54 protein-coding genes and 2 tRNA genes (2 of these 56 only partly in view) are annotated in these 55,856 nt (G+C 69.6%); 29 read left to right on the top strand and 27 right to left on the bottom strand.

What is annotated here, in order from left to right:
• The 6 genes in view from ACR3ZA_RS10090 to ACR3ZA_RS10065 are tightly spaced (at most 60 nt apart) and all read left to right on the top strand, a layout consistent with a single transcriptional unit that may run on beyond the window.
• Positions 1-1,282, top strand: partial view of a winged helix-turn-helix domain-containing protein gene (locus ACR3ZA_RS10090; protein ID WP_473661830.1) — the final stretch only. It extends 1,349 nt beyond the left edge of the window; the window shows 1,282 of its 2,631 coding nt (coding positions 1,350-2,631); the start codon falls outside the window, past its left edge; it ends in the stop codon at positions 1,280-1,282.
• Positions 1,283-1,342: 60 nt separating this feature from the next.
• Positions 1,343-1,585: a hypothetical protein gene (locus ACR3ZA_RS10085; RefSeq protein WP_473661829.1), complete on the top strand. Its 243-nt coding sequence runs from the start codon at positions 1,343-1,345 to the stop codon at positions 1,583-1,585.
• Positions 1,582-2,571 (top strand): zinc-binding dehydrogenase, encoded by a 990-nt coding sequence (locus tag ACR3ZA_RS10080; protein WP_473661828.1) that lies wholly within the window; start codon positions 1,582-1,584, stop codon positions 2,569-2,571. The genes ACR3ZA_RS10085 and ACR3ZA_RS10080 overlap by 4 nt, the downstream gene beginning before the upstream one ends.
• A 25-nt stretch (positions 2,572-2,596) precedes the next feature.
• Entirely contained in the window at positions 2,597-2,725 is a 129-nt protein-coding gene (locus ACR3ZA_RS10075) for a hypothetical protein (protein ID WP_473661827.1), read from the top strand.
• Complete coding sequence (locus ACR3ZA_RS10070; protein ID WP_473661826.1) at positions 2,722-3,393, top strand: DUF4389 domain-containing protein; 672 nt, start codon at positions 2,722-2,724, stop codon at positions 3,391-3,393. The genes ACR3ZA_RS10075 and ACR3ZA_RS10070 overlap by 4 nt, the downstream gene beginning before the upstream one ends.
• A gap of 2 nt (positions 3,394-3,395) precedes the next feature.
• Entirely contained in the window at positions 3,396-4,085 is a 690-nt protein-coding gene (locus tag ACR3ZA_RS10065; protein ID WP_473661825.1) for a DUF2306 domain-containing protein, read from the top strand.
• Here the strand turns inward: ACR3ZA_RS10065 and ACR3ZA_RS10060 are convergent.
• The 3 genes from ACR3ZA_RS10060 to ACR3ZA_RS10050 all read right to left on the bottom strand — a co-directional run bounded on the left by ACR3ZA_RS10060 (position 4,082) and on the right by ACR3ZA_RS10050 (position 7,677).
• Complete coding sequence (locus tag ACR3ZA_RS10060; RefSeq protein WP_473661824.1) at positions 4,082-5,674, bottom strand: ABC transporter permease; 1,593 nt, start codon at positions 5,672-5,674, stop codon at positions 4,082-4,084. The genes ACR3ZA_RS10065 and ACR3ZA_RS10060 overlap by 4 nt on opposite strands.
• Positions 5,671-6,570 (bottom strand): ATP-binding cassette domain-containing protein, encoded by a 900-nt coding sequence (locus ACR3ZA_RS10055; RefSeq protein ID WP_473661823.1) that lies wholly within the window; start codon positions 6,568-6,570, stop codon positions 5,671-5,673. Before ACR3ZA_RS10055 ends, ACR3ZA_RS10060 begins: the two co-directional genes overlap by 4 nt.
• Positions 6,571-6,666: 96 nt before the next feature.
• Positions 6,667-7,677, bottom strand: coding sequence for a LacI family DNA-binding transcriptional regulator (locus ACR3ZA_RS10050; protein ID WP_486179533.1), 1,011 nt, complete (start codon positions 7,675-7,677; stop codon positions 6,667-6,669).
• A gap of 237 nt (positions 7,678-7,914) precedes the next feature.
• Between ACR3ZA_RS10050 and ACR3ZA_RS10045 the strand changes: the two genes are divergently transcribed.
• The 4 genes from ACR3ZA_RS10045 (at position 7,915) to ACR3ZA_RS10030 (ending at position 14,015) form a co-directional block, all read left to right on the top strand.
• On the top strand, positions 7,915-10,710 hold the full coding sequence (locus ACR3ZA_RS10045) for a family 78 glycoside hydrolase catalytic domain (protein WP_473661822.1): 2,796 nt from the start codon (positions 7,915-7,917) through the stop codon (positions 10,708-10,710).
• A gap of 303 nt (positions 10,711-11,013) precedes the next feature.
• On the top strand, positions 11,014-11,856 hold the full coding sequence (locus tag ACR3ZA_RS10040) for an ABC transporter permease subunit (protein WP_473661821.1): 843 nt from the start codon (positions 11,014-11,016) through the stop codon (positions 11,854-11,856).
• Positions 11,853-12,674: an ABC transporter permease subunit gene (locus tag ACR3ZA_RS10035; protein WP_473661820.1), complete on the top strand. Its 822-nt coding sequence runs from the start codon at positions 11,853-11,855 to the stop codon at positions 12,672-12,674. The genes ACR3ZA_RS10040 and ACR3ZA_RS10035 overlap by 4 nt, the downstream gene beginning before the upstream one ends.
• A 63-nt stretch (positions 12,675-12,737) precedes the next feature.
• Positions 12,738-14,015 carry an extracellular solute-binding protein gene (locus ACR3ZA_RS10030; RefSeq protein ID WP_473661819.1) on the top strand — a complete coding sequence of 426 codons (1,278 nt, stop codon included), beginning with the start codon at positions 12,738-12,740 and terminating at the stop codon, positions 14,013-14,015.
• A 79-nt stretch (positions 14,016-14,094) separates the two neighbouring features.
• Here the strand turns inward: ACR3ZA_RS10030 and ACR3ZA_RS10025 are convergent, their stop codons facing one another.
• Positions 14,095-15,606, bottom strand: coding sequence for a sulfatase-like hydrolase/transferase (locus ACR3ZA_RS10025; RefSeq protein ID WP_473661818.1), 1,512 nt, complete (start codon positions 15,604-15,606; stop codon positions 14,095-14,097).
• Positions 15,607-15,822: 216 nt separating this feature from the next.
• On the opposite strand from ACR3ZA_RS10025, the gene ACR3ZA_RS10020 reads away from it, so the two are divergent.
• Together ACR3ZA_RS10020 and ACR3ZA_RS10015 are read left to right on the top strand one after the other, a co-directional pair.
• A complete protein-coding gene (locus tag ACR3ZA_RS10020; RefSeq protein ID WP_473661817.1) occupies positions 15,823-16,830 on the top strand; it encodes an SUMF1/EgtB/PvdO family nonheme iron enzyme in 1,008 nt (335 codons plus the stop codon).
• 35 nt (positions 16,831-16,865) lie between these two features.
• On the top strand, positions 16,866-17,813 hold the full coding sequence (locus ACR3ZA_RS10015) for an alpha/beta hydrolase fold domain-containing protein (protein WP_473661816.1): 948 nt from the start codon (positions 16,866-16,868) through the stop codon (positions 17,811-17,813).
• A 26-nt stretch (positions 17,814-17,839) separates the two neighbouring features.
• On the opposite strand, the gene ACR3ZA_RS10010 is transcribed toward ACR3ZA_RS10015, so the two are convergent.
• The 4 genes from ACR3ZA_RS10010 to ACR3ZA_RS09995 form a co-directional block, all read right to left on the bottom strand.
• Positions 17,840-18,304: a redoxin domain-containing protein gene (locus ACR3ZA_RS10010; protein ID WP_473661815.1), complete on the bottom strand. Its 465-nt coding sequence runs from the start codon at positions 18,302-18,304 to the stop codon at positions 17,840-17,842.
• 203 nt (positions 18,305-18,507) lie between these two features.
• A tRNA-Arg gene (locus ACR3ZA_RS10005) sits at positions 18,508-18,579 on the bottom strand.
• Between the two features lie 152 nt (positions 18,580-18,731).
• Positions 18,732-20,480 carry an ATP-binding cassette domain-containing protein gene (locus ACR3ZA_RS10000; protein ID WP_473661814.1) on the bottom strand — a complete coding sequence of 583 codons (1,749 nt, stop codon included), beginning with the start codon at positions 20,478-20,480 and terminating at the stop codon, positions 18,732-18,734.
• The gene (locus ACR3ZA_RS09995) at positions 20,477-22,174 is read right to left on the bottom strand and encodes an ATP-binding cassette domain-containing protein (RefSeq protein WP_473661813.1); all 1,698 of its coding nucleotides are present in this window, start codon (positions 22,172-22,174) and stop codon (positions 20,477-20,479) included. The genes ACR3ZA_RS10000 and ACR3ZA_RS09995 overlap by 4 nt, the downstream gene beginning before the upstream one ends.
• A 38-nt stretch (positions 22,175-22,212) precedes the next feature.
• Between ACR3ZA_RS09995 and ACR3ZA_RS09990 the strand changes: the two genes are divergently transcribed.
• Genes ACR3ZA_RS09990 through ACR3ZA_RS09980 form a run of 3 tightly spaced genes read left to right on the top strand, consistent with a single transcriptional unit; the run spans position 22,213 to position 25,113 of the window.
• On the top strand, positions 22,213-23,286 hold the full coding sequence (locus tag ACR3ZA_RS09990; protein WP_473661812.1) for an iron chelate uptake ABC transporter family permease subunit: 1,074 nt from the start codon (positions 22,213-22,215) through the stop codon (positions 23,284-23,286).
• Positions 23,287-23,327: 41 nt separating this feature from the next.
• Positions 23,328-24,320 (top strand): ABC transporter substrate-binding protein, encoded by a 993-nt coding sequence (locus tag ACR3ZA_RS09985; protein WP_473661811.1) that lies wholly within the window; start codon positions 23,328-23,330, stop codon positions 24,318-24,320.
• Positions 24,313-25,113: an ATP-binding cassette domain-containing protein gene (locus ACR3ZA_RS09980; protein ID WP_473661810.1), complete on the top strand. Its 801-nt coding sequence runs from the start codon at positions 24,313-24,315 to the stop codon at positions 25,111-25,113. The genes ACR3ZA_RS09985 and ACR3ZA_RS09980 overlap by 8 nt, the downstream gene beginning before the upstream one ends.
• Before the next feature lie 122 nt (positions 25,114-25,235).
• On the opposite strand, the gene ACR3ZA_RS09975 is transcribed toward ACR3ZA_RS09980, so the two are convergent.
• From ACR3ZA_RS09975 to ACR3ZA_RS09955, 5 genes are all read right to left on the bottom strand, one after another.
• On the bottom strand, positions 25,236-25,670 hold the full coding sequence (locus tag ACR3ZA_RS09975) for an iron chaperone (RefSeq protein WP_473661809.1): 435 nt from the start codon (positions 25,668-25,670) through the stop codon (positions 25,236-25,238).
• A 28-nt stretch (positions 25,671-25,698) separates the two neighbouring features.
• Positions 25,699-26,634, bottom strand: coding sequence for a CHAP domain-containing protein (locus ACR3ZA_RS09970; RefSeq protein ID WP_473661808.1), 936 nt, complete (start codon positions 26,632-26,634; stop codon positions 25,699-25,701).
• Positions 26,635-26,729: 95 nt separating this feature from the next.
• Positions 26,730-27,227: an HNH endonuclease gene (locus ACR3ZA_RS09965; RefSeq protein ID WP_473661807.1), complete on the bottom strand. Its 498-nt coding sequence runs from the start codon at positions 27,225-27,227 to the stop codon at positions 26,730-26,732.
• A 310-nt stretch (positions 27,228-27,537) separates the two neighbouring features.
• Positions 27,538-28,152 carry an NlpC/P60 family protein gene (locus tag ACR3ZA_RS09960; protein ID WP_473661806.1) on the bottom strand — a complete coding sequence of 205 codons (615 nt, stop codon included), beginning with the start codon at positions 28,150-28,152 and terminating at the stop codon, positions 27,538-27,540.
• Between the two features lie 247 nt (positions 28,153-28,399).
• On the bottom strand, positions 28,400-29,092 hold the full coding sequence (locus tag ACR3ZA_RS09955) for an iron-dependent transcriptional repressor DtxR (protein WP_473661805.1): 693 nt from the start codon (positions 29,090-29,092) through the stop codon (positions 28,400-28,402).
• A 120-nt stretch (positions 29,093-29,212) separates the two neighbouring features.
• Here ACR3ZA_RS09955 and serC point away from each other — a divergent pair, with 120 nt between their 5' ends.
• Entirely contained in the window at positions 29,213-30,340 is a 1,128-nt protein-coding gene (gene serC, locus ACR3ZA_RS09950; RefSeq protein WP_473661804.1) for a phosphoserine transaminase, read from the top strand.
• A 93-nt stretch (positions 30,341-30,433) separates the two neighbouring features.
• On the opposite strand, the gene ACR3ZA_RS09945 is transcribed toward serC, so the two are convergent.
• Both ACR3ZA_RS09945 and ACR3ZA_RS09940 read right to left on the bottom strand, forming a co-directional pair.
• Positions 30,434-31,045: a DUF3027 domain-containing protein gene (locus tag ACR3ZA_RS09945; protein WP_473661803.1), complete on the bottom strand. Its 612-nt coding sequence runs from the start codon at positions 31,043-31,045 to the stop codon at positions 30,434-30,436.
• Positions 31,038-31,418, bottom strand: a complete 381-nt coding sequence (locus ACR3ZA_RS09940) for a cold shock domain-containing protein (RefSeq protein WP_473661802.1) — start codon at positions 31,416-31,418, stop codon at positions 31,038-31,040. Before ACR3ZA_RS09940 ends, ACR3ZA_RS09945 begins: the two co-directional genes overlap by 8 nt.
• A 116-nt stretch (positions 31,419-31,534) precedes the next feature.
• On the opposite strand from ACR3ZA_RS09940, the gene ACR3ZA_RS09935 reads away from it, so the two are divergent.
• From ACR3ZA_RS09935 to ACR3ZA_RS09920, 4 genes are read left to right on the top strand one after another with little or no spacing between them, the layout of a single operon-like run.
• The gene (locus ACR3ZA_RS09935) at positions 31,535-31,744 is read left to right on the top strand and encodes a hypothetical protein (protein ID WP_473661801.1); all 210 of its coding nucleotides are present in this window, start codon (positions 31,535-31,537) and stop codon (positions 31,742-31,744) included.
• Positions 31,731-33,593, top strand: coding sequence for a helicase-associated domain-containing protein (locus ACR3ZA_RS09930; RefSeq protein ID WP_473661800.1), 1,863 nt, complete (start codon positions 31,731-31,733; stop codon positions 33,591-33,593). The genes ACR3ZA_RS09935 and ACR3ZA_RS09930 overlap by 14 nt, the downstream gene beginning before the upstream one ends.
• Positions 33,594-33,603: 10 nt before the next feature.
• Positions 33,604-35,259, top strand: a complete 1,656-nt coding sequence (locus tag ACR3ZA_RS09925; protein ID WP_473661799.1) for a DNA repair helicase XPB — start codon at positions 33,604-33,606, stop codon at positions 35,257-35,259.
• Positions 35,260-35,302: 43 nt separating this feature from the next.
• Positions 35,303-36,403, top strand: a complete 1,101-nt coding sequence (locus ACR3ZA_RS09920) for a LuxR C-terminal-related transcriptional regulator (RefSeq protein WP_473661798.1) — start codon at positions 35,303-35,305, stop codon at positions 36,401-36,403.
• 17 nt (positions 36,404-36,420) lie between these two features.
• On the opposite strand, the gene ACR3ZA_RS09915 is transcribed toward ACR3ZA_RS09920, so the two are convergent.
• From ACR3ZA_RS09915 to ACR3ZA_RS09905, 3 genes are all read right to left on the bottom strand, one after another.
• Positions 36,421-38,067, bottom strand: coding sequence for a SulP family inorganic anion transporter (locus ACR3ZA_RS09915; protein ID WP_473661797.1), 1,647 nt, complete (start codon positions 38,065-38,067; stop codon positions 36,421-36,423).
• Positions 38,064-38,477: a metalloregulator ArsR/SmtB family transcription factor gene (locus ACR3ZA_RS09910; protein WP_473661796.1), complete on the bottom strand. Its 414-nt coding sequence runs from the start codon at positions 38,475-38,477 to the stop codon at positions 38,064-38,066. The genes ACR3ZA_RS09915 and ACR3ZA_RS09910 overlap by 4 nt, the downstream gene beginning before the upstream one ends.
• 132 nt (positions 38,478-38,609) lie before the next feature.
• Positions 38,610-41,291 (bottom strand): putative Ig domain-containing protein, encoded by a 2,682-nt coding sequence (locus ACR3ZA_RS09905; protein WP_473661795.1) that lies wholly within the window; start codon positions 41,289-41,291, stop codon positions 38,610-38,612.
• 152 nt (positions 41,292-41,443) lie between these two features.
• Here ACR3ZA_RS09905 and ACR3ZA_RS09900 point away from each other — a divergent pair, with 152 nt between their 5' ends.
• The 4 genes from ACR3ZA_RS09900 to ACR3ZA_RS09885 are packed head-to-tail and all read left to right on the top strand — an operon-like array spanning position 41,444 to position 45,149.
• A complete protein-coding gene (locus ACR3ZA_RS09900; RefSeq protein WP_473661794.1) occupies positions 41,444-42,139 on the top strand; it encodes a response regulator in 696 nt (231 codons plus the stop codon).
• Positions 42,140-42,167: 28 nt separating this feature from the next.
• A complete protein-coding gene (locus ACR3ZA_RS09895; protein ID WP_473661793.1) occupies positions 42,168-43,934 on the top strand; it encodes an ATP-binding protein in 1,767 nt (588 codons plus the stop codon).
• Positions 43,935-43,943: 9 nt separating this feature from the next.
• A complete protein-coding gene (locus tag ACR3ZA_RS09890) occupies positions 43,944-44,234 on the top strand; it encodes a WXG100 family type VII secretion target (RefSeq protein ID WP_473661792.1) in 291 nt (96 codons plus the stop codon).
• A gap of 39 nt (positions 44,235-44,273) precedes the next feature.
• Positions 44,274-45,149, top strand: a complete 876-nt coding sequence (locus tag ACR3ZA_RS09885; protein ID WP_473661791.1) for a phosphotransferase — start codon at positions 44,274-44,276, stop codon at positions 45,147-45,149.
• Positions 45,150-45,296: 147 nt separating this feature from the next.
• Here ACR3ZA_RS09885 and groL read toward each other — a convergent pair whose 3' ends face one another.
• The 5 genes from groL to ACR3ZA_RS09860 all read right to left on the bottom strand — a co-directional run bounded on the left by groL (position 45,297) and on the right by ACR3ZA_RS09860 (position 49,488).
• A complete protein-coding gene (groL, locus tag ACR3ZA_RS09880; protein ID WP_473661790.1) occupies positions 45,297-46,925 on the bottom strand; it encodes a chaperonin GroEL in 1,629 nt (542 codons plus the stop codon).
• A 148-nt stretch (positions 46,926-47,073) separates the two neighbouring features.
• Positions 47,074-48,126: a DUF3048 domain-containing protein gene (locus ACR3ZA_RS09875; protein ID WP_473661789.1), complete on the bottom strand. Its 1,053-nt coding sequence runs from the start codon at positions 48,124-48,126 to the stop codon at positions 47,074-47,076.
• Positions 48,127-48,200: 74 nt separating this feature from the next.
• Complete coding sequence (locus ACR3ZA_RS09870) at positions 48,201-48,404, bottom strand: cold-shock protein (RefSeq protein WP_294180029.1); 204 nt, start codon at positions 48,402-48,404, stop codon at positions 48,201-48,203.
• A gap of 193 nt (positions 48,405-48,597) precedes the next feature.
• Positions 48,598-49,167 (bottom strand): LytR C-terminal domain-containing protein, encoded by a 570-nt coding sequence (locus ACR3ZA_RS09865; RefSeq protein ID WP_473661788.1) that lies wholly within the window; start codon positions 49,165-49,167, stop codon positions 48,598-48,600.
• Positions 49,168-49,488 carry a DUF3263 domain-containing protein gene (locus ACR3ZA_RS09860; protein WP_473661787.1) on the bottom strand — a complete coding sequence of 107 codons (321 nt, stop codon included), beginning with the start codon at positions 49,486-49,488 and terminating at the stop codon, positions 49,168-49,170.
• Positions 49,489-49,646: 158 nt separating this feature from the next.
• Here ACR3ZA_RS09860 and msrB point away from each other — a divergent pair, with 158 nt between their 5' ends.
• Together msrB and ACR3ZA_RS09850 are read left to right on the top strand one after the other, a co-directional pair.
• Positions 49,647-50,051: a peptide-methionine (R)-S-oxide reductase MsrB gene (msrB, locus tag ACR3ZA_RS09855; protein ID WP_473661786.1), complete on the top strand. Its 405-nt coding sequence runs from the start codon at positions 49,647-49,649 to the stop codon at positions 50,049-50,051.
• Positions 50,051-50,617, top strand: a complete 567-nt coding sequence (locus ACR3ZA_RS09850) for a nitroreductase family protein (protein WP_473661785.1) — start codon at positions 50,051-50,053, stop codon at positions 50,615-50,617. Before msrB ends, ACR3ZA_RS09850 begins: the two co-directional genes overlap by 1 nt.
• On the opposite strand, the gene ACR3ZA_RS09845 is transcribed toward ACR3ZA_RS09850, so the two are convergent.
• Together ACR3ZA_RS09845 and ACR3ZA_RS09840 are read right to left on the bottom strand one after the other, a co-directional pair.
• Entirely contained in the window at positions 50,607-50,837 is a 231-nt protein-coding gene (locus tag ACR3ZA_RS09845; RefSeq protein WP_473661784.1) for a hypothetical protein, read from the bottom strand. The genes ACR3ZA_RS09850 and ACR3ZA_RS09845 overlap by 11 nt on opposite strands.
• A 3-nt stretch (positions 50,838-50,840) precedes the next feature.
• On the bottom strand, positions 50,841-51,797 hold the full coding sequence (locus ACR3ZA_RS09840; protein ID WP_473661783.1) for an FAD-dependent oxidoreductase: 957 nt from the start codon (positions 51,795-51,797) through the stop codon (positions 50,841-50,843).
• Between the two features lie 70 nt (positions 51,798-51,867).
• Here ACR3ZA_RS09840 and ACR3ZA_RS09835 point away from each other — a divergent pair, with 70 nt between their 5' ends.
• Positions 51,868-52,452, top strand: a complete 585-nt coding sequence (locus tag ACR3ZA_RS09835) for a helix-turn-helix domain-containing protein (RefSeq protein ID WP_473661782.1) — start codon at positions 51,868-51,870, stop codon at positions 52,450-52,452.
• A 19-nt stretch (positions 52,453-52,471) separates the two neighbouring features.
• Here ACR3ZA_RS09835 and ACR3ZA_RS09830 read toward each other — a convergent pair.
• Positions 52,472-52,548 (bottom strand) — tRNA-Thr (locus ACR3ZA_RS09830).
• 30 nt (positions 52,549-52,578) lie between these two features.
• Positions 52,579-53,490, bottom strand: coding sequence for a thioredoxin domain-containing protein (locus tag ACR3ZA_RS09825; RefSeq protein ID WP_473661781.1), 912 nt, complete (start codon positions 53,488-53,490; stop codon positions 52,579-52,581).
• Between the two features lie 261 nt (positions 53,491-53,751).
• On the opposite strand from ACR3ZA_RS09825, the gene ACR3ZA_RS09820 reads away from it, so the two are divergent.
• Positions 53,752-54,858 carry a sn-glycerol-3-phosphate ABC transporter ATP-binding protein UgpC gene (locus tag ACR3ZA_RS09820; RefSeq protein WP_473661780.1) on the top strand — a complete coding sequence of 369 codons (1,107 nt, stop codon included), beginning with the start codon at positions 53,752-53,754 and terminating at the stop codon, positions 54,856-54,858.
• Between the two features lie 108 nt (positions 54,859-54,966).
• On the top strand, positions 54,967-55,856 hold the 5' portion of the coding sequence (locus tag ACR3ZA_RS09815) for a DUF4032 domain-containing protein (RefSeq protein WP_473661779.1). The gene runs 418 nt beyond the window's last position; only the first 890 of its 1,308 coding nucleotides appear in the window; it begins with the start codon at positions 54,967-54,969; its stop codon lies off the right edge, out of view.

Genomic DNA, 55,856 nt, shown 5'->3' with positions numbered 1-55,856 from the left:
GATCCGGGGCGGCGTTGCCCTGTATCGCGCCGCTGCCGCGTTGACCGCGGGCGAGCTCGACATCGCGAGTGAGCACGCCCACGAGGCCGCGCAGTTGGCCGCCGTGGGCGATCATCACCTGCTCGGCGCCTCCGCCGGGGTGCTCGGGCTCATCCGCTGGACGCGCGGCGAACTCGATGCGGCGCGGGAGAGCTGGGAGTCCTCGCTGGAGCACCTGCTCGCCGCGGGCCACCACTCCGATGTGCTCGGCGGCTCCCTCGCGCTCGCCGAGATCCAGCGCGCGCAGGGGCAGCTCAGCGAGGCCGAGCAGACCTACCGGCGCGGACTGCAGCTCGCTGGCACCGCCGCCCCGCCGCTGCGCGGCGCGGCCGACATGCACGTCGGGCTGAGCGAGGTGCTCCGTGAGCGCAACGACCTCGCCGGGGCGCAGCACCACCTGGATGCCGCGGCGGCGCTCGGTGAGCACGCCGGGATGCCGCAGAACCGGCATCGTCGCCGCGTGGCCGCCGCCCTGCTCGCGATGGCCCACGGCGACGCGGTCGGCGCGATCGGTCTGCTCGACGAGGCCGAGGCGGTGTACCGCGCCGACTTCTTCCCCGCCGTGCGGCCGATCGCCGCACTCCGAGCCCGCGCCCTTCTGCTCGCCGGCGACCCGCAGCGGGCGAGCGACTGGCTGCGGCGCTGCGACGCGGCCGCGGACGCTGACCTCTCGTACCTCGCCGAGTTCGAGCACGCCACGCGAGCGCGCCTGCTGCTCGCCGAGGGCCGCGCTGCCGACGCGGTCGTGCTGGTCGAGCGGCTCCGCGCGGCTGCGGAGTCCGCCGATCGGCTCGGAAGCGTGATCGACCTGCTGGCGCTCGAGGCCGTCGCGCTCGAGTCGGCCGGCGAGTCGCGCCGGGCTCTCGCGGCGCTCGGCCGCGCGGTGGCGCTCGCCGAGCCCGAGCGCATCGTTCGCGTGTTCCTCGACCACGGTGCGCCGATGTCGCGGCTGCTGACACAGCTCGCGACCCGCGAGGCGCGGCCGTTCGTGCGACGCCTCGCGCTGGAGAGCCGCGATGCGCCACCGAGTGCCGCGAGTTCGCCCGGCCTCATCGAACCGCTCAGCGCGCGCGAGCACGAGGTGCTGCGGCTGCTCACCGGCGATCTCTCCGGTCCGGAGATCGCGCGCCACCTCTCGGTGTCGCTCAACACGGTGCGCACGCACACCAAGAGCATCTACGCGAAGCTCGGGGCGACATCGCGTCGTGAGGCCGTGCGCCGGGCGGGCGAACTGGGCCTCTAGCGCCAAAGATCACCAGATGTGGTGATCCGGGGTCACCACATCCGCTTCTAGCTTTCGAGCGTGACAGCTTCACCGAACGCCGACCCGCAGGTCTACGAGCTCCGCATCGCCGGACACCTCGATGACCGCTGGGCGGCGCGCTTCGACGGCGCGACCATCGCGCGTCACGACGACGGCACCACGACCATCTGCGGCGTCATCGCCGACCAGTCGTCGCTGCACGGAGTCCTGCAGATCGTGCGGGACGCGGCGCTGCCACTCATCTCTCTCACCCGAGTCGACACCGACAGGAGCACCTCATGAACGACCCCCTGATGAAAGCCGCCGTCTACCGCGAGTTCGGCGGCCCCGACGTCGTCGAGATCGAAGACGTCTCCCGACCCGAGCCGCGGCCCGACGAGATCCTGATCCGCGTCGCCGCCAGCACCGTCAGCGCGGCGGATCACCGGACCCGCGCCCGCGACATCCCCCGAGGGCTCCTTGTGCCCAGCTCGCTCGTGCTGGGCTTCACGCGGCCGAAGCGCCGCGTGCTCGGCATGGACGTCGCCGGCGGCGTCGTGGCCGTCGGCGAGCGCGTCGAGCAGATCGCCGTCGGCGATGAGGTCGTCGCGATGCTGGGCAGCCGCTTCGGCGGCCACGCCGAGTTCGCGATCGCCAACGCCTCGGATGCGATCGCCCGCAAACCGCGCGCGATGACCTGGACCGACGCGGCGAGCGTCGTGTTCGGCGGGATCACCGCCCGCGCGTTCCTGCGCCAGAGCACGCTCGGCGCCGGCAGCACGATCCTGGTCAACGGCGCATCCGGTGCCGTCGGCGCCGCGATGGTGCAGCTCGCGAAGGCCCAGGGCGCCCACGTCACCGCGGTGGCGAGCCGCGCGAACCACGAGTTCGTGACCTCGCTCGGAGCCGACCGCGTGATCGACTACGCCACGACCGACTTCGCGGCAGGCCCCGACCGCTTCGACGTGATCGCCGACTGCGTGGGCAACGCCCCGGTGAGCCGGCTGCACCCGGTGCTCAACGCGGGCGGAACGGCACTGCTCGTCGCCGCCGACCTCCGGTCGCTCGTGTCGGCTCGACGCGACTCCCGACGTCACGGCATCACCGTGGTCACCAGCCCGGGCGCCTGGCGCTCCGACGATCTCGCCTTCGTCATGTCCGCCGCGGAGCAGGGCCTGCTGCGCCCGGCGATCGACGAGGTCTTCCCCTTCGACCGGATCCGCGTCGCGCATGCGCGCACCGACACCGGACGCAAGCGCGGAAGCGTCGTCGTCCAGATCCTGAACTGACCCTTCATCCGAAAGGAACACCACCATGGAATTCACCTGGACCGTCCCGGTCGCGATCATCATCGCGGGCACCGTCTACGCGATCTTCGCCCGGTATTTCGTGCACCGCGAGCGCCTCGCGCGCATCGCCCAGGGAACGGCAGAGGAGCAGTGAACGGCCACCCCGTGCGGGTCGACGCGGCGCTCGACCCGCAGCTCTCGCGCTGGTGGTGGCTGGTCAAGATGTTCGCCGCCATCCCGCACTTCGTCATCGTGGTCGTACTCTGGGCGGCCTTCGCTCTCACCACGCTGGTTGCCGGTGTCGCGGTGCTGATCACGGGCCGCTACCCGCGTCGGCTGTTCGACTTCAACGTCGGCGTGCTGCGCTGGAACTGGCGGGTGGGCGCCTACGTGTACGCCGCGCTCGCCACCGACCAGTACCCGCCGTTCTCGCTGGGGGTGCGCGACTACCCGGCGACGCTCGACGTCGACTACCCGGAACGGCTCAACCGCGGACTGGTGCTCGCGAAGTGGCTGCTCGCACTGCCGCACCTGGTGGTCGTCGCACTGCTGCTCGCGCCGATCATGCTCTATCCGATCGCCGCCCTCAACGAGCTCGGCTCGCCGCAGTGGATGGGCGGCTACTCGGTGCTGAACCTCCTGGTCGTCATCGCCGGGTTCTTCCTGCTCATCACGAGCAGCTACCCGCGGCCGCTCTTCGAGCTGCTGCTGGGCATCAATCGGTGGATGTTCCGCGTGCTCGCCTACGTGGCGCTGCTGACCGACGTCTACCCGCCGTTCCGTCTCGACACCGACCCCATCCGCTCCCCCTCGAAAGGCTGATCATGTCTCTCACCACCACCACCCGCGCGGTGCGCCGCCCCACGAGCGCGGCCGCCTGGCTCGTCCCGGCCGGCCTCATCCTGCTCACCCTGATCTCGATCCTCTCGGGAATGCTGCGGCTCGTGCAGCTCGGCGGCGGACCGGAGGTGCTGCCGGCCGCTGAGCGCTTCAACTCCTTCCCGGTGCCGGTCGTCGTGCACATCGTCTCCGCCACGCTGTTCAGCCTGGTCGGCGCGTTCCAGTTCGTGCCCGCGCTTCAGCGCGGCCGCACGAGTTGGCACCGACGCGCCGGACGCGTCCTCATCCCCGCCGGCATCCTCGTCGCCCTGTCGGGCATGTGGATGGCCGCGTTCTCGGAGCTGCCCGCGGGCGACGGCCCGCTGCTGCAGGTGGTCCGGCTAGTCGCCGGCAGCGCCATGCTGGTCAGCATCGTGCTGGCGGTGCGCGCGATCGGTCGGCGCCGGTTCGCCGACCACGGCGCCTGGATGACGCGCGCCTACGCGCTCGGCGTCGCCGCGGGCACCCAGACCTTCACCCTCACGCCGTTCGCGATCGCGCTCGGCTCCGACCACGAGCTCGGCCGCGCCGCCGGGATGACGGCCGCGTGGGTGATCAACCTCACGGTCGCCGAGCTCGTCATTCGCCGTCGCCGCCGGCGGGCGAGTGCGGTGCGGCGCGGGCGCGCCGGCTAGGCCAGGTCGCGGCGGCGGAAGCCGACGAAGCCGACGGTCGTGAAGAGCAGCCCCACGCCGATCACGATCCACCAGCCGGTGAAGTCGGCCTCCGCCGAGGTCACGATCGGCACGTGGTAGAACGGGCTGATCCCGAGGATCCAGTCCCACAGGTTGAAGATCGGGCCGAGGATCGTCAGGCCGAAGGTGGCGACGGTGCCCATCCATCCGGCGATGCGCCGCGACGGCTCGGCCCCCACCACGGCGATCGACAGTGCGACCAGCACCCACATCGCCGGGATGGTGGCCAGGCCTTGGCGGATCACATCGCCCGCGTCGAGCTGGTCGGTCAGCCCCGCCGACACCACCCCGATCACGATCGTGCCGAGCAGCAGCGCGAGGCCCGAGGTGAGGAAAGCGAGCACCGCGTTGCTGGCGAGATAGCGCGCCCGGGAGACCCCGGTGGCGAGGATCGGGTCGACCCGACCGGCGACCTCCTCGGCGTAGCCGCGCATCACGACGCCGACCCCGCTGACGGCGGCGATGATGCCGGCGAGCGCGAGCAGCGTCGTCATGAACCGGAACACCAGCTCGTCTTCGCTCGCCGCGCCCACGGCGAGCAGCTGCGCGACCGTCGCATCCGTCTCGATCAGGTCGGCGATCGAGATGCTGAGGTAGCCGAAGACGAACCCGAGCGCGAGGAACGCGATGAGCCACGAGATGATCGCGCCGAGGTTCAGGCGCAGCGCCAGCCCCCACACGGTGGAGAAGGCGCCGCCGCGGGCGGGCCCGGGGCGCGGCGGGATCAGGCCCGCCCCGAAGTCGCGGTGCGCGTGCAGCGCGAACGCGATCGCCAGCGTCACGACGGTGAAGGCCAGCGCGATGAGGAAGGGCCCGTAGTTCCGCTCGGTGGCGGGATCGGTCTGCTGCATCCAGCCGATCGGCGTCGCCCAGTCGGCCCAGTCGGGGGCGCCGCTGGCGTCGATGTAGCCGCGCGCCACGAACAGCACGCCCAGCACGGTCACGGCGATGGCGTTGGCGGTGCGCGCCTCCGAGGCGAGCTGCGCGGCGATCGCGGCGACGCCGGTGAACATGAGCCCGCTGGCCGTATAGGTGAGGCTCAGCACGGCGATCGCGGCCGGGTCGGCGCCGAAGGCGATGGTGGCCAAGAACGAGACGACACCGAGACCGAGCGAGGCGATGACGGCGAGCACGACAGCGGTGGCGAGCCGCGCTTCGCGCCCCATCACCCCGGAGGCGAACAGTTCGGCCTGACCGGAATCCTCGCTGGCGCGACTGTTGCGCACCACGATGAAGATCGCCATCAGCGAAGCGAAGAAGCAGCCGAGCGCGAGCGAGCGCCACGCGGTGAATCCTTCGTCGGTGAGCAGGTCGCCGGCGGTGCCGAAGATGAGCGCGAGCGCGGGGTTCAGCCCCACCGCCACCGATAACTCTTCGCGGGCACTCTGCTCGGGGAAGATCCAGATGTAGAGGGCGATGGATGAGGCCGGCAGCACCGAGATGAGGGCGATCCACGGCGCGAAGTTGCGCGCATCCTGCCGCAGCGAGGCGGCCAGCAGCGGGCGGAGCCCCGCGACCGGGCTGCTCACGGCCGGGCCTCGTACTTCTCGAGGAACAGACTCTCGAGCGAGGGCGGCGCGACCGTCAGGTTGCTGAAGCCGAACGGGGTGAGCAGCTCGAGCGCGCGCGCCAGCTGGTGCCGGTCGACGCGGGCGGTGAACACGTGACCATTCAGGGTCGGTTCGTGCACGAAGTCGAGCGCGCTGAGACTGTCGGGCAGGGTCGTGAGCGTCGCGGTGATGGTCGACGCGGTCTGCGCCTGCAGCTCGTCGATGGTGCCGACCTCGACGACCTCACCGGCGCGGATGATGCTGATCCGGTCGGCGAGCGCCTCGGCCTCGCTGAGAATGTGGCTGGAGAGCAGGATGCTGCGCCCGTTTTGGCGCTCGCGGTTGATCTCGGCCTGGAACACCGCCTCCATCAGCGGGTCGAGCCCGCTGGTCGGCTCGTCGAGGATGAGCAGTTCGACGCGGGAGGCGAGCGCGGCGATGAGGGCGACCTTCTGCCGGTTGCCCTTCGAGTACTGGCGGCCACGTTTGCTCGGGTCGAGGTCGAAGCGCTCGATCAGTTCGGCCCGGCGGGTCTCGTCGAGCCCGCCGCGCAGCTTGCCGAGCAGGTCGATCGCCTGACCGCCGGTCATCGCGGGCCAGAGCGAGACGTCACCCGGCACGTAGGCAAGGCGACGGTGCAGTTCGACGACGTCGCGCCACGGATCGCCGCCCAGCAGTTCGACCCGCCCCGAGTCGGCCTTCAGCAGCCCGAGCAGGATGCGGATCGTGGTCGACTTGCCCGCGCCGTTCGGGCCGAGGAACCCCATCACCTCGCCGCGCCGCACGGTGAGATCGAGCCCGGTGAGCGCCGGAGACTTGCCGTAGGACTTGTGCAGGTCTTCGATGACGATGACCGGATCGGCTGAGTCGTTCACGGGCTGCTCCTCCGCCTCAGAGACAGTGCGCAATCACTGCGTGTTCACCATGCCTACCACGGCGCCGGAACCGCAACAAGGCGCGCGCAGGCGGCGTCACGATGCGGAAGACGCAGCTCGCCCGACGGTCGATTCACGAACACTGAGAATCGGGTCCAAGAGAAGCGTGCTGTGCACGTGCGTCTCCGCGTTCAGGATTTCGTCGTGCAGGCGCAGCATCGCCTGCCGACCCATCTCGACCCCCGCATGGTCGACGGTCGACAGCGCTATTCGGCTCCGTTCCGAATTCCGATCGCCCTCACACCCGATCACAGCAATGTCGCCCGGGATGCGCAGGCCGGAGTGCGACGTCAGCCCCTCGAGGATTCCGTTCCCGAGGGCGTCCGTCACGGCGATGATGCCGTCAGGCCGCCGCGTGTCGTCGGCGAGACGGTGGCCGAGCTCGTATCCGTCGGCAAACAGATGTCCACCGGGGTCGGTCTGCACGATCGAGACCCCCGCATGCTCCGCTACAGTCTGCTGCGCGCCTCGCCAGCGCTCGGCGACCGGCTGAAACTCGTAGCTGTGCGCGACATACGCGAGTCGAGTGCATCCCTGCTTGATCAGATGAGCAGCCGCAACGGCTCCATGCTTCTCGTTGTTCGTCAACACGGTGCAACACGAAATGTCGCGTGCGAGGAAGTTCAGGTGCACGATCGGACGACCGAGTGCGTGAGCACTTCGCAGATCGTCAAGCGTGCCCGCCATCGGTGAGAGCAGAAGCCCCGCCGTGTGCATCTCTTGGAAGACGGTGATGTACTCGTTCTGTCGCGCGGTGTCGGCGAGGGAGTTCGCGAGCAGTAATTTCATCCCGACGCTCGTCGTGATCTCCTGGGCGCCTTCGATCATGTCGTTGAAGAGGGAGTTGCGGAGGTCAGCGAGCACGAATCCGATGAGCTCGGATCGCCCGGACACGAGTGACACCGCCTGCGAGTTGCGCACGAATCCGACGGTCTTCATCGCGTCGAGCACCGCCTGTTTAGTGCGCTCGGAGACGCGCTCCGGGTAATTCAGAACGTTCGAAACGGTGCCGGTAGACACGCCGGCGACCTCCGCGACGGCGGCCATCCCCGCCGCTCGGCGGCTTCTGCGCCCGGTCGACGGTACGTCTGGCTCAGTGTCGTTCAGCGTCGTCGTCCTTGATCGGTTCTCAGCTCGTCGACTCCAGGGTATCCGCATTCCAGGCGACGCCTCCGAATTTGAACGTACAAATACTTGGCTACACTGATGTCGGGCTGGCCGCGGTACGTGCCGTTTTGCCTCCGCCCCTTGTTGACATCGCCGGCGCCGCCGAAGGAGACACCCATGAGCACCCATTCCGCGCCGCCTGCGGCGGCGCCTCCGGCGTCTTCTGTCACACCGGCGAACAAGACCAAGCCGCACACCACGACCAATGAGTGGCGTCTCGCCCGATTGCGAACGCAGGCGCTGCACGAACCCCTCGGGTTGCAGAGCGCGGCCCCGTCGTTCAGCTTCCTGATTCGATCGAACTCCTCGAACCAGGCACAGAGCGCGTATCAGCTCCTGGTCGCGTCAACGCGCGAGCTGCTCGCAACGGGGATCGGCGACCTCTGGGACTCGGGTGTCGTTGCCGAAAGCCGCACATCGGGCATTGTGTACCAGGGTTCGGCGCTGAAGTCAGGGCAGCGCGCCGTGTGGAAGGTGCGCGCCTGGGATGCCGACGGCGTCGTCTCGGCGTGGAGCGACGTCGCGGGTTTCGAGATGGGGCTGCTCAACCCTGAGGATTGGACAGGCTCCTGGATCGGCCAGGGCGACCGTTTCGATGGCAACCGCTCGAGCGTTCCGTTCTTCGCCAAGGACTTCGCAGTGCGCACATCCACACCGGTGGCTCGCGCACGCCTGTATCTCAGCGGTCTCGGAGTCTTCGAAGCGCGTCTCAACGGCGCCAAGGTCTCCGATCATTTCTTCGAGCCGGGTGAGAGCGACAATCGGAAGACGACCAACTACGTGACGTACGACGTCACCGAGCAACTGGCCGCCGGGGACAACACCCTCGGGGTGATGCTGGGAAACGCGTTCTATGGAATGTACGACGAGGTTGACAACGTAGTGAACGGCGTCACCCGATACGTGAAGTGGGATGGCATCCAGACAGCGCCGGGCTGGGAGCGCGGGCTGTACGGGCGCATCAAGCTGCTTGCGCAACTCGATATCCGCTACGCCGACGGCACCCGCGACGTCGTCCAGTCCGACGGCACGTGGCGCTACACCGATGGACCGATCACATTCTCGAACTGGCTTTCTGGCGAGGATTTCGATGCACGTCGTCGACTCGACGGGTGGGACACCCCCGGCTATTCGCGTGCGGGCTGGCAGGAAGCCCAGGTCATGCAGGCCCCACCGGGAGTCCTCACCGCTCGGGAGTGCGAACCGATCCGCGCCTTCGAGAGCTACCCGGCCGCGCGGGTCACCCGGCTAGACGAGAACCGCCTTGTCGTCGACATGGGACGCAACGGTGCGGGCCTTCCACGCATGACGCTGAAGACGACACCGGAGCTCGCTGGTGCTCAGATCCGGATCTATCCTGCCGAAGTCCTTCACGCCGACGGCTCAGTCGACCAGACCTCCGTGACGGGGGAGTTCGACTTCGGCGAGATGTTCAGCACCTACACCATCGCCGGTGTGGGACAGGAGAGCTGGCAGCCGACCTTCACCTACTACGGCTATCGCTACCTGGAGCTGCGCACGAGCGCCGAGCTCGCGGACTGGAATCCGTCGGCCGCGGACTTCGTCGCGCTGTTGCTGCGCACCGACAACGAGGTGGTCGGTACGCTCGCCACCTCCAGCGCCGACGTCAACGCCATCGACACGATCATCACCCGATCGATCGAATCGAACATGTTCAGCACACTCACCGATTGCCCACATATTGAAAAGGCCGGCTGGCTGGAGTGCACTCACCTCCTTCACGACTCGATCTCCTCGACGTTTGACATCGAGTCGTGGTCGCGCAAGCTCATCCGCGACATCGCCGATGCGCAGTACGACAGCGGCGAGGCGGCACCGATCTCGCCACCGTTTCAGCACGTCAACTTCTTGAGCCGCGACCCCAACTGGGGCGGTGCGCTGATTTTTGCACCCTACGCCCAGTATCTGGAGTACGGCGATCTCGAGACGGTGGACCGCCTATTCCCGCAGATGGTGCGCTACGTCGATTTCCTCTCCCGCCAGTGCGACGGCAATGGATTGCTGCTCAACTACGCGCAGATGGGCGAATGGGGCGGCTACGATGCCAGCACCACCAAGGACTTCACCGCATCGGCGACGTATCACCGAATGCTGATCATCATGAACGAGATCTGCCAGCTCACGGGTCGACCGAGCGAAGCCGAGCGGTTCCGCCGCATGGCGAACAGCCTCCGCGAGCAGATTCACGTCCGCTTCTACGATACGAAGACCGGCATCTACGACTCCGGCAGCCAGTCGAGCTTCGCGCTTGCTCTGTTCAACGGGCTCGTCGACGAAGGTCGCGTAGCCGATACCGTGCGGGGGCTCGTTGACAAGGTCGCCTCTGACGGTTTCCACCTCACCTCCGGCGAGGTCGGTCTCAAGCAGGTGTTCTCGGTGCTTGCGGACCATGGTCAGAACGACACCGTATACAGAATGATCACCAACGAGACCATGCCGAGCTACCTCTACTTCGTGCGCAACGGGATGACAACGCTCCCCGAGTATTGGGACATGGAACGCTCCCTCAACCACGCGATGATGGGTCACGCGAAGGCATGGCTGCATCGCTCGCTGCTCGGGCTGAAGCCGACCTCGCCCGGCTACCGCACGGCGGAGATCGCACCATTCGTCCCCCACGACCTGCGCTGGGCGCGAGGTGGCCTCACCACCGTCGCCGGCGAGTTCACCATCGACTGGTCCGTCGCCGAAGCTAGCGACACGATGACACTCGACTTCTCGATCCCCGTCGGCGTGAGCGCTCGCGTGCGGGTCCCGCGTCTCGGAGCCAAAAGCATTCGTCTCGACGGTGCGGTCGTCACGACCGCGGGCGACGGCGAGTCGTTCGTACTTGACGCGGTGGGATCCGGGAGTCATCACGTGACGACGAGCACCTCGCCGGCCTCGGCGTGATCCAGTCGTGACTCGCCAGCGGTAGCGCGATAGCCCGATCTGTGCAAAAATTTGAACGTATAAATTTGGTGGCGGCAACGCCATCGAACAAGAACCCCCACCGAGAGCAGCGTCGCTCCTGCACACGAGCGACGCTGCATCTGCCGAACGACAGGTCGAAACGTGTCTGCAATAACTGAAGCGTCGCGGACGGAGAATCCGCCGATCCCTCCTCGCGCGGGCAAGGCCTCATCGGCCCGCGAACGCAGCCCGCGACGCCGCGGAGGATCCAGTCTCAGCCGTCGGCGCGGCATCTGGCTGTTCATGATGCCCGCGGTCGCCGTCTACTCGTTTGTCGTCGTCTGGCCCAGCCTCCAAGGCGCAACGCTCTCATTCACTGACTGGAACGGTATTCGTCCGGACAGCGAATTCGTCGGGCTCGACAACTTCGAGCGCGCCTTCAACGACGACCGGATGTGGGGAGCGCTTGGCAACACGATCCTGCTCGCGCTCGTCATCACCGTGGTGCAGACGATCCTCGGGCTGCTCTTCGCCCTTGGCGCCAACTCGCTCATCAAGTCGAAGAACGTCATCCGCGTGATCATGTTCGCCCCGGTGGTCGTCACCCCGGTCGCGACCGGCTTCCTCTTCAAAAACATCTTCGGTTCGACCGGCGCCCTCAACACCGTCCTCGAAAACCTCGGGCTGGAGTCGTGGACGCAGGAGTGGCTGGGCAACTCCGATCTGGCCTTGTGGATGGTCTGCGTGGTGATCATCTGGCAGTACACGGGATACGCGATGGTCATCTTCCTCGCCAACCTCCAGGGAGTGCCTGCCGAACTGACCGAGGCGGCTGCGATCGACGGAGCCGGGCCGATTCGCCGATTCTGGAGCATTATCCGGCCTCAGCTGGCGCCTGCGTTCGCGATCAACATCATGCTCGCGATCATCGGCAGCCTGAAGCAGTTCGACCAAGTGTGGGTGATGACGGCCGGAGGCCCGAATGGCGCCACCGAGACGATGTCGACTCTTCTCTACCGTGTCGCGTTCCAGTACGGCCAGATGTCGTACGGGCTGACGATCGCGGTGGTGCTGACCGTGGTCGTCGTCGCGTTCGCGATCATGCAGAACCGCGCGGTCGCCTGGCAGACGAAGGAATCCCGATGAATAAGTACACGTGGCGCACAGGGATCCTCGAGGTCACCATGGTGCTCGCGACCCTGGTCTATTGCATGCCGTTCTACATCCTCATTACGACGGCTCTGAAACAGCCGAATGACCCGGGCGACGCACTCGCACTCCCCTCGACACCGACGCTCGCCAACTTCCCCGACGCTTGGATTCGCGGCGAACTGGGAGGCGCGATCCTCAACAGCTTCATCGTCACGCTGGTGAGCGTGACGCTCATCGTCGCATTCTCGGCGCTCGCGTCTTACCCCTTGGCTCGCGTCACGCGCGCCTGGTCGCGCATCACTTACATCCTCATCGCGGGCGGACTCATCCTGCCGTTCCAGCTCGCGATGCTGCCGCTTTATCAGACGATGCGCGACCTTTCTCTGCTCGGCACCCCCTGGGCGCTGGTGCTCTTCTATCTCGGCACGCAGATGCCATTCTCGATCGTGTTGTACACGGGATTCCTGCGCGAACTCCCGATCGAATACGAGGAGGCGTCGGCGATCGACGGGGCCAACCAGTTCTCGACGTTCGTGCGCGTGCTGTTCCCGATGCTGCGGCCGATCACCGGAACCGTGATCATCCTCAATGTCGTCGCGGTGTGGAACGACTTCCTCACCCCGCTGCTGTACCTCTACGGCTCGAAGACCGAGACGATCCCCGTCGCGCTCTTCCAATTCGTCGGGCAGTACGTCTCCGAGTGGAACGTCGTCTTCGCCGGGCTGATCATCACGATCCTGCCGGTCCTGATTCTCTACTTCGCGATGCAAAAGCTTGTCATTCGCGGATTCTCTGGCGGACTCAAGGGCTGACGCCCGGCCGCCGCCCCGATTGTGCACCTCTCCCCTTCCCACCAAAAGAAAGAGATAACCGAAATGAAAACACCCAACAAGGTCGGCATCGTCGCCGCCGCGGCATTCGTGTTGATCGGCGTCAGCGCATGCTCGACGGACTCTGGCTCGTCGTCTGACGGCGTCGTGACACTGCAGCTCGGCCACGTGAACAGCGATGACGCCGGAATCGCGGCCGTCATCGAAGCCTTCGAGTCTGAGAACCCCGACATCAAGGTGGAGTCGACCTCGCTCGGTGTCGACGCCTACAGCACGACATTGACGACGCAGCTCTCCAGCGGCACCGGCCCGGACATTCTGGCCGCTTTCCCCGGCTCGGGCAGCGCCATGTCGGCAGTGCGCCTCGGCGAGGCGGGCTACCTCCTTGACCTTTCCGATCAGGAGTTCGCCGCCAAGATCCCCGACGGCTTGAAGGCGGTCACCCAGGCTGACGGCAAGACGGTCGTCGCCCCGGTCACCCTCACCGCCATCGGACCTATCTTCAACATGGACGCGATGGAGGCCGCCGGTCTGACCGCGCCGGATACCTGGAGCGGCGTGTTGCAGCTCTGCACCGACGCCATCGCCGCCGGCAAGTCGGCCTTCGCGATTGGTGCCGCCGATGCGTGGACGACGCAACTCATCCCGCACACGCTGAACGCGACCCTCACCTACGGACCCAACCCCGACTTCGCTGCCGAGCAGGTGGCGGGTGATGTGACCTTCGCCACGTCGGGCTGGGTGCAGACGTTCGAGCAGTACCAGGAGATGCTCGACGCGGGCTGCTTCCAGGACAAGCCCGTCGGAACGACCTTCGATGAGGCGGCAAAGCTCGTTGCCAACGGAGACGCACTCTCGATCGTTTCGGTGAACGCGCACGTCGCGGCGCTGCAGCAGGCGGCCCCCGAGGGAACTGTCTTCAAGATGGAAGCCCTGCCGGCGACCGACGACCCGGCCGACACCTACATGCCGGGCGCCTCGGGCAGCACCTACGCGGTCAACGCCAGCACCGACTACCCGGAGCAGGCCGTGAAGTTCATTAACTTCCTGGTCAGCCCGGCCGGTACCGCCGCGTACGCGGATGCGCTGAGCGCGATTCCGGTGTTCGAGTCGACCTCGGCGACGCCGGACGCGCTGGTCACCTTCGTCGACTTCCTCGAGCGCAACCGCACCACCTCGTTCCCGGAGCAGCTGTGGCCGGACGCCTCGGTGCAGCAAGCGCACTTCGACGCGGCGACAGGTCTGCTGAACGGCTCGCTCAGCCCGGCTGAAGGCGCCGCCAAGCTCGACAGCGCCTTCGAGACGGCGCTCGCGAACAACTAACGCGCCGCACGCGCACGCACGCAAGAGCGCCCCGGGTCAGTTCTCATCTGGCCCGGGGCGCTTCTGTCTCGGCGAGCGTTCAGGAGCCGCGCGACGCCGCTCGCGCAGCGTCGAAACTGACCGGCTCGAAGTGCACATTGCGGGGCTGGTCCGGGTAACCGGTGACGCCGCGCGAGAGGTCGAACTGCATGAAGCGCTGGAGCGGCCGCACGCGGTACTCGAACGTCTTCAGCTCGTCTCCGTCGAGCGCCGCGGTCACACGTTCCGCACGAAGGTGCTCGAGCAGCGCCTGGCGCAGTCGCGCAACCAGCTCCGGGTGCTCGTCCTGCAACGGATTCAGCTCCTGCGGGTCGTCCGCGACGTTGAACAGCAGCGCGCTGTCGCCATTCGCCATCCAGATCAGCTTGACGTCGCCCTGGCGCACCATCGCCTTGAAACGGTCGGTGCCGGGAAGCCCGTGGTAGCCGAACAACGTTTCGCGCTGCGCAGCCTCGCCGCGAATGAGCCCCAGCACATCAGAGCCTTGGCGAAGCTCAGCGGCACCCGCCGCGGTCGTCGCCATCCCGAAAAGATCCGTGAGGCACACGAGTTCGTGCGAAGTGCGCGGACGGTCGATCACGCGCGGCCAGCTCACCAGGAACGGGACGCGTGCCGAAGCCTCAAAGAAGCTCTCCTTCTGCCAGCCGGCATGATCACCGAGCAGATCCCCATGGTCGGCGTAGAAGACGATCAGCGTGTTGTCGGCCTGGCCGGAGTCCTCCAAGGAGTCGAGCAATCGCCCGATGCAACCGTCGATGTAGCTGATCTCGCCGTAGTAGCGCGCCTTCAAGGCCCGGGCGCGGAAATCGTCGACGTCCTCGGCGAAGATCGCGTAGTTCATCCACGGGATCTGCTGGTCAAGGTGGTCAACGGCGCGATCGCCACTGATCGGCGACGCCATGCGGTCGGGGTCGTACATCCGGTTGAAGGGCAGCGGCGGGGCGAACGGCGGATGCGGACCGATGTAGGAGACGAGGCCGAACCAGGGCCGCTCGTCGTCCGCCGCCAGCTGCTCGATTGCGCGATCGGTCGTCCATGCTTCAACCGTCAGCTCGGCGGGAAGGGGGCTCATCTGCGGCATGTAGTACATGTCGGTGCGCTCCCCCATGAGCGCCTCGATCCAGTTGAAACTCGGGTGCTCTCGAGCGATCCAGCCCGCATAGCTGTCTCCGAGGCGCGCATCGCCGTCTTCGTAGAGCTCCTCACTGCGCAGTTGGGTTTCGAGGCCGATGTCGGCGTTCCACGGGATGGTATGGAACTTCCCGACTCCCCACGTGCGGTACCCGAGCTCGGTCATCCTTGTTGCGAGATAGGGCCCGCAGTTCTCGACGATCGCCTCGTGCGCGCCGTCCTCGACCTCGTTGTCGTAGATGCCGGTGCGCGTCGGCTCCGATCCCGAACGCAGCGTGTAGCGAGCGGGTACGCAGACCGGGCACGTGGAGTAGGCGTTGTCGAAGACGACGCTCTGCGCGGCGAGCCGGTCAAGGTTCGGGGTGTCGATGTCGGCGTTGCCGAGAGCCGCAATGGTGTCGAACCGCTGCTGGTCGGTCATGACGAACAGCACATTCGGCCGCTCGCCCGCCTCCCTATCGTTGCGAGGCGGAACAGTCACGTCTTCGGGAGTCACGGCGAAAGCGCCTTTCTTGAGGAGTGGAGCATCGAGCCCGAGGGTGCGGGGATCTCCCTTGCACGGACACACTCCGACAGTAATTTATACGTATAAACGATGCAATTGCGTAGGATTGTGGACGGAAGAACGGAGGTCTCGGTGAGCGGCGACCCTTGCGAGCACGACGGCGAATCCGTTGACACGACTCCCGCCGCATCCTGTTGTGCGCCAGCGCCTGCTGGATTCGGACTTCCGCGAGACGCCGACGCGGCGACGATTCGCATCGACGCCGCGAGCGACATCGAATCGCGACACGGCATCGAGCAGATCGTTGTCCCCGCGCAGACCTTCACGATGGGCGACGCGCACGGAGACGACCGTTGGCGCGACGGGGAGGGCCCGCGTCACGATGTCGCTCTCAGCACGTTCACGATCGACGCCACCAGTGTGACCAACGCCGACTTCGCGCGTTTCGTCCTCGCAACCAAGTACCGTACCGAGGCCGAGCGGTTCGGATACTCCGCCGTCTTCCATGCGGCGTTTCGGGGCGATCCAGGTGACGTGCTCGGGCACTCCGATGGGGCGCCGTGGTGGCTGGGTGTCCGCGGAGCGGATTGGCGGCATCCGAGCGGACCTGCGTCGAGCATCGACTCGATTCGCGATCACCCGGTCGTGCACGTCAGCTGGAACGACGCCCAAGCGTACTGCGACTGGGCCGGGCGTCGGCTTCCGACCGAAGCCGAGTGGGAGTGCGCCTCGCGGGGTGGCCTCGCGGGGGCCCGTTACCCGTGGGGCGACGACCTCGACGACGCGTGGCAGCTCAACATCTGGCAGGGCACCTTCCCCACCAACAACACGCTCCAGGACGGCTTCTTGACAACCGCGCCCGTACGCAGCTTCGCACCCAACGCCTACGGACTCTGGCAGACGGTCGGCAACGTGTGGGAGTGGTGCGCCGACTGGTACGGGCGGGACTACTACGCCTCGGCCCCGTCCACCGATCCGGACGGCCCCGACCACGGCGAAACCCGTGTGCTGCGCGGAGGCTCCTACCTCTGCCACGACTCCTACTGCAATCGGTATCGCAACTCAGCGCGCTCCTCGAGTACACCCGACTCATCGACCGGCAACGCGGGGTTCCGAACCGTCACGCTGCGGCGCCCGTGACGTTCGCCGAGGTGTGTCACCCCTAGGGTCGAGGCATGACTTCTGGCAGCGACGCCTCACCGTTCCACCCCGACCTGACGCGGGCGCGCTTCATGCCGCGCACCGTCGTCACCCGGTTCACCCGTCCGCTCTCACGGGCGCTGGCGGCGCCGGGCGCCCGCCGCGCGCCGAAGGGCGGGGAGCTGATCGAAGTCGCGGAAGGTGTCGCGGTGCGCGTGCAGCGGCCCGCGGATGCCGCCACCGGCATACGTCGCCCGGCGGTGCTCCACCTGCACGGCGGCGGTCTCATCATCGGTTCGGCAACGGACGGCGACGAACTCTGCCGTCGCCTGGTCGAGGAGCTCGGCGTCGTCGCGGCGAGCGTCGAGTACCGGATGCCCCCGCAGCATCCGTACCCGACCCCGCTCGACGACTGCTCCGCAGCGCTGGAGTGGCTGGCCGCACAGCCCGACGTCGACCCGACGCAGATCGCCGTGATCGGCCAAAGCGCGGGCGGCCACCTGGCGGCCGCGGTCGCCCTCCGCGCGCGCGATCTCGGTGAGGTCGCCCTCGTCGGTCAGGTGCTGGTCTACCCGATGCTCGATGATCGCACCCCGGTGGGCGACGACCCGGCCGCGCGCGACCGCCGCATCTGGAGCGCCTCGAGCAACCGCCTCGGCTGGGGCATGTACCTGCGCGCCGGCACCAGCGGCCCCGCTGCCACCCCGCTCGACGCGGCGACGTTGGAGCTCGCGGTGCCCGCCCGCCGCACCGACCTGAGCGGACTGCCGCCCACCTGGCTCGGCGTCGGCACCCTCGACCTGTTCCACGACGAAGACGTGGCCTACGCCCGCCGCCTCACCGAAGCGGGCGTGCCGTGCGAGCTGCACGTGGTTCCGGGCGCGTACCACGGCTTCGATGCGGTCGAGCCGAAGGCCGGGGTCTCGCGGGACTTCGTGGATCGGCAGGTGGCGGCGCTGCGGGGGATGCTCGGGGTCGGGTGACCTCCGGCCCTGCCGACGTGCCGATGCTACGCGGCAGCCATGCCGTCGATCGCCGCGATGGTGGCCACACGGTCGAAGCTCTTGTGGGGCATGGCGGCAAGCGTCGCCTGACGCACCACCATGTCGGAATCCACGACGATCGTCGCGCTCTGCTGGAACTGACCTGAGCGCTTGAGCCCGAAAGCGGAGTGGTCTGCGCCGACCGCGGCGACGGCAACCGGTGGAGTCAGCACTTTTTCGACCTGCGCGGCGTCGGCCGCGCCGCCGGCGGTGAGGAAGACCACTCGGGCGGTGCCGAGCCTTCCCTGCTCAGCAAGTTTGCCCAGCACCTTGCCGTGCGCCATGCACGCCGAGCACGTCGCCGTGCGCATGAAGTGGATGACGGCGGGGTTCCCAGCGAGCAGATCGCTGAGCGCGACGACGCGACCATCAGCTGTGGTCACTGTCGCGTCGGCAAGAGCAGAACCGGGGACGAGCGCGGGATCAGACATGGGGCCTCCTTGGATCTGGCCGAGTTTTCGAAAAGCGGCCTGCCGTCGTGGAATGCAACGGGAAGAGAGCCCAGGGGTATTCCCTGCGGGCGACGCGTCGACGAATTCACATGGATCGGGGCCTTCGGAACCACCTGCGTCGAGAGATTCGGCCGACCCGACCTCGAGGCGTTTCGTGCACCGAGCTCGACGCACAACCGACGTGCCCCTGGAGGGACTCGAACCCCCAACCCTTTCCTTAGGACGGAACTGCTCTTCCATTGAGCTACAGAGGCGGGGCCCGGGCCGCAGCCCGAGCGTGGTTCTAGCCTAGCCGCGACACGTCGAAGCGCGACTTGAGCGCTGCCGCCAGGGGGCAAACCGCCAGCAACGAGCCGCCGAGCGTGATGTCGAGCACGCGGAGCCGCTTCTTTCCCCCGCCGCCGCGTCACTCCGCGCGTTCGCGGTGGTGCAGCAGCGTGCGGTAGCGCTCGCTCCGCGCCGCCAGCTCTTCGTGCGGTGCCGCATCCTGGATGCGCCCGCCGTGCAGCAGTGCCACCTGATCGCTCGCCCGCATGACCGGCTCGCGGTGCGTCACCACGACGATCGCGCGCTCGGCCTTCACCGCCGCGAGGGTCTCCAGGAACTCGGCCTCGGTCGCCGGGTCGAGTCCGGCGGTCGGCTCGTCGAGCAGCAGCACGCGAGCATCGCGAAGGAGCCCGCGCGCCAGCCCGAGCCGCTGGCGCTCCCCTCCCGACCAGCCGGCGCCGCGCTCATCGAGCACGGTGTCGAGGCCGTCCGGCGCCTGGCGAACCCGCTCCGCGATGCGCGCGCTCTCGAGCGCCGCCCACACCTCGTCGTCGCCAGCCTCCGGCGCCAGCAGGTTGTCCCGGATGCTGGACCGGAAGATGTGGGCGTGCTGGCTCACGAACGACACCCGCTCCCGCGTGGCCGTCGACGACTCCCGGTCGGCGCGCACGCCGTCGATCCAGATCTCACCGTCGACCACCGGGATCAGTCGCCCGAGCGCGTAGAGCAGCGTCGACTTGCCCGCGCCGCTCTCCCCCGCGATCGCCACCATGCGACCGCGCTCGACGCCGACATCGACCCCGTCGAGCACCAGCGTCTCGCTGCCCGGATACGACACCCGAAGTCCGTGGGCGCGGAGCCCCGGAACCGCCTCGACCCCCTCCGGGGCGACCGCGCGGTCGTCCGCCACGCCGTCACCCTCCGCGCCGCCGCCCTCCGGGCGCACCCCCGGGGCGTCGAGCAGCTGGTCGACCCGCCGCGCCGCCGCCCGCACCTCGCCGAAACGCCCCAGCGCGGTCGCGATCACCAGCGCGGCCGAGGTCGACGTGACCGCGAACACCATCACCAGGGGCGCGGCAGTCGGGTCTGTCGTTCCGGCCGCGACGCCCACGCTCACCAGCGCGAGCGCTGCCAGGGCAAGACCCGCGCCGACCGCTTCCGTGACCGCCTGCTCGGCCCCCATCCGCAGCGCGATCGTGCGCCGGGCGCGCTGGATGCGGTCGGTGCGAGCGGCGACATCGCGCGCGAGCTCGTCGAGGCCCCCCAGCAGCACCGTCTCGCGCGCCGACTGGCGCGCCGCGAGCGTGACCGTGCCGAGCTCCGACACCTCGCCGCGCAGCGTCGCCGCCTGGCGCTCGGCGCGGCGCATCGCCAGCAGCGGGATCGCGAGGAGCAGCAGGTGCGCCGCCGGGACGAGCAGGCCGAGCGGCCCGGCGACGGCGATCGCCACGCCGGAGAAGACGAGTGAGGCGAGCGTGCCAGCGATCACCTGCGCTGCGGTGTGGGCGTAGAACCACTCCAGCGCCTCGATGTCGCCGATGGATCGCGCCACCGTCTCCCCCGCGCTGCGGCGCGCGAGGCCGAGCGGTGCGAGGCGGGCGATCGCACGGTGCGACGAGATGCGCAGCACGTCGATCACCTCGTAGGCGAGCACGTGCGCGAACCACTGCTCGATCCAGGTCAGCACCGCGACGGCGAGCACACTCAGCCCGAGCGCGACGCCGAGCCCGAGCAGCGGCCGCCCGGTCGCGAGAGCCGTGGCGGCGGCGACCGAGATCGTGGACACGGCGACGCCCGCGAGCAGCACGCCGGTCGACGAGGCGACGACGACCGCGAAATGCCGTCGATGCCCGCCCACGTGGGATGCCAGACGCAGGATGCTTTTCATGCCCGCACCGCGCTTCCCGGCACCGAATCCTCCGACACCGCGCGCCCGAGCACCTCGTCCGGTGTGCCGACCGCTGCGACCCGCCCGTCCTCGACGAGGATGACGCGGTCGGCCAGACGCGCCACATCGTGCCGGTGCGTCACTGCCACGAGGATGCGGTTGGGGTCGCGCCGCAACCGCTCGATCAGCGCCGCCTCGCTCGCCGGATCGAGGGCCGAGGTCGCCTCGTCGAGCACGAGAACCCCGCGGCCCTGCGCGAGAGCTCGCGCGAGGGCGACACGTTGCCGCTGGCCGCCCGAGATCATCGCGCCGCCCTCGCCGACCTCGGTCGTGAGCCGAAGGGCGCCGCCGCCGATGCCCGCGTCGGCGGCCACCCGCATCACGAGGTCGGTGCCCTCATCGGGCGACGCACCGCGTGCGATCTCGTCGGCGACGGTGCCGCCGAACAGCGCCGGATCCTGCGGCACCAGGCTCACACGACGCAGCAGCTGCTCGGCGCTGCACTCCTCGCCGTCGAGGAGGACCGCGCCGCGTTCCGGCACGGCCAGCCCCACCAGCGCGGCGGCGAGGGTCGACTTGCCTGCACCAGTCGGGCCGATGATCGCGGTCATGCCCGGCTCGAAGGCGAGGTCTGTGACCGTCAGCGCCGGAGCCTCGGCTCCCGCGTGCCGCACCACGAGGTCGCGCACCGCGACGGTGCCGACGCGCGCATCCGGGGTCGCCGCCGGTCGGCCGCCGTCCGGCGGCGCGCCCTCCAGAAGCGCCCGGATCGCCTCGCCCGAGAAGGTGCCGACATAGCCGGCGTGCCAGAGCGCCGCCAGTTCACGCAGGGGGCGCACGAGTTCGATCGACAGCAGCACCAGGGTGAATACCGTGAGCGGGGTCGACTGCGCACCGGTGAGGGCAAGCGCGATCAGCACGACTGCCGGCGCCCCGACCAGGGCGAGCGCCGCCAGCCCCGAGTCGACCAGCGACAGCCGCAGCTGGCCGAGCGTGCGCCGAAGCAGCTCCGCCGAGGCCCGCGCGAGGTGGCGCTCGCGCCGCTCTTCGGCGCCGAACGCCACGAGCGTCGTCATGCCCTGCATCGAGTCGACGAATTCGGCTTGCAGCTCCTGATACGCCGACCATTGCTGGCCGCCGCGCGCCGCGAGCAGGCGATCCCAGAGTCGCGGGATCACCGGGACGGTCGCCGCAACGAGGATCCCCGCGACCCCGGCGACCGGATGCAGGACGACCATCACCGCGCCGACGCTCGCCGTCGTGATGACCGTCGCGACCAGCTGCGGCAGGAACCCGGACAGGTACGCATCGAGATTCTCGATGCCGTCGACGACGATCGTGTGGTCTCGGCCGCTGCGTCCGCGCGGATCGCGTGCCGCCCGCAGCACGAACGCGCGCAGCACGCGCAGTCGAAGCTCGCGCTTCACCGAGGTCATGGCGCGGTGCGCGACGAGATGCCCGGCCCCGACCAGGAACGGCCGGACGATGAGCGCCGCCACGAGGACGATCGCGGGCCCGACGACCTCGGCGGCGAGCGCGGCGCGCAGCTCGGGGTCGAGGAAGATCGCGAAGATGCGTGCGCTCGCGAGCGCCTGACCGACCCACGTCACGGCGACGGCGAGGCGGATGCCGACCAGGACCGCCAGCAGCGCTCGGTGCCCGTTCCACAGGCCCATGAGCCGGAGATGCTGCACGGTTATCGACTCTTAATAATAATGGTTATCATTTGCATGTGACTGTACGACCGGCGACTCTGATCGTCAAACCGACGATCCCCGCCGCCCCTCGGCAGTGGCGAGCGACCGCGGCGACGCTCGCGCTCGCCGTCGCGCTGCCCACCCTCGGCGTCATCGCCGTCGGGCTCGGGCAGTACCCGACGCCCGCCCTCGAGGTGCTGCGCGTGGTGGTCGACCAGCTGCTCGGCACCCCGGGCGGCGACACCGTCGACACCGTGGTGTGGCAACTGCGGGTGCCCCGAGTCCTGCTCGGCGCCGTCGTCGGCGCCGCCCTGGCCATCACCGGCAGCGCGCTTCAGGCCATCGTGCGCAACGATCTCGCCGATCCGTACCTGCTCGGCGTCTCGTCCGGAGCCACCTTCGGCGCCGCCGTCATGATCGCCACCGGCCTCGGCGCCTCGGCGGCGGTGCTCGGCGCCAGCGGTGGGGCGTTCATCGGCGCCCTCATCGCGCTCGGCCTGGTGCTCGCGCTGCTCGGCGGCCGGCGGCACCTGAGCGGCTCTCGCCTGGTGCTCGCCGGGCTCACCGTCGGCTACTTCCTCGCCGCGGCCACCAACCTCGTCGTCGTGCTCAGCGACAACCGCGACGCCGTGCGCTCGGTCGTGTTCTGGTCGCTCGGCTCCCTCGCCGTCGCCTCCTGGAGCGACCTCGTCGCGGTCGCGATCGTCACCGTCGGCAGCGTGCTGCTGCTCACCGTCTGGGGTCGCCGCCTCGACGCCATCGGGCTCGGCGACGATGTCGCGCGCAGCCTCGGCGTCGACCCGTCGAAGCTGCGCATCCAGGTGGCGATCGTCGCCGCCCTCACCATCGCCGCCGCCGTCGCCGTGAGCGGGGCGATCGGCTTCGTCGGCCTCGTCGTGCCCCACCTCGCGCGCCGGCTCGTCGGCGCCAGCCACCGGCGCCTCATCCCCGCCAGCGCACTGCTCGGCGGAATCGTGCTCGTCGCCGCCGACGCGCTCGCGCGCACGGTGCTGGCTCCGCGCGAGATCCCGCTAGGCGTGCTGACCGCCCTCGTCGGCACACCGCTGCTCATGTTCCTGCTGCACCAGCGGCAGCGCGAACGATCCTGACCACGCACCACCCGAACCGAACACCCACAGCAAGGAGAACAATGAGAATCCCCACACAGCGCACCCGAATCGGCGCGATGATCGGCGCAAGCCTGGTCACGCTGGCACTCGCCGGATGCGCGACCGACACCGCAAGCGGCAGCGTCGACACCGGCGACACCGCGACCGGCTACCCGGTCGAGGTTCTGGATTGCGGCGCCCCGATCGTGATCGACGACGCACCCGAGGCGATCTTCACGGTCGGCACCTCCGCGGTCGAGCTGATCGACGCGGCGGGCGGCTCCGACCTCATCGTCGCCCGCTCCGGCGAGTTCGACGCGCCGCTCAGCGACGACCTGAGCAACCCGCCCTCGGACGACCTGATCGTCGACAGCTGGGACCCGACGACCGAACAGATTCTCGGCTCCGGCGCGGACACGGTCGTCGGCTACGGCCTGTTCAACGCCGACCCCGACCAGCTCGTGGCCGCAGGAATCCAGCTGATCACCGTCACCGGCGAGTGCGGCCACGACGCCGCCACCGGCGAAGCAATGGAGGTCGACTTCGACACCATCAGCGACGACATCCGTCGCTTCGGAGAGATCTTCCAGACGAGCGAGACCGCCGACGTCGCGGCCGACGCGCTCAGCGCTCGCGCTGACGCCGCCGAGCGCGCCGCCACCGGCGAGACGGCCGCCTGGATCTACTACTTCTCGGGTGAGTCCGGCATCTCCGCCTACGGCGGCGAAGGCATCCCGCAGACCGCGATCACAGCGGCGGGCCTGGAGAACGTGTTCGCCGACCAGGAGGCCACGTACATCGACACGTCGATGGAAGCGCTGCTCGAGCACCAGCCGTACTGGATCGTGATGGCCTACGGATTCACCGGCGAGAGCGCCGAGGAGGCGAAGGCTCGATTCCTCGCGGAGCCCGGCGCCGACGCTCTCGACGCGGTGGCGGCCGACCGCATCACGCTCATCCCCTCCGCGGTGACGGGCGCCGGACCGACCGCGGTCACCGGCCTCGAACTGCTCGTCGCGGGAACGAATGGCTGACGCACGACTCAACCGACAGGGCGGGGCGTCTCACGCTCCCGCCCTGTCGGCGCGCGGCGTCACGGTGCGGCACGGTGCCCGCACCGTGCTGGGCCCGATCGATCTCGACATCCGCTCCGGTGAGACCGTGGCGCTGCTCGGACCGAACGGCTCCGGCAAGACCAGCCTGCTCCGCGTGCTCGCCGGAATCTCGGCGCCCCACGAGGGCAGCGTCGCGCTGCATGGTCGTCCGCTTGGAAGCTATCGACCCCGCGAGCGCGCACGCCTGATCGCGTCGGTCGCGCAGGACGAGCACACCGAGCTGCCGTTCACCGCGCGCGATGTGCTGCTGCTGGGTCGCGCCGCAGGCACTCCCGACTGGCGGCCGTACCGCCTCGCCGACCATCAGGCGATCGACGACATTGCGACCCGGTGGGAGCTGAGCCCGCTTCTCGACCGCAGCCTGCAGCAGATGTCCGGCGGCGAGCGCCGACGCGTGCTCATCGCGCGCGCCTTCGCCCAGCAGGCCGAGCTGCTGCTGCTTGACGAGCCGACCAACCACCTCGACCTGCGTCACCAGCACGAGCTGCTGGCGCATCTGGCCGATGCTCCGTCGACGAGCATCGTCGCACTGCACGACATCGATCTTGCACTGGCGTACTGCACGCGCATCGTGCTCGTGGATCAGGGCGCCATCATCGCCGACGGGGCACCTGCCACCGCGATCGACGCCGACCTCGTGGAGCGCGTCTACCGCGTGGCGGCGCGCAACGCGGAGCTCGACGGCCGCACCCGCATCATCGTCGGCCGCTGACACGACCTCGAGCGGTGCCAAAAGCGCGATCTGAGCGCGCAACATCGCACGTTTCGCACCGCTCGAGGGGATGTCGGACGCACACACGGTGCCCGCGTTCACAAGCTTGCGGGGGACGACAACTACGCGACGGCGGCCGTGACCAGCTCCACGACCCGCTTCTCGACCGCGGGCGTCCACTCGACGATCGCGAACGCGGTCGGCCACATGGCCCCGTCGTCCAGGGTGGCGGCGTCGTTGAAGCCGAGCGTCGCGTAGCGCGCCTCGAACTTCGACGCCCCCTGGAAGAAGCAGACCACCTTGCCCGCGTCGGTCGCGTAGGCCGGCATGCCGTACCAGGTCTTCGGCAGCAGGCTCGGGGCGTGCTCCAGCACGAGCACGTGGATGCGCTCGGCGAGCGCCCGGTCTGCGTCGGGCATCGCGGCGATCGCGTCGATCACGGCCTGCAGGTTGTCGGCCTTCTTCTGCCCGCCGCGACCCTGCGCCTTCAGCTCGGCCGCGCGCTCCTTCATGGCGGCGCGCTCGAAGTCGGAGAAACCATCCGATGTGTCGGCCATGACAACCTCCCGTGGTGAGAGACCCAGGCTAGCTGGGCGGGGCGAGGAACGCGGTGACGCTCGACGCGGGAATGGTGCGCTGGCCGTACATGTGGGTGCCGCCCCAGTTGTACTCCTCGATGAGGATGGTGCCGTCGCCGTTCACCGTCTTCACGTAGGCGACGTGGTTGCCGCCGCCGAACCAGGCGACCCAGCCCGACTTCGGAGTGCTGCTGACCTCCCAGCCGTGCGCCTCCCACTGGTACTTCCAGCTGATGGCGCTGCCGCCACCCGGCGTCATCGAGCTCCAGTCCCACTTGAAGGGGGCGCTGTACGAGCCCTGGTCGCGGTTCAGGCGCCAGGCGACGAAGTCGACGCATTCGCGGTAGTAGTAGTTCAGCGGCGACAAGCCGCCGCCCTGGCCGAGGTGCAGCGCGGCCGGCCACGGGTAGTCATCGCCCGCCTCGACCGCACCGGAGCGCAGGTAGATCGCGAGGTTCGTGTCGGCCAGCGAGCTGCGGTACTGCGCCACCAGCTCCGCCGCGCTGGTCGCGTCGTAGCTGTCGCGCTCGATCGCCGTCTCGCTGGCGACCTCGCTGACCTCGAAGCTCTGCACCGCTTCCGCATCGGCGATCGCGACCTCGGCGCTGTCATCGCCCTCCGCGTAGGCGGGAAGACCGAGCGCGGCGAACAGCCCCCCGATGATGACCATGGTGCCGGCGGCGGTCACGCGAGCGCGGATCGGATGCCGGGCCGTCTGACGCCGGAACGACATCACCGGCACGACCGGGGCAGCCTTCTCGGGCGCGGGCGGCACGGTCGGCGCGGCGCTCTCAGAAGGCTCGGATGCCGCCGTCGAGGTCGACGCGGCCGCACGCAGCGAGCGCCGCGTCGGGTACGCCGCAGGAGCGGCCGCCGTCTCCTGTGAGGAGGCGAGGCCGCCAAAGAGGTTGCCCAGATTCTCTGAGCCCTCAGGTTCCGTCAAAAGTTCCTCCGGTGTGGCGCCGGAACAGACTACGTGACGAACCTGGAAAAATCACGTTGATGTAACGGTCCGTGCACCGGGAGAGCGCCTGACCGTCAGGCGGCGGGGGCGAGGAACTCTTCCCACTGCGGCAGCGTCCGCTCGGTGCCGCGCACCATCCACGAGGTGCCGTGCGGCGCCCGCGGCTGCACGCGCAGGCTCCAGCCCATCTCCTGCGGCGTGCGGTCGCTCTTGATGTTGTTGCACTTGAGACAGCAGGCCACCAGGTTCTCCCACGAGTCGGCGCCGCCGCGCGAGCGGGGAACGATGTGATCGATCGTGGTCGCGTTCGACCCGCAGTAGCCGCAGCGCTGATTGTCGCGACGCAGCACACCGCGACGCGACACCGGAACCAGACGGCTGTGCGGGATGCGCACGTAGCGGGTGAGCAGGATGACGGAGGGGCGATCCCACGCTCCGGATGCGCTCAACACCGGGTGATCATCGTCACGCGCGACGATCGTCGCCTTCCCGCCCAGCACGAGCACCAGGGCTCGTTTGAAGGACACGACGGCCAGCGGCTCGTAGCCGGCATTCAACACCAGAGTGCGCACGGTTCTCCTCTCGAAGGCGCCCGCACGGCTTGCGGGCATTCGATGCATCCCGAGCCTCGGGAGTCAGGAGGAGCGCAAAAAAGGCGCCGTCGCGAACGACAGCGCCTTTTTCAGTCCCGGTCCGAACAGTGCACGACCGGGCGGATGCTCCGCCGTATTCCGAGCATCGCGCGCGCATCCATGGTGAGGATGTTGCGTGAGTTCGGCATCGGCTCTCCTGAGATCCGTTGGTTCAAGGCCTTCAGAATAGCCGACGGCCGCTGAACTCCCGGCAAACGACGCGTTGCGCGTCCGCACGAGGTCGGCTGGCTCAGTAGCGGACGAAGTAGTGGTTGCTCGAGTAGATCGCCCGCACCTGGACGGTCTTTCCCGCATACGGCGCGTCGATCATCTGCCCGTTGCCGAGGTAGATGCCGATGTGGCTGCCGCCGTCGAGCACGACAAGGTCGCCCGGCTGCGCGGCCGATGCCGCGATCCGGGTGCCGCCGTAGGCCTGCGAGAGCGAACCGTGCGGCAGCGAGATTCCCGCCTGCGCATAGACGTACATCGTGAAGCCGGAGCAGTCGAAGCCGGCGGGCGTCGCGCCCCCGTAGACATAGGGCACGCCCTGGTACTGCAGCGCGATCGAGACGATGGTGCCGAGGTCGGCGCTGGCCGCACCCGGGTTGGTGACGCCGACCGAGGCGGCGGCCACCGCGGCGGCGGCGGCCTCGGCGGCACGGATCTCGGCGAGCTCGGCTTCGGTGGTCGCCGAGATCTCGGAGCGCTCGATCGGGAGCTCGGCAACCGCGCTGTCGACCCGGAACGACTGAACGGCCGCGGTGCTGTCGGCGGTGGCCGCGTCGGCCTCCGTCTCCGACTCGGGAAGAGCGGCGTAGGCGGGCAGTGCGATCGTGCCGAACAGTCCGGGCATGATGAGGGACACGGCAGCGAGACGAAGAGGTAGAGCCACGGGAGATCTCCGGCGCCTCGACCGCTGCTGAGGGCGGTCCCATCCTGTCTTGGATCAGGTGCGTGAGCTCAGAGATGGGGTTGAGGCGTCTGGCTCACGGTGCATCGCCGTGGGGGAGGTGGCGATTCGACGTGGCGACACTACGTGGGGTGCCCCTGAGATCACGAGTCGATAACGGGTGATCCGGGCGATTCCCAGCAACACCCAGGCGACTCACATGTCAGCTGGCGATGTAGATGTGCAACGCGACTTCGCGCGGCAGCTCGAGTCCTTCGCCCACCGCGGGCGCTTCGATCGCCACATAGGAGTCGGCCCGCGTCAGGGTGACCGTCGCCCCCGGGACGATCCCCGCGCTCTTCAGCTGTGCCAGCAGCTCCGGCTCGAACTGCACCGGTTCGCCAAGCCGTCGGATGACGCCCGAGACCGCGCCGTCGGCGTCAGCCACCGCATCGACGATGCTCGTGACCCCTTCAAGGAAGCGGCCGGCCGGGGTGTCGCCCAGTTCGTCGAGAGCCGGAATCGGGTTGCCGTACGGAGACTCCGTCGGGTGGTCGAGGATCTCGAGCAGGCGGCGCTCGACCTGTTCGCTCATCACGTGCTCCCAGCGGCACGCCTCGTCGTGCACGTACGCCCAGTCGAGGCCGATCACGTCGGCGAGCAGGCGTTCAGCAAGGCGATGCTTGCGCATCACGTGCAGCGCACGGGTGCGGCCGGTGGGCGTCAGCTCGAGGTGCCGGTCGCCTTCGACGCGCACCAGGCCGTCGCGCTCCATGCGCGCGATCGTCTGCGACACGGTCGGCCCGGAGTGTCCGAGACGCTCCGAGATGCGGGCCCGAAGCGGCACGATCGCCTCTTCTTCGAGGTCGAGGATGGTCCGCAGATACATCTCCGTCGTGTCGACAAGATCTGTCACGGCGTCCTCCTGAAATTCGCGCGGGCGTCACAGGCCAGCCTAGCCTCACCTCACCCCGCTCTCCGGCTCTGGTGCACCCCGGCACGTCGCGCGTCGGGCCGCGGGCCATAGACTCGGGGCATGCCTGGCACGACGATTCCCGCCGAACTTCTGCCCGCCGACGGGCGGTTCGGCTGCGGCCCCTCGAAGGTGCGCCCCGAACAGCTCGCCCACCTCACCGCACACGCCGAGATCCTCGGCACCTCGCACCGGCAGGCTCCGGTGAAAGACCTCGTCGGGCGCGTCCGCACCGGCGTCGCCGACTTGTTCCGCCTGCCCGAGGGCTACGAGGTGCTCCTCGGCAACGGCGGCTCGACGGCGTTCTGGGATGCCGCCGTCTTCTCGCTGATCAGCCAGCGCAGCGAGCACCTCAGCTTCGGCGAGTTCGGGGCCAAGTTCGCCGCCGCCTCGACGGCCGCCCCCTTCCTCGACGCGCCGCACGTGCTGACCGCCCCCGGCGGGGCGCGCAGCGAGCTCGAGATCGTCGAGGGCGTCGACGTGTACGCCTGGCCGCACAACGAGACCTCCACCGGCGTGATGGCTCCGGTGCGCCGCGCCGCGGGCGACGCGGGGGCGCTCACCGTCATCGACGCCACGAGCGCCGCAGGCGGCGTCGACGTCGACCTGAGCGAGACGGATGTCTACTACTTCGCCCCGCAGAAGAACTTCGCCAGCGACGGCGGCCTGTGGTTCGCCGTGGTCTCCCCCGCCGCGATCGAGCGGATCGAGACGATCGCCGCCTCCGAGCGCTGGATCCCCGAGTTCCTGAGCCTCAAGAACGCGGTCGACAACTCGCGCCTCAACCAGACCCTCAACACGCCCGCGCTGTCGACGCTGCTGCTGATGGAGTCGCAGCTCGACTGGATGAACGCCAGCGGCGGCATCGCCTGGGCGGACGCCCGCACGCGCGAGTCGTCCGGCGTGCTCTACGACTGGGCGGCCGCCTCCAGCGTCGCCACGCCGTTCGTCGAGAACCCCGACCACCGTTCGCAGGTCGTCGTCACGATCGACTTCGACGACGCGATCGACGCCGCGGCCATCGCGAAGACGCTCCGCGCGAACGGCATCGTCGACACCGAGCCGTACCGCAAGCTGGGACGCAACCAGCTGCGCATCGCGACCTTCACCGCGATCGACCCCGACGACGTCCGCACGCTGACGCGCGCGATCGACTGGGTGATCGACAACGCCGACGTCACGGCCAAGTAGGAGCACCCGATGCGGCTGTGGATCCCCAAGGAGGAGCGTCGTCCGACGCCGCCGCCCGTGGAGACCGACGACCGCACGCCGATCCTCGTCGGCCTAGGCCTCTGGCTTCTGGCCACCCTGGGGCTGCTGAGCGCGCTTCCGGCGCTGACGGCGAGCGGGAACGGCGACTGGCTCTGGATCGGCGTCAGCGGCCTCGGCATCGGCCTCGTCCTGCTGGTCTACACCCTGATCCGGCGCCGCTGACTCCTCGGCGCCCGGCTCATCGTCGGGCTCGAAGTCGATGAGCTCACGCAGGTCGACCCCGGGCTTGTCGAGCTCGTCGACATCGTCGAGGTCGTCGTCGTCCGCGTCATCGGCGTCGTCATCGGACGCGCTCTCGGCGTTCGCCTCCGCTGCGGCGGCCTGCGCCGCGCGGTACTCCTCCAGGCGCTCCGACCACGGAACCCAGTCGGGAGCCAGCAGGGCGCCCTCGTGCGGCAGCAGTTCGGCCTCGAGCACGCTCGGCGCTTCGCCGGGCAGTTCGGCGATCGCGACCGTCCAGCGCCAGCCCGGGTAGCCGAGCTGGGTGGTCGCGAAGCTCAGGGTCGACAGGCCGTCGTCGGTCGTCTGCTCCTCGAGCAGCTCTCCGACGTCGCCGGCCGCGGTGAACTCGGCGAGCGCCGCGCGCGCGGCCGCCTCGCGGGCAGAACTCCGCTCGTCAGGCATCCAGGTCGTCCGCGACCTTGCGCAGCACGGCGGCGATCTTCGCGCCGTGACTGCGGTCGGGGTAGCGACCCCGGCGCAGGCCCGCGCCGATTCCGTCGAGGAGCTTCACCAGATCCTCCACCACGATCGCCATGTCGTCGGCGGAGCGGCGCGACATCTTGGAGAGACTCGGCGCGGCTTCGAGCACGCGCACCGACAGGGCCTGCGCACCGCGCTTGCCGTCGGCGATGCCGAATTCGAGGCGCGTGCCGGCCTTGACCGTCACTCCCGCGGGGAGTGCGGAGGCGTGCAGGAAGACTTCCTGCCCGTCGTCGGAGGAGATGAAGCCGAAGCCCTTCTCCTCGTCGTAGAACTTGACCTTGCCGGTAGGCATCGCAGGCCTCTCTTGATGTCGCGCGTGGGTGGTGGTGCGGACGCGGCCCCTATCCTGGTCAGGTGACCGACGAAACCCGCGTACCCCTCAATCGTATCGAACGTATTCTCGCAACGATGATCGCGACGGTCGGCGGACTCTCGGTGATCGCCATCGTGAGCGTGTTCCTCGGCCGCTCCGCCGGCGCCGATCTGAGCTCCGGCGTGTGGCCCGCGGTCGCCCTGCTCCCCTCGATCGGGCTCCCGATCGCGTTCCTGCTGATCGTCGCCTTCCTCATCGCAAGCGTGGTGCGTCGACGTCGTCTCGCGCAGGATGGCGCCGAGTAGCGGATCGGCGCTCGCGCTCGCGGCCACGCTGCGGGCGCTCGACGATGACGCCCTCGAGCGGCTGATCCGTGAGCGCCAGATCCGGCGCCAGGGCATCCGCGACTACTTCGACCTCGCCGAGGCGCTGCTCGACCGCACCTCCATCCAGTCGGCGCTTTCGCGGCTGGATCGGCCCACCCTGGCGATGCTCGCGGCGGCCGGCGAGCTCGCAAGCGACACCGGCGCTCCGACGCTGGAGCAGCTGCGCGCCGCGCTCGGCACCGCCGCGCCCGAAACGGAGCAGCGCGTGGCGCGCGCCTTCGCGGCGGGCCTGCTCGGCCGCGAGTCCGGGCGCATCGTCCCGTGGGATGCGGTCGTCGAGCAGCTGCGCGCCTGGCCGTCGTTCGGGCTGCCGAGCGGAGCCGAGCTGCGGAGCGCACCCGCCCCCGCCGCCCTCGAACCGGTGAGCGACGCGGATGCACGCTTCGTCGACCGCGGGGCGGCCGAGCGGGCCTTCAGCACCGTCGCTGCCGTCTTCGAACTCGTTCAGGCTCTACGCGACGAGCCGGCGCGGCGCGTGAGCCGCGGCGGACTCGCTCTTCCGGATGCGCGCCGCCTGGCCGCAGCGGCCGAGGTCGAGGTCGATGAGCTCGACGTGCTGCTCGACCTGGCCGAGCGCGCCGGACTCGTCACCGCGGCCCCCCGCGCCTGGACGGCCGCGGGTGAACCCGAGACCTGGCTCGAGTCGCCGCGCCTGGAGCGCTGGCGCACTCTCGCCGCGGCGTGGCGCGCCCGCCTGCCCGAGGAGCTGCGGGAGCTGCTGCATCAGCGCGCCCACGCGATCTGGGGCGACGGCCTGCTCGACTACCTGGACTGGCGCTACCCCGCCGGTCACGACTGGGTGCGCGAGCGGGTCGCGATCGTGCTGGCCGGCGCGGAGCGGCTCGGCATCATCGGTTCGCAGCGTCCCAGCACGGTCGGCTCGGCGCTGCTCGGCGACGGCCCCGAAGCCGCGACCGCGGTGCTGGCGACCCACTTCCCCGCCGAGGTCGACAAGGTCTACCTGCAGCACGACCTCTCGATCGTCGCGCCGGGCCCGTTGGTGCCGGAGCTCGACCGGCGGCTGCGCCTCGTCGCCGACATCGATGCGCGCGGTCTCGCCTCCAGCTACCGCGTGACCGCGGCCAGCGTCACCCGCGCGCTCATCGCGGGGGAGACCGACGATTCGCTGCTGGAGTTCCTCGCCGGCATCTCGCTCACCGGGGTGCCGCAGCCGCTCGACTACCTGGTGCGCGACACGGCCAGCCACTTCGGCACGCTCCGGGTCGGACCGGCGGACGTCGCCGAGGCGCGGTCGGTGATCCGCTCCACCGATCGCGCGCGCACCCATCAGCTGCTGGTCGACCCGAACCTGTCGCCCCTGGCGCTCCGGGAGCTCGACGACGGGCGCCTCGCCTCCCGTTTCACCGCCGACATCGTCTACTGGAGCCTGCACGACGCGCGCTACCCGGTGGTCGCCGAAGACGCCGCCGGGCGCATCGTCACGCTGCGCCGGGCGCGCGCCGTCGGCGAGAGCGAGCCGGTCGGCGACGACACCGCGGCGATCGTGGTCGCCCGCCTGCGCGACTCGACCGGCTCGGTCGCCGAGAGCGGCGACGAGGGGTGGATCTCTCGGCAGCTCGAGCTCGCCGCCAAGAACAAGGTCGCCGTCGCCGTGCGCGTGCAGATGCCCGACGGCACCGAGCAGGAGTTCCTGCTCGAACCGGCCGCGGTGGCCGGCGGTCGCGTGCGCGCTCGCGACCGCAAGTCCGACCTGGAGCGCACGCTGCCGCTCGCGTCCATCACGGCGGTCGAACCGGCGGGCGACTAAACTCGATCGGATGACCGGACCCCTGATCGTGCAGAGCGATCGCACGGTGCTTCTCGAAGTCGCGCACCCGCAGGCCGAAGAGGCACGGCACGAGCTCGCCGTGTTCGCCGAGCTGGAGCGGGCACCCGAGCACATGCACAGCTACCGCATCACCCGGTTGGGGCTGTGGAACGCGCGCGCCGCCGGTCACGAGGCCGCGCAGATGCTCGACACGCTGGAGCGCTACGCCAAGTTCCCGGTTCCGCAGTCGGTCGCGATCGACATCGAGGAGACGGTGGGCCGCTACGGGCGGCTCATCATCGATCGCGAGAAGAACGACGACGGCACGCTCGGCGAGCTGATCATCACCACCACCGATCCGGCGGTGCTTCACGAGATCACCCGCAGCGGCAAGGTGGCGCCGCTGCTCGGCATCCGCCGCACCTCCACCGAGTGGACGCTGCAGCCGTGGGCGCGCGGCCAGATCAAGCAGGAGCTGCTGAAGCTCGGCTGGCCCGCCGAGGACCACGCCGGCTACACCCCCGGCACCCCGCACGACATCGACCTGGTCGAGGACGGCTGGGCGCTGCGCCCCTACCAGCAGCAGGCGGTGACGAACTTCTTCGACGGCGGCTCGGGGGTCGTCGTGCTGCCCTGCGGCGCGGGCAAGACCCTCGTCGGCGCGGGCGCGATGGCCCAGGCCGACACGACAACGCTGATCCTGGTGACCAACACGGTGAGCGCCCGGCAGTGGAAGGCCGAGCTGATCAAGCGCACCAGCCTCACCGAGGACGAGATCGGCGAGTACTCGGGCCAGGTGAAGGAGATCAAGCCGGTCACGATCGCGACCTACCAGATCCTCACCGCGCGCCGGAAGGGCGAGTACGCGCACCTGGCGCTGCTCGACGCCCTCGACTGGGGCCTCATCGTCTACGACGAGGTGCACCTGCTGCCCGCTCCCGTCTTCAAGCTCACCGCCGAGCTGCAGGCACGTCGGCGCCTGGGGCTCACCGCGACGCTGGTGCGCGAGGACGGCCGCGAGTCGGACGTGTTCTCGCTCATCGGCCCCAAGCGCTTCGACGCCCCGTGGAAGGAGATCGAGGCGCAGGGCTTCATCTCCCCCGCCTCCTGCTTCGAGGTGCGCATCGACCTCCCGCCGACCGAGCGGCTCGAATACGCGGCGAGCGCCGACGACGAGCGCTACCGGATGGCAGCCACCGCGCCCGCGAAGCTGCGCGTCGTGCGCGACCTGGTCGCCAAGCACGCGGGCGAGCGGATCCTCGTGATCGGCCAGTACCTCGACCAGATCGACGAGCTCGCCGAGGGCCTGAACGCGCCGCAGCTGACCGGCAGCACGCCCGTCGCCGAACGCGAACGGCTGTACCAGGAGTTCCGCGACGGCACGACGAAGGTGCTCGTCGTCTCGAAGGTGGCCAACTTCTCGGTCGACCTGCCGGAGGCGACCGTGGCGATCCAGGTCTCCGGATCGTTCGGCTCGCGCCAGGAGGAGGCCCAGCGCCTCGGCCGGCTGCTGCGCCCGAAGGAGAGCGGCCTGCCGGCCAACTTCTACACGCTCGTCGCGCGCGACACCGTCGACCAGGATTTCGCCCAGAACCGTCAGCGGTTCCTCGCCGAGCAGGGCTACAGCTACACAATCCTCGACGCCGACGGTCTCGCCGCCGCCTGAGGATTCTTCTCGATCCGCGCGTCCGGCGGTTATCGTGGACGGCATGAGCCTCACGACGGCCGCACCGGGCACGCGGCGCGCCGATGCCGCCGAGCGCGTCCGTCGCGCCTGCGCCGCCGCAACGTCGACGCGGGAACTGCTCGAGGTCGTCGGAGAGATCGCGCGCACCGAACTCGGCGCCGAAGGCTCCTTTCTGTGCACCACCGATCCGGTCACGGCACTGCCGAATGCCGAGGCGGTGGTGGTCGGGCTGCCCGATGAGATGCGCTACCCGTGGATGCGCAACGAGTTCATCGACGACGATCTGAACAAGTTCGGCGATCTGCACGCACGCCGCGTGCCCGCGGCGACTTTGCACCAGACCATCGCCGACAGCGGCCGCGAGAGCCTGCGCGACCGCGAGGTGAACCGTCGTTTCGGGTTCGGACCCGAGATCCGCGCCGTCTTCTCGCAGAACGACGCCTGCTGGGGCGTCCTGAACCTCGTGCGCGCCGCCGGCGAACCCGACTTCGACGCCGCCGACCGCGACTTCCTGGCCGAGATCACCGCGCCGGTGGTCGAATCGCTTCGGGAACTCGTGCTGCACCGCCCGACGCTCGGTCCCGAGAACGTGACGCCCGGCGTTGTGATGCTCGACCCGGCAGGTCGCGTGATCTCGCTCTCCGAGAGCGCGCGCCTGCTGCTCGACGACCTCTGGGTCGTGCCGCTCGAGGGCGGACTCGATGAAGTGCTGCCGTGCCAGGCCTACACGGTCGGCTGGGTCGCGACCGCGCAGGCTCTCGGGGTGCGCACACCGCACGACCCGGTCACCCGGGTGCAGGGCGTGTCGGGGCACTGGCTGACGCTTCGCGGCACGCACGCGGCAACGGAGCAGGGCGACCTGATGCACATCATCGTCACGATTGAGCCAGCGCGCCCCGAGGACATCCTGACGATGCTGTCGATCGCGTACGACCTGACCCAGCGCGAGCAGGAGGTGTTCGCCGAGCTCCGCGCCGGCGACTCCATCGAGGAGACCGCCGCGCGGATGTTCATCTCTCCGCACACGCTGCGCACCCACATGCGCTCGCTGTTCGCCAAAGCCGAGTGCTCCTCCCGCGGCGAGCTCTTGAGCCGGCTGTTCGTCCACCGCACCGGCGCCTGAGCCAGACGCCACGCCTGTCACCCGGTCGGGCTCTGCTCCCGCGCGACATGGCTGCGCGCGTGCGCGATGGCCGCGTCGAGATCGTCGAAGAGGTGGTTCTCGTGCCGGAGGGCGCGCAGCACGCCCACGCGGGTGGCGAGCTTCAGATGCTCCGGCTGGATGCCTTTGACAAGCACCGTGATTCCGCGTCGCTCGAGCGTCGACATCAGCTCCGACACCACGCGGGCGCCGGTCGCATCCAGCATCTCCAGCTGCGACATCCGCAGGATCACGACCGTGACACCGTCGATCGACCCCGTCTTCTCGAGCAGCTGCTCGGCCCCGGCGAAGAACAGCGCCCCGTCGAGACGCAGCAGCGCGATGCGGTCATCGCCGGACTGCGGATCCCCCGGCAGCGGCTCACGGGTGACGGCACCCGAGCGCGAGAGCGTCCACAGCGCGAAGATCGCGGCGGCGGCGATCCCGATTCCGACGGCGACGATCAGATCGAAGGCGACCGTCACGATTGCGGTGAGCACGAAGACGACCGCGCTCGACCTCGACGAGCCGAGAACAGCGCTCACGGTGGAGAGCGAGACCATGCGCACCGCCGTGACCATGAGCACTCCGGCGAGCGCGGCGAGCGGAATCTCAGAGACCCAGCCGGCGGCGAGGTAGACGACCGCGAGCAGCACGAGCGCATGCGTGACCGCCGCGAGTCGGCTGCGCCCGCCCGCGCGCACGTTGACAGCGGTCCGAGCGATGGCGCCGGTAGCGGGCATTCCACCGAAGAAGCCCGAGGCGATCGAGGCGAGGCCCTGCCCGACGAGCTCGCGATCCGCGTCGTAGGCGCCGGTGTCGGCCAGGGACGCCGCCACCCGCGCCGAGAGCAGCGACTCGATGGCGGCGAGGGCGGCGATCGCGAACGCGGGCCCCGCGAGGGCGACGAGCAGCTCGGGCGTCATGGTCGGGATCGCCGGCGCCGGAAGACCCTCGGGCAAGCTGCCGATGCTCTCCAGCGGCAACGAGGCGAGACTCGCCACGATCGTCACGAGCAGGATCGCGATGATCGAGCCCGGAATCGCGGGGTGGATCTTCGGCGCGAGCACCATCACCAGGGCGACCACCGCGACCGCGGCGAGCGCCCACGCCAGATGCTCCGCCTCCACGTTCTGCACCGCCTCGACCGCCGTCAGGAAGGCACTCGAGCTGGCGCCCGACTCCACCCCGAGCGCCGACGGCACCTGCTGCAGGAAGATGATCACCGCGATGCCGAAGGTGAAGCCCTCGATCACCGGCCACGGGATGATCGTGACCAGCCTCCCCCAGCGCACGGCGCCGACGACGACCACGATGACGCCGGCCATCAGCGAGAGCAGCGGCACGACGCCCGCACCGTAGGTGACGACGATCGGCCCCAGCACCACGACCATCGCGCCGGTCGGGCCGGACACCTGCACGTTCGATCCGCCGAAGATGCCCGCGACGACGCCCGCCACGATGGCGGTGACGAGCCCCGCGGCGGCCCCGACGCCCGAGCTCACACCGAAGGCGAGCGCGAGGGGAAGCGCCACGATCCCGACGGTGACGCCCGCGACGATGTCGCCGCGCCAGGTGCGCCCGAGTCGGGCATAGTCGCGGCGCGAGGGCAGCAGCGTGAGCGGCGAGCGGCGAGGAGCGGTCATGAGCGCGTCGCGTCCACGGCGGGGAGGGCCGGGAGCCCGTCGGCCTCGGCGAGCTCGGTGCGCGCGGCATCCAGCACCTCGGTGAGCAGCGCACGCGCGACGGCAAGCAGGTCGGCGACTTCGGCGAAGGCGAGCCGGTAGTAGACCTGGCTGGCGCGCCGCTCGGAGGCGACCAGACGGTGGCGTTTCAGCACCGCGAGGTGCTGCGAGAGGTGCGAGGCTTCCAGCCCGGTCTCGCTCAGCAGTTGCGCGACCGGCACGTCGTCGCCATGGGCGAGCACTTCGAGGATGCGCACGCGCACCGGATGCGCGAGCCCCTTGAACAGGCCCGCCTTCACCTCGTAGAGCGGTCGCTGCGAGCGCGAGGACCACAGCGCCTCTCCCCCGGGAACCTGGCTTGACGGATTCATCAAGCCATCATATCGCGGATGAAGGACGGCGGCCGGGGGCGGTCTCCCGCGGTACACCCCGTACCCGGCCGAACCCCCGGCCGCCGTCGCGGGTCGCGCGCCGAGATCTCGGTGCGCGACCCGTCGGCGCGACTAGCGCCGCGCCGAAACGGTGCGCGCCCGCGCGCGGGTCACCAGCGCCGCGCCGAGCAGCAGCAGCGCCGTGGCCGTCACGAGCCAGCCGACCGGATCCGCCCCCGTCGCCCCCAGCTCGGCGGCCGCGTCCGTGCCCGCCGCCGTTGCGTCTTCCGCGGCGACCTCGACGGTGACGTCCGCCGCCAGCGGGCCACCCGTCCACTGCGCCGTGATGACGTGCGGGGACGCGGTCGGGAACTCGATCGTCGACCCGGTCACGACATCCGTCGCGACATCACTGGTGAAGACGACGTCGGGGGTGATGTCGAACTCGTTGCCCGACACGTCGGCACCTGTGATCGTGAAGGTCAGCGACTCGCCGACATCGACGTGCAGCGTGCCGCCCGGAGCCACGGTCTGGCTGCCCGCCTGGATGGCCACGATTGTCGCCGGCTCGCCGTGCTCCAGCTCGATCGCGCTCGCCCACGTGGCGCTCGGGGCGCCCGGTGTCGAGACGGTGAGGGTGAAGGAGTACGTGCCCGGCACGCCGAGCGGCTCGCCGCTGATCTCACCCGTGCTCGGGTCGACCGCGAGCCCGGTCGGCAGCGCCCCGGCGGTCAGAGCCACCGTGAACGGACCCGATCCGCCGAGGGTCGGCGTGTACGAGTAGATGATGTCGACCATGGCCGTCGGCGGGGTGCCGCCGATCGTGGGCGCGGTGACGACGTCGATGGTGTAGCTCTCCACCGCATCCGGCCCGACGCCGTTGCTGGCCGTCAGCTCGAAGGTTGAGGATCCGGCGGCCGTCGGCGTGCCGCTCAGCACACTGCCGACCAGAGAGAGCCCCGAGGGCAGCGTGCCCGATGTCACGGCGTAGGTCATCGTTCCGCCGCCCGTCGCAACGAAGGTGTGACTGTAGCTCGTCCCGACCAGGCCGACACCCGGGTCGGCCGAGACGATCGTCGGGGCGACCGGCGCCGGAGAGACCACGATCGTGTAGCTCTCGACGTCATCCGAGCCGACCCCGTTGCTGGCGGTGATCTCGAAGGTCGACGAGCCGACCGTCGTCGGCGTTCCCGAGATTACGCCAGTGGCGGTCGCCAGCGACAGCCCCGCGGGCAGCGCGCCGGAGCTCACCGTGAAGCTCGGATCCGGCACGCCGGTCGCGGTCACGGTGTGGCTGTAGGCGACGCCGACCGTCCCGTCCGCGGGTGCCAGCGACGTGATCGCCGGCGGCACCGGCGTCGGCTCGACGTCGATCGAGACCGCAAGCGAGTCAGACCCCGCCGAGTTCGTCGCGGTGACGGTGAAGGCCGCGGTCTCGACCGTCGTCGGCGTTCCGGAGAGGAGGCCGCTGCCCGCGTCGAGGACGAGTCCGGCCGGCAGGGCTCCGGCGGTCACTGCGAAGCTGATCGGAGCGGTCCCGGTGGTCGTCACCGTCTCCGAGAACGCCACCCCGACGGTCAGCTCGACGGGCGGCGTCCAGGTGATGCTCGGAGCCGCGGCGACCGAGATCGAGTACGAGACGGTGTCATTCGGCAGGGTGCCGTTGGAGGCCGTCACGTCGAAGTTCGACGTGCCGACGGCGAGCGGGGTGCCGCTGATCTCGCCGGTGGCCGTGTTCAGCACGAGCCCGGTCGGCAGGCTCCCGCTCGAGACGGCGAAGGTCGGGGCCGGAGTCCCGGTCGCCGTGATCGCGTGGCTGTACGCCTGCCCGACGACACCCGCCGCCGGAGCACCCGACGTGATCTCCGGGGCCACCGGTGCGGGCGTATCGCTCAGGTAGTAGTAGGTGCCCACCAGCACGCTGGCGCTGTTGCCCGCTTCGTCGACGACATCCATCGTCAGGGTGAACTGGTCGCCCTCGACAAGACTCAGCAGGACCGCGAGCGTCGCTCCGCTCAGCACGATGTGGGTCTCCCCGGCGCCGTCCGGCGCGGCGCTGTAGGCGACCGTGGTGGCGGGCGAGGCAACCGAACCGAACCGGTACGACGTCGTGACGTCGGCGGGTGAGCTCACGTTGTCGCCGACGGTCACCGTGTAGTCGGTGGAGTAGCTCGGGATCTCGGTGCCATCGGCGGGTGAGACCAGCGTCGCGGTCGGGTCGGTCGTGTCGACGACGATGACCTCGCCGCGAATCTCGAGATTGTCGATGGTGACCGCGGCGGGCGCCGACACCCCGTTGCCCACCAGCGAGAACTGCAGGACGAATCCGGCGTGGTCGGATGCGCCGGTCAGCGCCACCCAGCCCGTCGACGTCTCGGCGGTGTCGGTGGTCTGGCTGAGCACCGTCGAGTACCCGCCCGAACTGTTGGCGTAGTTGACCAGGAGCGACTCCCCCGCGAGGTCGGTCGCCGAGTAGTCGAAGCGCACCTCGACGTCGCTGTAGCCCACCGTCGACAGCGCGAGCGAGGCGAGCGAGTAGTTCAGCGCGGGAAGGTTCGTGAAGCCGCTGGCATCCGCGGTGTACTTTCCCCCGGATGCCGCCCACGGTTGCCCGCCGGAGCTCCACCCGGTGGTGGGCGCACTCGCGAAGGTCTGGGTGTAGACGGTGACGGGCGCGGCCGAGGCGCTGAGGGGGATGCCCACGAGGGCCGTGACCAGGCCGAGCAGGGCCGCGACCACGGCGGCGATCGGGCGTGAAGCGGCGGCGACCGGGGCGCCGGAAGGGCGCGGGGTGGTGCGGCTGGGTTGCGACAAAGGGCGTGTCCTTCTCGAGTGGCGAAACATTCCTCCCTCGACGCTAGGGACGCGCCCTGATGCGCTGAATCGCACATTCGGGGTATTTCCGCCCGGCAATCAGGCGCAATCGCTCCCAGACAACACACAGGCAACGCGCAGATACTGGCCCCATGAGCGACGGACCCAAGATTCTCATCGTCGATGACGAGCCCAACATCCGCGACCTGCTGACCACGAGCCTGCGCTTCGCGGGGTTCGCGGTGCGCGCCGTCGCCAACGGCGCGCAGGCGATCTCGGCGGTCCTCGAGGAGGAGCCCGACCTGATCATCCTCGACGTGATGCTGCCGGACATGAACGGCTTCGGCGTCACCAAGCGCCTCCGCTCCTCCGGCTACACCGCGCCGATCCTGTTCCTCACCGCGAAGGACGACACCGAGGACAAGATCACCGGCCTCACCGTCGGCGGCGACGACTACGTCACCAAGCCGTTCTCGCTCGACGAGATCGTCGCGCGCATCAAGGCGATCCTGCGCCGCACCATGAACGACGAGCAGGACGCCATCATCCGCGCCGGCGAGCTGACGATGGACCAGGACACCCACGAGGTCACCGTCGGCGACGAGCCGATCGAGCTCTCCCCCACCGAGTTCAAGCTGCTGCGCTACCTCATGCTCAACCCGAATCGCGTGCTGTCGAAGGCGCAGATCCTCGACCACGTCTGGGAGTACGACTTCAACGGCGACGCCGGCATCGTCGAGAGCTACATCTCGTACCTGCGCCGCAAGCTCGACCAGTACTCGACCGAGCCGATGATCCAGACCAAGCGCGGATTCGGCTACATGCTCAAGACGGCCTCCAAGGCGTAGCCCGTCTCGGCGTGGGAGGATCGCCTACGTGTCTCCCGTCTCCGCGTCGTTCGACCAGTGGTGGAACGGCGTCTCGCTCCGCGCGAAGATCACCGGCGTCACGGTCCTGCTGCTGACCTTCGGTCTCACCGTCGCGGGCGCCGGAACGATGACGGTGCTGCGCACCTACCTGCTGGAGCGGGTGGATGCGGAACTGCTCACCGAGTACTCCGAACTCGACGCGGTCATCCCGTTCCAGATGATCCAGGACTTCGACGAGGTCGACTCCGGGAACACCCCGTTCTACATCGCCGCGGTCTCCGCCTCCGGCCGTCTGATCGACGACAACCTGTCGACCGCGCAGGCCGACCTCGGGCCCGACGTCTCGCGGTTGACACTGGAGTACGTGATCGGCGTCGAGGGCGGGCTGACGCTGACCAACGTCGCCAAGACGACCGAGTGGCGCGTGGTCACCGCCCCGCTGCGGGTCGGTCGCGCCGCCGAGCAGGCGACGCTCGTGATGGGGCTGAACCTCAACGAGACCAACGCGATCATCGCGCGCTACACGCTCATCTATTTCCTGTTCGCGCTCGCCGTCGTCATCTTCGGCGCGGCGACGACGCAGCTGCTGGTGACCAGCACCTTCGCCCCCCTGCGCGACGTCGAGGCGACCGCCGCCCGGTTCGCCAACGGCGACTTCGCCCAGCGGCTCGGCGGGGCCACGCCGAACACCGAGGTCGGGCGGCTCAACCGCTCCCTCAACACGATGCTCGCGCGCATCGACCGCGCCTTCGCCGAACGGCAGCGCGCCGTCGAGCAGATGCGGCGCTTCGTCGGCGACGCCTCCCACGAGCTGCGCACCCCGCTCGTGTCGCTGCGCGGCTACGCCGAGCTCTACCGGATGGGCGCGATCCAGAAGCCCGAGGACGTCGCCCAGGCGATGGACCGCATCGAACGCGAGGCGATCCGCATGGGCGGACTCGTCGAAGACCTTCTCGAGCTCGCACGGCTCGACGAGGACCGTCCTCCGCAGCTCGCCTCGGTGGACCTGCTGCCGATCGCCAACGACGCCGCCCTCGACGCCGCCGCCTCCAACCCGTCCCGGCAGATCCGCGTGGTCGTGCGACCGGTCGAGATCGTCGAGGGCTCCGACGAGTCGGATGCCACCCCGGCACCCGCCGATGAGGCGAGCACCAAGACCCCGCGGCGCGGGGTTCGCGGTCGAGGACGCAAAGACACCACGGGCGAGCCGCCCGCCGCGACCGGACCGATTGCGATCGCGGGCTCGACCTGGGCCCGGCTGCGTCGTCGTCGCGGGCAGCAGGACTCGGCGACGCCCCAGCCGCCGACGCAGCCGCGGCCGCCCGCACCGGCGCCCGACGCACCCGGCCCGATCGTGCTCGCCGAGGAGAACAAGATCCGCCAGGTGGTGACCAACCTGCTCGGCAACGCCACCCGCTTCAGCCCCGACGGCAGTCCGATCGAGATCGAGGTCGGCGTCGACCGAGCCGGAGGCTTCGGTCAGATCGCCATCATCGACCACGGCGAGGGAATCCCGCCGCAGCTGCGCGAGAAGATCTTCCAGCGCTTCTGGCGCGCCGACACCTCCCGCACCCGCGAGACGGGCGGCAGCGGCCTGGGCCTGGCGATCGTCGCCGGCATCGTCGAGAAGCACCAGGGCCACGTCGAGGTGCTCGAGACGCCGGGCGGCGGCGCCACCTTCCGCGTGAGCCTTCCGCTCGTCCCCAGCGCGCCGCCGGCCGAGGACTCACCCGCCGACGGCTCCGAGAGCGCGGAGACCGCTGAGCGCTCCTAGCCTCGCCGCATGACGCGATACCAGGTGGACAGCGAAGCGGTCGTCGCGGCGACCGCGAACGTTCGGGCGGCCATCGCCCGCATTCAAGGCGAGGTCGGCGCGCTCCATGCGCAGCTCGTCGACCTCCAGTCCTCGTGGACGGGCCCGGCCGCGACGGCCTTTCACGGCGTCGTGGGCGAATGGCGCGCCACGCAGCAGCGTGTCGAGGAGAACCTCGCCGCGCTCAACGCGGCGCTCGCGCAGGCGGGCCAGCACTACGCGCAGGTCGAAGAGCAGAACGCGCGAATGTTCCTGAGGTGAGTCTCGGCGGTTGCCTCTCGGCGCTGTGAGAATGTCTCCGTGCACCCTCACCCGCGCTGGCCCGAGCTGATGCTTCACGACGACCGGGAACTGGGTGAGCTGCTCGGCTCACCGGTAGAGACCCGGCAGATGCTGCACGACTGGCCGCTGACCTCGACCGAGCGCGTGCAGCTGGTCGACGGAACCGAGTGGGCGTACAAGGTGCAGCTGCCGCCGTCGATCGAACCCGACGTCTACGCGGCCGCCCCCGAGCATCCGGTGCTGCCGGCGGCGCGCCTGCTCCCCTCCGCCGGCCGGGCGCGGGCCATCGCCACCGAATGGCTGCCCGAGCCGTCGCTGCGGGTACGCGCCAGCTCCCCGAGGCCGCTGGACGACGACGCGGTGCGCGCGGCGGCGCGCACAGTAACGGAGGCGATCGCCACCCTGCCGGAGCAGACGCCCGTGGCCCTCGAGCTGCGCGACGCCGAGGCATGGCTCCGGCTCGTCGACGAACGGCTCGACGATCTGCGACACCTGGTCGGGCGCGGCAGCTTCACCACCGTGGGCGCCGCCGAGCTCGACCGCCTCGAGCGCTGGTGCCGAGCCGCGGGCACGCAGCGTCTGTTCGATGCCGAACCCGTTGTGGTGCACGGCGACCTCACCGGCGACGAGTGCTTCGAGACCGCCGACGGCTGGCGCGTCATCGACTGGCAGCGCCCGTTGCGCGGGCCGCGCGGCATCGATCGCGCGCTGCTGCTCACCGACCTGGGGCTGGAGCCTCGCGCCGAACTCGACGACGTCGTCGTCGATGCGAGCCGGTTCCTGCTGATCGAGTGGGCGGTGCGCGTCGCCTGCGAGGTGCTCCCCGGCGGCGACCCGGCGATCCCCGGGTCGTGGGTGCGGCACGCGCTGGACCGGATGGTGCTGGAGGGGTAGGGCCTTTCGGTGCATGCCAAAGGGCGGCCCCTCCGTGAGGAGGGACCGCCCTTTGGTTGAGGCTGGTGGGTCTCGATACGCGCCGCGAGCGGCGCTACTCGACCTTGACCTTGCGGGTGAACCTTTTGCGAAGCTTCACCCTTCAGGTCAAAAGTCCATGCCGCCCATGCCGCCCGACGGGTCACCCATCGGGGCCGGGTTCTTCTCCGGCTTGTCGGCGACGACCGCCTCGGTGGTGAGGAACAGACCGGCGATCGAGGCCGCGTTCAGCAGAGCCGAACGGGTGACCTTGACCGGGTCGCTGATGCCCGCCGCGAGCATGTCCACGTACTCGCCGGTCGCGGCGTTGAGGCCCTGACCGACGGGGAGGTGGCGCACCTTGTCGACGACGACGCCGGGCTCGAGCCCCGCGTTGAGCGCGATCTGCTTCAGCGGAGCGTCGATGGCGACCTTGACGATGTTCGCACCCGTCGCCTCGTCACCGACCAGCTCGAGCTTCTCGAACGCAGTCTTGCCCGCCTGGATCAGGGCGACGCCACCACCGGCGACGATGCCCTCTTCGACGGCAGCCTTCGCGTTGCGAACGGCGTCCTCGATGCGGTGCTTGCGCTCCTTGAGCTCGACCTCGGTCGCGGCACCCGCCTTGATGACGGCGACGCCGCCGGCGAGCTTCGCGAGGCGCTCCTGGAGCTTCTCGCGGTCGTAGTCGGAGTCGGTGTTCTCGATCTCCTGGCGGATCTGCTTCACGCGACCGGCGATGAGGTCGGCGTCGCCGGAGCCCTCGACGATCGTGGTCTCGTCCTTGGTGACGATGACCTTGCGCGCCTGGCCGAGCATCGAGAGGTCGGTGTTCTCGAGCTTGAGTCCGACCTCCTCGCTGATGACCTGGCCACCGGTGAGGATGGCGATGTCCTGCAGCATGGCCTTGCGGCGGTCACCGAAGCCGGGGGCCTTGACGGCGACCGACTTGAAGATGCCGCGGATCTTGTTGACGATGAGGGTCGCGAGAGCCTCGCCGTCCACGTCCTCGGCGATGATCAGGAGCTGCTTGCCAGCCTGGATCACCTTGTCGACGACGGGGAGCAGGTCCTTGATGTTCGAGACCTTGCCGTTGACGATCAGGATGTAGGCGTCCTCGAAGACGGCCTCCTGGCGCTCCGGGTCGGTGACGAAGTACTGCGACAGGTAGCCCTTGTCGAAGCGCATGCCCTCGGTCAGCTCGAGCGTCGTGCCGAAGGTGTTCGACTCCTCGACGGTGACGACGCCCTCCTTGCCGACCTTGTCGATCGCCTCGGCGATCAGGTCGCCGATCTCGGTGTCGGCTGCGGAGATGCTCGCGGTGGCCGCGATCTCTTCCTTGGTCTCGACCTCCTTGGCGTTGGTGACGAGCTCGGCCTCGACAGCCTTGACGGCCTTCTCGATGCCGCGCTTCAGGCTGATGGGGTCGGCGCCGGCCGCGACGTTGCGCAGGCCTTCACGAACGAGCGCCTGCGCGAGAACGACCGAGGTGGTCGTGCCGTCGCCGGCGACGTCGTCGGTCTTCTTGGCGACCTCCTTGACGAGCTCCGCGCCGATCTTCTCGTACGGGTCGTCGAGTTCGATCTCCTTGGCGATCGAAACGCCATCGTTGGTGATCGTGGGGGCGCCCCACTTCTTCTCCAGCACGACGTTGCGACCGCGCGGGCCGAGCGTGACCTTGACGGCGTCGGCGAGAATGTTCAGGCCGCGCTCGAGGCCGCGGCGGGCCTCTTCGTCGAAAGCAATGATCTTTGCCATGGGTTGGTGTCGTCCCTCCCGGACGTTGTCCACTTCACGTGGATCTGCACTGAGTCAGCGAGCGCCCGTTTCGGGCGTCCTTTAGCACTCACAATGCGCGAGTGCCAGAGGCCATTCTGGCACTCGCCCTAGGGGAGTGCAAGCCGCGTCACGAGCCGGACGGCGCGTCGATCGTCAGCTTGCCGCTGTTCGGCATCAACTCGATCCAGGTGTTGCCCGGCGCGAGGCGCACCACGACCCCATTCAGGTCGGTCAGAACGATCGGCGCGGTCTGCGACGCCTTCGACCACCGCACCGCCAGAGACTGGCCCCCGGCGAACACCCAGGCGTCGCCACCGCCGATCATCTCCGTCTTCGGCACCCCGAGGCCGTAGGAAATCGGCACCGACATCACCAGCACGTTGGTGGCGCTCAGCTGGTCGCCGTTCGAGTCGCGATCGACCCCGCTCAGCTGCGAGCGCTTCCAGGTCTCCGACTTCCCGTCGTACACCCACGACGGCGACGACGCGTCGCTGAAGCGGGCGGTGAGGCCGGTCGCCGGTGCGCCCTCGACGACGGCGCTGGAGGAGGCGACATCCGGTGCGAAGGCGAACTGCTGCGCGGGAGCGGCGATGTCGAGGTGGCGATCCACGAGGGTCTCGGCCGCGACGAGCACATTGTGCGGCGAGATCTTGGTCGTCGTGCGGTACATCAGGTCGGCGGTGTCGGCCGCGCCGTGGATGGCGTTGTAGACGTTCGTCTGCTGCATGAGCACGACGAACCGGTACTGACCGCCCGAGTAGGCGATGATGCCGCCGAACGGCGAGACGATGTCCGGATCCATCGGCCGAATCGACCGGACCGGCCCGATCTCATCGGGAACGTCGGAGTGCCAGACGGCGACGTAGCGCGTCAGCCCGCCCTCGACGAGCTCCTCGAAGACGATGTCGGTGCGTTCGAGCCCGACCTGCGGACGGGCGAGCTCATGGTTGTCGATCTTCGCCGCGAGCGACGGATGCGCCAGCGATCCCGCCTCGACGACCTCCCCGGTCAGCGGGGCGAGGTCATACGGCGCGGGGGTGAGGTAGCTCGAGCTGTAGCTCGGCGTCGGGGTGGGCGCCGGCGCTGCCGTCTCGGCGGTGGCACACGCAGCGAGCACGCTCGCGAGCGCGCCGAGCGCCGCGATGGCTCCCCCTCGACGAATCGCTCCCGCACGCGGCATGCGCTCATCGTACGGCGCACGCGCGGCGGCTCGGGTCGCGCGACCCGGCGCGCCTCCGCGAGCTGTCGGGCGGCTCAGGCCGGTCGCACCGACTCGGCCTGCGGCCCCTTGGAGCCGGTGCCGACCTCGAAGGTGACAGCCTGGCCCTCTTCGAGGACCTTGTATCCCGACATGTCAATGGCGGAGTAGTGCACGAACACGTCGGCCCCTCCACCGTCAACGGTGATGAAGCCGAAGCCCTTCTCAGCGTTGAACCATTTGACGATTCCGTTCGCCATTGCGTAACTCCTGCCGTGTTTCTGCGGGCCGAACACGGCTCCACATCGGGAATCGTACTGGCGCGATTTGCCCGATCAGGAGCGAATTTTCCGTCTAAGACGTGAATTTACGAAGGAGCACCGCACCTTAAACACGCGCGAAACATTCGAGGCGCGCTCAGGACTGCGCCGCCGCAGGCGCGAGGGCGACGGGTCAGCCGGCGTTCGGTTCGTAGTCGGCGCCGAGCAGCACCGTGATCGGCGCGCCCTGGTAGGCATCCGACAGCACGACGGTGCCCACGCCGAGCGCCTCGGCCACACCGCGCGCGAGCCCCTCGAAGTCGGCGTTCCAGTAGTAGATCGTGGTCGTCTCGATATCGGAGGCGGCGGCGCGAGCGCGCACCGCATCCGGCCATCCGCTCGCGACGAGCTGGTCGGCGGCGACGTCCTGCTGCCCGGTGGTCTCGGTGCCGTTCAGAATCGACAGGGTGAGTTCGGGATCGGTGTCGACCGTCGTCGGATCGGTGACCGCCTCGGCGACCGGAAGCGGCGAGGCCGTCACCTCGACGGTCGCGTCCTCGCTGAAGTCGGGGAGGTCGATCGTGAAGCTCGGGTCGAGCCGCGAGAGCCCGTACAGTCCGGCGACGACGAGCACGGCGGCGGCAAGGATGCCGAGTCCGACGTTGATCCACGCGCGGCCCTTGCCCCGCGGGGCCCGGTGGGCGCCGACACGCTCGAGGTCGCTCGGGATGTTATCGAACTCGTCCTGAGGGAATCTGGCCATCTACTCGGTCTCGTCCTGGCTCGTGGTCGCGGGGCCGGGCCCGAACGTGCGCGAGCGACGCGCACGAACCCGACTGTCACGCAATCGCTGGAGCCGACGGACGAGAAGCGGGTCGTGGCGCAGAGCCGACGGTCGCTCGATCAGCGTGTACAGCAGTTGATAGTAGCGGGCCGAACTGAGTCCCAACTCTGCGCGGATCGCCGCCTCTTTGCTGCCCTGCCGCTCCGGCCAGCGCCGTTCGAACTCGAGCAGCTGGAGGTCGCGGTCGCTCAGTTCCGCGTCGTCGACCGACGCGGAGGATCGCTCTGCCGCCTGCATCATCCGCACCTCCGTCGCGCCGAGTGTAGGCACCGTCCCGCGCCCGGGCTCGATGGCGCGCGGGCGCGACGCATCCGCGGGGCATTGCGCCAGGTTGCGGGAACACAGCGGACGCCGCCAGCGCTGATTAGAGTGACCAAGCGAAAGGCGAGGAGAAACCGATGGCCTACGAAGTCGAGAAGACCGAAGAGCAGTGGCGCGAGGAGCTGGGCGAGGAGCGCTACCGCGTGCTGCGGCAGGCGGGCACCGAACGCGCCTGGACGGGCGAGCTGCTCGACGAGTCGCGCGCCGGCCTCTACACCTGCGCCGCCTGCAACGCCGAGCTCTTCAAGAGCGGCACCAAGTTCGACTCCGGCTGCGGCTGGCCGAGCTTCTACGACTCCGTCAACCCGGATGCGGTGGAGCTGATCGAGGACACCTCCCTCGGGATGGTGCGGACCGAGGTGCGCTGCGCCAACTGCGGCTCGCACCTGGGTCACGTCTTCGACGACGGCTTCGGCACCCCGACCGGCCAGCGCTACTGCATGAACTCGCTGTCGCTGGGGTTCCAGCCCGAGTCCGAGTAGTGGCGGACGATCGCGGCGCGGTGCGGCGCGCACTCGAGGCGCGCAGCTCGCACGCCTCGGTGGGCGCGGCCGCGCCGAGCGACGAGCAGCTGCGCCCGCTGATCGCCGCCGCTGGAGCGGTCGCCGACCACGGCGCGCTGCGGCCGTGGCGAGTCATCGCGCTGCGCGGGGAGTCGCGCGCCCGCCTGGGCGCCGCTCTCGCCGCGGCCGCCGGGCTTGAGGGCGTCGCGGCCGAGAAGCTCGCCGCGAAGCCGCTGCGCGCGCCCCTGCTGCTCGCGATCGTGGCAAGCCCGAAGCCGAGCTTCAAGGTGCCGGAGTGGGAGCAGGAAGCGGTCGCCGCGGGTGTCGCCCACGCCCTCTCCCTTCTGCTCGACGAGGAAGGCTGGGGTGTGATCTGGCGCACCGGCCTGCACACCCGCAGCGCCCCGGTGGCCGAGCTGCACGGTCTGGCCCCGACCGAGCGGCTGCTCGGCTGGCTCTACGTCGGCGAGCGCCTGCCGAACGCGAAGACCTCGCGCCGCGCCCCGATCGACGTCGACGCCCACGTCAGCACGCTCACTCGGTGACGGCGCGACGGCGCTTGAGTGCCGCGTAGCCCCGGAACAGCTGCGGGACGACCAGGTACACCGCGACCGGCACCACGACGAGCGTGAGGACAAAGGCGCGGGTGACGGGATGCCAGTCGGCCGAGAACGGGGCGATGGCCGTCATGCCGAGGGCGACCAACGGGAAGATCGCGAGCCACGTGATGATCGCGCGGACGTGGGCGGAGGGCTGTGTGTTCATGGATCAGTTCCTTACGGTGTCGGTGGCGCGAGACAGCGCCGTGTGAATCTCGTCGTGCACGAGATCGGCATTGATGGCCGCGCCGGCGGTCGATCCGGCGGCGGCGGCGACGGGCACGGTGGCGGCAGGATTGACGACGTTGCCGGCGGCCCAGAGCCCCGGAACGCTGGTGCGGCCGGTCGCGTCGACCGACACCCACGGGCGATCATCGGCACCGACCGTCATGGCCGCGCCGAGGTCGCGCAGGAGCTCGTCGTGGGCAACGGCGTCGGGGCGCACGAAGGCGGCGTCGACGGGCACCACGGCGCCATCGGCCAGCCGCAGCGCGGCCAGGCGGGCGCCGGAGGACTCCGCGGCGGCGATTCGCCGGGTGTCGATCCCGATCCCGCGCGCGAGCAGGCCGGCCGCATCCTCATCCGACAGCTCGGTGCCCTCCACGAAGTAGGTGATGCGCGAGGAGAGCTGGCGCAGCAGCTGTGCCTGGTGAATGCTCGACGGCCCGGTGGCGATGACAGCGATTCGCGAGTCGCGCACCTCCCAGCCGTCGCAGTACGGGCAGTGCGCGACGCCCGCGCCCCAGAGCGCCGCGAGGCCCGCGATCGCGGGCAGCCGATCACGCAGGCCCGAGGCGACCAGGAGGCGCCGCGCGAACCGCGGGCTCCCGTCGCGCACTGTCACGACGAACCGTGACGACGTCGCGTCGCGGCTCGCCGCGATGGCGTTCGTGTGCTCGAACTCTCCGCCGTAGCGCGCGACCTCATCGCGGCCGGTGGCGATCAGGTCAAGCGGGGACCAGCCGTCCCGGCCGAGCACGCCGTGCATGTGCGCGGCGACCGCATTCCGGGGAGCGCCGCCGTCGAGCACGAGCACCCTCCGGCGCGAGCGCACCAGCATGAGCGCGGCGCTGAGGCCGGCGCTCCCGGCTCCGGTGATCAGGACGTCGTATTCGTTGGTGGTCATGGGCACCAGCGTGGAACTAGCATGTGCCCACCACCAACAGCGTTTGCTGAAACCGCAAAGGGACCGGGGCATGGACGACGCCGCGATTGAGGCCGTGCTCGACGGCGTCGCGTCCCGGCTCCGGGCGGTGCGCGCTCGGCGCGGGCAGACCCTCCGGGAGGTGGCCGGCAGCATCGGGGTCTCCGTGAGCACGCTGTCGCGACTCGAGTCGGGGCTGCGGCGTCCGACGCTCGACCTCGTGATTCGCCTGGCGGCGGCGTACGGCGCGAGTCTCGACGACCTCGTCGGAGCGCCGCAGATCGCCGACGCGCGCGTGAGCCCGAAGACCTTCTACCGCGAAGGCCGCGCGGTCATTCCGCTCACGAAGGACAATCCTGACGTGCACGCGGTCAAGATGCTGCTCCCGGGGCAGCCGGACGGGGCGCCGATCACGCGCAAGGTGCACCAGGGATTCGATTGGATCTACGTCCTCAGCGGGCGGGTCCGCCTGGCGATCGGCGACGAGGAGCTGCTGCTCGGGCCGGGGGACGCCGCCGAGTACGACACCCGCAAACCGCACGGATTCGTGAGCGCCACGGCAGAGCCGGCGGAGATCATCAACCTCCTGAGCCGCACGGGCGATCGCGTGCAGCTGCGCGACGACCCGTCGCACTGAGGCGAGGACGACGGCGGGGTGGAGCCCCCTGTCGGATTCGAACCGACGACCCTCGCTTTACAAGAGCGATGCTCTGGCCAACTGAGCTAAGGGGGCGGGTCGGCCCGATTGTAGTCGGGCCGGGAACTACTCGGTGGGCGTGGGCGTCGGTGTCGGGGTGGCGTTCTGGGTGAACTCCTCGCCCGCCGCGCGCAGCACGAACTGACGGAACTCGTTGGCATCGAAGCCGGCCGTGTAGTTGAACTGCTCGCCGTTGACCAGGATCGTCGGCGTGCTCACCACGGCCTCGACCTCGGTGCCGGGGAGCGGCCCGCTGATCGCCCGTGCGGTCGCCGCGCGAACCCAGGAGCGGAAGCGTCCATCGTCGATGCACTGGTCGATCGCGGTGAGATTCGCGGCGCCCACCGCGGTGGCCCGCGCGAGCAGCTCTTCATCGCTCAGCCCGACCGAGCCCTCCTCGGGCTGGTCGGTGAGCAGCGACTCGTGGAAGTCGAAGAACGAGTCCGGCGCGAACTCGGCGACGCACGCCGCCGCATTGGCGGCACGCAGCGAGTACTGCGTCCCGGCCGACTTGGTGGTCAGCACCGCGATCGGGTGGATCTCAATCGTCGCCGCACCCGACTCAAGCCATGCCCGAATGCTCTCGCCGTTGTTCTCCTCGAACTGACCGCACTTCGCGCACAGGTAGTCGACGTAGAGCCGGATGTCGATGACGTCCGCCGGGTTCTCGGCGGACGGGGTCGGGTCGCTGCCCGCGGCGAGGGCTCCGGTGCGCTCGGCGATGTACTCCTCGCCGATCTTGATCCCGTCGCTCTGCATGTTGAGGGGACCGCGGCCGCCGGGCTGGTTGAGCGCCAGCAGCACGAAGGAGATCACGACCAGGACCGCGAGGATGCCCCCCACGACGCTCCCGCGCACGATCAGCTTGCGACGGCGATCCTTCTTGCGGTGGAGCTCGCGGAGTTCTTTGGCACGCTCACGCGCCTCGTCGCGAACGCTGCTGCGCGCCGAAGCGCTGGGTTCGCCGCCGTAGGTCATGGGTCCTCATCTAAATCTCGGGTTCGCGGCGCCAAGCTACCGGGGTTTCGCCGCACGGCCAAGCCGTATGCCGCCCCGATGGTAGCGCCCGGGACTGGGCGACAACCGGATGCGGGGTCGCGAGATCCGCCCTCGCGTCGCGCCCACCCGCAAACAGGGGCATAATGGCGGGGTGGCTCCCGGCACCGCTGCCGGTTTTCACGCTTCCATTCACTACGGATCGTCCGGCACGTACCTGCCGGTGAAGGAGTTAGTACCGCTATGGCATCTGTCACTTTTGACAAGGCAACCCGTCTCTACCCGGGTTCCACCAAGCCGGCTGTCGACGCAATCGACCTGCACGTCGCGGACGGCGAGTTCCTCGTCCTCGTCGGCCCCTCGGGTTGCGGCAAGTCGACGACCCTGCGCATGCTCGCGGGCCTCGAAGAGGTCAACGACGGCCGCATCCTGATCGGTGACCGCGACGTCACCGACGTGCCCCCGAAGGACCGTGACATCGCCATGGTCTTCCAGAACTACGCGCTCTACCCGCACATGACGGTCGCCGAGAACATGGGCTTCGCGCTCAAGATCGCCGGCGTCAACAAGGAGGAGCGCGCCGCGCGCGTCCTCGAGGCCGCCAAGCTGCTCGACCTGGAGCCCTACCTGGCCCGCAAGCCGAAGGCGCTCTCCGGTGGTCAGCGTCAGCGTGTCGCCATGGGTCGCGCCATCGTGCGTCAGCCCCAGGTGTTCCTCATGGACGAGCCGCTGTCGAACCTCGACGCCAAGCTCCGCGTGCAGACCCGCACCCAGATCGCGAGCCTGCAGCGCCGCCTCGGCGTCACGACGGTCTACGTCACGCACGACCAGACCGAGGCGCTCACCATGGGTGACCGCATCGCGGTTCTCAAGGACGGCGTGCTGCAGCAGGTCGGCACCCCGCGCGACCTGTACGCCTCGCCGAGCAACGTCTTCGTCGCCGGCTTCATCGGCAGCCCCGCGATGAACCTCTTCACCACCGACGTGGTCGAGGGTGGCCTCGCCTTCGGCACCACGGTCGCCAAGCTCGAGCGCGACGTCATCGCGCACCTGTCGGGCAAGACCGCCACGGTCGGCGTTCGCCCGGAGGACCTCGTCATCGCGAAGGACGGCAAGGGCCTCTCGGTCGAGGTCGACGTCGTCGAGGAGCTCGGCGCGGACGGCTACCTCTACGGTCACGCGGAGGTCAGCGGACAGCGTGTCGACGTCGTCGTGCGCGTCGACGGCCGCGATCACCCGGAGGACGGCGAGACGGTCATCGTCGCGCCGGCGCCGGAGCACATCCACGCGTTCGACGGCGAGACGGGCGAGCGCCTGACCAAGCCGATCGACGTGACGGCCACCGCCTAGTCACACCTTTCCTGGCCGCGGGCCCCGCCGCTCGATCCGAGCTGCGGGGCCCGCGCTGTCTCCGCTTCACATCACGCCGCCCGCACGCGGCACGGGAGGTTCACCCGCATGGCCTCGGCTCTGTCGATCACCGCCGCCGTCCCCGACTCGGCCCTGCTGGACCTGCCGTGGGACCTGCCGCTGGATCTGTGGCCCGACGAGACCATCGCGAGCCTGCCGAAGGGGATCTCACGCCACCTGGTGCGCTTCGCCCACCTCGGCGGCTACGTCGTCGCCATCAAGGAGACCTCGGCCGAGCTGGCGAAGCGCGAGTACGAGATGCTGCGCACCCTGCAGCGTCTCGACATCCCCTGCGTCGACCCGGTGGCGGTCATCACCAATCGCGCCACCGTCGACGGCGACGAGCTGCAGCCGGTGCTCGTCACCCGGCACCTGAAGTTCTCGCTCCCCTACCGGGCGCTGTACTCGCAGACGCTGCGCCCCGACACCGCAACCCGGCTCGTGGATGCCCTCGCGGTGCTGCTCGCGCGTCTGCACATCATCGGGTTCTTCTGGGGCGACGTCTCGCTGTCGAACACCCTGTTCCGACGTGACGCGGGCGCCTTCGCCGCCTACCTGGTCGACGCCGAGACCGGCAAGCTCTACGACGGCGGGCTCTCGAACGGGCAGCGCGAGAACGACCTCGAGATCGCCCGCGTCAACATCGCGGGCGAACTGCTCGACCTCCAGGCCGGCGGACGGCTCGAGGAGGAGCTCGACCCGGTCGCGATCGCCGACGGCATCGTCGCCCAATACCGCTCGCTGTGGGCCGAGCTCACCGGCTCGGAGTCGTTCCCCGAGGCGGAGCGCTGGCGCATCAACGAGCGCGTGCAGCGTCTCAACGACCTCGGCTTCGACATCGAGGAGCTCTCGATCCGCAAGGATGACACCGGCACCCAGGTGCGCATCCAGCCCAAGGTCGTCGATGCGGGACACCACTCACGGCGCCTGCTGCGCCT

It is taken from the genome of Herbiconiux sp. J20-20, assembly GCF_057365085.1.
The sequence above is the reverse complement of the archived record's forward strand: the minus strand, read 5'-3'. Positions and strand labels throughout refer to the sequence as shown.

Bases quoted from the DNA above. Each gene is read 5' to 3' on its own strand.
- ACR3ZA_RS10080 (WP_473661828.1), top strand. From the start codon at position 1,582: ATGAACGACCCCCTGATGAAAGCCGCCGTCTACCGCGAGTTCGGCGGC.
- ACR3ZA_RS10075 (WP_473661827.1), top strand. From the start codon at position 2,597: ATGGAATTCACCTGGACCGTCCCGGTCGCGATCATCATCGCGGGCACC.
- ACR3ZA_RS10065 (WP_473661825.1), top strand. From the start codon at position 3,396: ATGTCTCTCACCACCACCACCCGCGCGGTGCGCCGCCCCACGAGCGCG.
- ACR3ZA_RS10050 (WP_486179533.1), bottom strand. From the start codon at position 7,677: ATGGCCGCCGTCGCGGAGGTCGCCGGCGTGTCTACCGGCACCGTTTCG.
- ACR3ZA_RS10045 (WP_473661822.1), top strand. From the start codon at position 7,915: ATGAGCACCCATTCCGCGCCGCCTGCGGCGGCGCCTCCGGCGTCTTCT.
- ACR3ZA_RS10040 (WP_473661821.1), top strand. From the start codon at position 11,014: ATGATGCCCGCGGTCGCCGTCTACTCGTTTGTCGTCGTCTGGCCCAGC.
- ACR3ZA_RS10035 (WP_473661820.1), top strand. From the start codon at position 11,853: ATGAATAAGTACACGTGGCGCACAGGGATCCTCGAGGTCACCATGGTG.
- ACR3ZA_RS10030 (WP_473661819.1), top strand. From the start codon at position 12,738: ATGAAAACACCCAACAAGGTCGGCATCGTCGCCGCCGCGGCATTCGTG.
- ACR3ZA_RS10025 (WP_473661818.1), bottom strand. From the start codon at position 15,606: ATGACCGACCAGCAGCGGTTCGACACCATTGCGGCTCTCGGCAACGCC.
- ACR3ZA_RS10015 (WP_473661816.1), top strand. From the start codon at position 16,866: ATGACTTCTGGCAGCGACGCCTCACCGTTCCACCCCGACCTGACGCGG.
- ACR3ZA_RS10010 (WP_473661815.1), bottom strand. From the start codon at position 18,304: ATGTCTGATCCCGCGCTCGTCCCCGGTTCTGCTCTTGCCGACGCGACA.
- ACR3ZA_RS10000 (WP_473661814.1), bottom strand. From the start codon at position 20,480: ATGAAAAGCATCCTGCGTCTGGCATCCCACGTGGGCGGGCATCGACGG.
- ACR3ZA_RS09985 (WP_473661811.1), top strand. From the start codon at position 23,328: ATGAGAATCCCCACACAGCGCACCCGAATCGGCGCGATGATCGGCGCA.
- ACR3ZA_RS09980 (WP_473661810.1), top strand. From the start codon at position 24,313: ATGGCTGACGCACGACTCAACCGACAGGGCGGGGCGTCTCACGCTCCC.
- ACR3ZA_RS09975 (WP_473661809.1), bottom strand. From the start codon at position 25,670: ATGGCCGACACATCGGATGGTTTCTCCGACTTCGAGCGCGCCGCCATG.
- serC (WP_473661804.1), top strand. From the start codon at position 29,213: ATGCCTGGCACGACGATTCCCGCCGAACTTCTGCCCGCCGACGGGCGG.
- ACR3ZA_RS09945 (WP_473661803.1), bottom strand. From the start codon at position 31,045: ATGCCTGACGAGCGGAGTTCTGCCCGCGAGGCGGCCGCGCGCGCGGCG.
- ACR3ZA_RS09940 (WP_473661802.1), bottom strand. From the start codon at position 31,418: ATGCCTACCGGCAAGGTCAAGTTCTACGACGAGGAGAAGGGCTTCGGC.
- ACR3ZA_RS09935 (WP_473661801.1), top strand. From the start codon at position 31,535: ATGATCGCGACGGTCGGCGGACTCTCGGTGATCGCCATCGTGAGCGTG.
- ACR3ZA_RS09930 (WP_473661800.1), top strand. From the start codon at position 31,731: ATGGCGCCGAGTAGCGGATCGGCGCTCGCGCTCGCGGCCACGCTGCGG.
- ACR3ZA_RS09925 (WP_473661799.1), top strand. From the start codon at position 33,604: ATGACCGGACCCCTGATCGTGCAGAGCGATCGCACGGTGCTTCTCGAA.
- ACR3ZA_RS09920 (WP_473661798.1), top strand. From the start codon at position 35,303: ATGAGCCTCACGACGGCCGCACCGGGCACGCGGCGCGCCGATGCCGCC.
- ACR3ZA_RS09915 (WP_473661797.1), bottom strand. From the start codon at position 38,067: ATGACCGCTCCTCGCCGCTCGCCGCTCACGCTGCTGCCCTCGCGCCGC.
- ACR3ZA_RS09910 (WP_473661796.1), bottom strand. From the start codon at position 38,477: ATGAATCCGTCAAGCCAGGTTCCCGGGGGAGAGGCGCTGTGGTCCTCG.
- ACR3ZA_RS09900 (WP_473661794.1), top strand. From the start codon at position 41,444: ATGAGCGACGGACCCAAGATTCTCATCGTCGATGACGAGCCCAACATC.
- ACR3ZA_RS09890 (WP_473661792.1), top strand. From the start codon at position 43,944: ATGACGCGATACCAGGTGGACAGCGAAGCGGTCGTCGCGGCGACCGCG.
- groL (WP_473661790.1), bottom strand. From the start codon at position 46,925: ATGGCAAAGATCATTGCTTTCGACGAAGAGGCCCGCCGCGGCCTCGAG.
- ACR3ZA_RS09875 (WP_473661789.1), bottom strand. From the start codon at position 48,126: ATGCCGCGTGCGGGAGCGATTCGTCGAGGGGGAGCCATCGCGGCGCTC.
- ACR3ZA_RS09870 (WP_294180029.1), bottom strand. From the start codon at position 48,404: ATGGCGAACGGAATCGTCAAATGGTTCAACGCTGAGAAGGGCTTCGGC.
- ACR3ZA_RS09865 (WP_473661788.1), bottom strand. From the start codon at position 49,167: ATGGCCAGATTCCCTCAGGACGAGTTCGATAACATCCCGAGCGACCTC.
- ACR3ZA_RS09860 (WP_473661787.1), bottom strand. From the start codon at position 49,488: ATGATGCAGGCGGCAGAGCGATCCTCCGCGTCGGTCGACGACGCGGAA.
- msrB (WP_473661786.1), top strand. From the start codon at position 49,647: ATGGCCTACGAAGTCGAGAAGACCGAAGAGCAGTGGCGCGAGGAGCTG.
- ACR3ZA_RS09845 (WP_473661784.1), bottom strand. From the start codon at position 50,837: ATGAACACACAGCCCTCCGCCCACGTCCGCGCGATCATCACGTGGCTC.
- ACR3ZA_RS09840 (WP_473661783.1), bottom strand. From the start codon at position 51,797: ATGACCACCAACGAATACGACGTCCTGATCACCGGAGCCGGGAGCGCC.
- ACR3ZA_RS09835 (WP_473661782.1), top strand. From the start codon at position 51,868: ATGGACGACGCCGCGATTGAGGCCGTGCTCGACGGCGTCGCGTCCCGG.
- ACR3ZA_RS09825 (WP_473661781.1), bottom strand. From the start codon at position 53,490: ATGACCTACGGCGGCGAACCCAGCGCTTCGGCGCGCAGCAGCGTTCGC.
- ACR3ZA_RS09820 (WP_473661780.1), top strand. From the start codon at position 53,752: ATGGCATCTGTCACTTTTGACAAGGCAACCCGTCTCTACCCGGGTTCC.